Origin of the sequence: Halopseudomonas sp., assembly GCF_047631575.1 — a bacterium.
Lineage (GTDB): Bacteria > Pseudomonadota > Gammaproteobacteria > Pseudomonadales > Pseudomonadaceae > Halopseudomonas.
In genome coordinates this window covers 171,568-229,238 of the sequence record NZ_JBLIAB010000003.1, presented here as the reverse complement: position 1 = coordinate 229,238, position 57,671 = coordinate 171,568, and the positions used below count along the sequence as shown (strand labels likewise).

The 57,671-nt window shown below is 55.7% G+C and carries 54 protein-coding genes (2 of these 54 only partly in view); 12 read left to right on the top strand and 42 right to left on the bottom strand.

Translation table 11 applies throughout. The features are described 5' to 3' along the window. The 3 genes in view from relA to cysM are tightly spaced (at most 48 nt apart) and all read right to left on the bottom strand, a layout consistent with a single transcriptional unit that may run on beyond the window. On the bottom strand, positions 1 to 1,157 hold the 5' portion of the coding sequence (relA, locus tag ACJAXR_RS07825) for a GTP diphosphokinase (protein ID WP_415057699.1). 1,093 nt of this gene lie to the left of the window's left edge; the window shows 1,157 of its 2,250 coding nt (coding positions 1-1,157); its start codon is at positions 1,155 to 1,157; its stop codon lies beyond the left edge, outside the window. A gap of 48 nt (positions 1,158 to 1,205) precedes the next feature. Continuing rightward, the gene (gene rlmD, locus ACJAXR_RS07820) at positions 1,206 to 2,579 is read right to left on the bottom strand and encodes a 23S rRNA (uracil(1939)-C(5))-methyltransferase RlmD (RefSeq protein WP_415057698.1); all 1,374 of its coding nucleotides are present in this window, start codon (positions 2,577 to 2,579) and stop codon (positions 1,206 to 1,208) included. Continuing rightward, complete coding sequence (gene cysM / locus ACJAXR_RS07815) at positions 2,576 to 3,478, bottom strand: cysteine synthase CysM (RefSeq protein ID WP_415057697.1); 903 nt, start codon at positions 3,476 to 3,478, stop codon at positions 2,576 to 2,578. Before cysM ends, rlmD begins: the two co-directional genes overlap by 4 nt. Before the next feature lie 96 nt (positions 3,479 to 3,574). On the opposite strand from cysM, the gene ACJAXR_RS07810 reads away from it, so the two are divergent. Next, positions 3,575 to 6,349, top strand: a complete 2,775-nt coding sequence (locus tag ACJAXR_RS07810) for a response regulator (protein WP_415057696.1) — start codon at positions 3,575 to 3,577, stop codon at positions 6,347 to 6,349. On the opposite strand, the gene acpS is transcribed toward ACJAXR_RS07810, so the two are convergent. The 13 genes from acpS to rpoE all read right to left on the bottom strand — a co-directional run bounded on the left by acpS (position 6,346) and on the right by rpoE (position 17,195). Continuing rightward, positions 6,346 to 6,735 carry a holo-ACP synthase gene (gene acpS, locus ACJAXR_RS07805; protein ID WP_415057695.1) on the bottom strand — a complete coding sequence of 130 codons (390 nt, stop codon included), beginning with the start codon at positions 6,733 to 6,735 and terminating at the stop codon, positions 6,346 to 6,348. The two genes, ACJAXR_RS07810 and acpS, sit on opposite strands and share 4 nt — an antisense overlap. Further along, positions 6,732 to 7,475: a pyridoxine 5'-phosphate synthase gene (pdxJ, locus tag ACJAXR_RS07800; RefSeq protein WP_415057694.1), complete on the bottom strand. Its 744-nt coding sequence runs from the start codon at positions 7,473 to 7,475 to the stop codon at positions 6,732 to 6,734. The genes acpS and pdxJ overlap by 4 nt, the downstream gene beginning before the upstream one ends. Beyond that, complete coding sequence (gene recO / locus ACJAXR_RS07795) at positions 7,472 to 8,197, bottom strand: DNA repair protein RecO (protein ID WP_415057693.1); 726 nt, start codon at positions 8,195 to 8,197, stop codon at positions 7,472 to 7,474. Before recO ends, pdxJ begins: the two co-directional genes overlap by 4 nt. Before the next feature lie 19 nt (positions 8,198 to 8,216). Next, the gene (era, locus tag ACJAXR_RS07790) at positions 8,217 to 9,119 is read right to left on the bottom strand and encodes a GTPase Era (protein WP_415057692.1); all 903 of its coding nucleotides are present in this window, start codon (positions 9,117 to 9,119) and stop codon (positions 8,217 to 8,219) included. Beyond that, entirely contained in the window at positions 9,112 to 9,801 is a 690-nt protein-coding gene (rnc, locus tag ACJAXR_RS07785; protein ID WP_415057691.1) for a ribonuclease III, read from the bottom strand. Before rnc ends, era begins: the two co-directional genes overlap by 8 nt. Then, positions 9,798 to 10,175, bottom strand: coding sequence for a DUF4845 domain-containing protein (locus ACJAXR_RS07780; protein WP_415057690.1), 378 nt, complete (start codon positions 10,173 to 10,175; stop codon positions 9,798 to 9,800). The genes rnc and ACJAXR_RS07780 overlap by 4 nt, the downstream gene beginning before the upstream one ends. Before the next feature lie 48 nt (positions 10,176 to 10,223). Then, positions 10,224 to 11,102 carry a signal peptidase I gene (gene lepB / locus ACJAXR_RS07775; protein WP_415057689.1) on the bottom strand — a complete coding sequence of 293 codons (879 nt, stop codon included), beginning with the start codon at positions 11,100 to 11,102 and terminating at the stop codon, positions 10,224 to 10,226. A gap of 22 nt (positions 11,103 to 11,124) precedes the next feature. After that, complete coding sequence (lepA, locus tag ACJAXR_RS07770; RefSeq protein ID WP_415057688.1) at positions 11,125 to 12,927, bottom strand: translation elongation factor 4; 1,803 nt, start codon at positions 12,925 to 12,927, stop codon at positions 11,125 to 11,127. A gap of 185 nt (positions 12,928 to 13,112) precedes the next feature. Then, on the bottom strand, positions 13,113 to 14,549 hold the full coding sequence (locus ACJAXR_RS07765; protein WP_415057687.1) for a DegQ family serine endoprotease: 1,437 nt from the start codon (positions 14,547 to 14,549) through the stop codon (positions 13,113 to 13,115). 18 nt (positions 14,550 to 14,567) lie between these two features. Beyond that, positions 14,568 to 15,041 (bottom strand): SoxR reducing system RseC family protein, encoded by a 474-nt coding sequence (locus ACJAXR_RS07760; RefSeq protein ID WP_415057686.1) that lies wholly within the window; start codon positions 15,039 to 15,041, stop codon positions 14,568 to 14,570. 501 nt (positions 15,042 to 15,542) lie between these two features. Beyond that, positions 15,543 to 15,842 (bottom strand): sigma-E factor regulatory protein RseB domain-containing protein, encoded by a 300-nt coding sequence (locus ACJAXR_RS07755; RefSeq protein WP_415057886.1) that lies wholly within the window; start codon positions 15,840 to 15,842, stop codon positions 15,543 to 15,545. A 113-nt stretch (positions 15,843 to 15,955) separates the two neighbouring features. Beyond that, positions 15,956 to 16,561 carry a sigma-E factor negative regulatory protein gene (locus tag ACJAXR_RS07750; protein WP_415057685.1) on the bottom strand — a complete coding sequence of 202 codons (606 nt, stop codon included), beginning with the start codon at positions 16,559 to 16,561 and terminating at the stop codon, positions 15,956 to 15,958. Positions 16,562 to 16,619: 58 nt separating this feature from the next. Next, a complete protein-coding gene (rpoE, locus tag ACJAXR_RS07745; RefSeq protein WP_415057684.1) occupies positions 16,620 to 17,195 on the bottom strand; it encodes an RNA polymerase sigma factor RpoE in 576 nt (191 codons plus the stop codon). Between the two features lie 266 nt (positions 17,196 to 17,461). On the opposite strand from rpoE, the gene nadB reads away from it, so the two are divergent. Beyond that, positions 17,462 to 19,075, top strand: coding sequence for an L-aspartate oxidase (gene nadB, locus ACJAXR_RS07740; RefSeq protein WP_415057683.1), 1,614 nt, complete (start codon positions 17,462 to 17,464; stop codon positions 19,073 to 19,075). Here nadB and ACJAXR_RS07735 read toward each other — a convergent pair. Then, positions 19,044 to 19,496 (bottom strand): hypothetical protein, encoded by a 453-nt coding sequence (locus tag ACJAXR_RS07735; protein ID WP_415057682.1) that lies wholly within the window; start codon positions 19,494 to 19,496, stop codon positions 19,044 to 19,046. The two genes, nadB and ACJAXR_RS07735, sit on opposite strands and share 32 nt — an antisense overlap. Beyond that, on the bottom strand, positions 19,480 to 19,734 hold the full coding sequence (locus ACJAXR_RS07730) for a succinate dehydrogenase assembly factor 2 (protein WP_415057681.1): 255 nt from the start codon (positions 19,732 to 19,734) through the stop codon (positions 19,480 to 19,482). Before ACJAXR_RS07730 ends, ACJAXR_RS07735 begins: the two co-directional genes overlap by 17 nt. Positions 19,735 to 19,863: 129 nt before the next feature. Here ACJAXR_RS07730 and ACJAXR_RS07725 point away from each other — a divergent pair, with 129 nt between their 5' ends. Together ACJAXR_RS07725 and ACJAXR_RS07720 are read left to right on the top strand one after the other, a co-directional pair. Further along, complete coding sequence (locus tag ACJAXR_RS07725) at positions 19,864 to 20,889, top strand: YgfZ/GcvT domain-containing protein (protein WP_415057680.1); 1,026 nt, start codon at positions 19,864 to 19,866, stop codon at positions 20,887 to 20,889. 12 nt (positions 20,890 to 20,901) lie between these two features. Then, entirely contained in the window at positions 20,902 to 21,729 is an 828-nt protein-coding gene (locus ACJAXR_RS07720) for an HDOD domain-containing protein (protein ID WP_415057679.1), read from the top strand. A 24-nt stretch (positions 21,730 to 21,753) separates the two neighbouring features. On the opposite strand, the gene ACJAXR_RS07715 is transcribed toward ACJAXR_RS07720, so the two are convergent. The 7 genes from ACJAXR_RS07715 to ACJAXR_RS07685 all read right to left on the bottom strand — a co-directional run bounded on the left by ACJAXR_RS07715 (position 21,754) and on the right by ACJAXR_RS07685 (position 28,369). Further along, entirely contained in the window at positions 21,754 to 22,569 is an 816-nt protein-coding gene (locus ACJAXR_RS07715; RefSeq protein ID WP_415057678.1) for an enoyl-CoA hydratase, read from the bottom strand. Positions 22,570 to 22,601: 32 nt separating this feature from the next. Continuing rightward, positions 22,602 to 23,297, bottom strand: coding sequence for a uracil-DNA glycosylase (ung, locus tag ACJAXR_RS07710; RefSeq protein ID WP_415057677.1), 696 nt, complete (start codon positions 23,295 to 23,297; stop codon positions 22,602 to 22,604). Between the two features lie 3 nt (positions 23,298 to 23,300). Continuing rightward, positions 23,301 to 23,630 (bottom strand): hypothetical protein, encoded by a 330-nt coding sequence (locus ACJAXR_RS07705; protein WP_415057676.1) that lies wholly within the window; start codon positions 23,628 to 23,630, stop codon positions 23,301 to 23,303. A 63-nt stretch (positions 23,631 to 23,693) separates the two neighbouring features. Then, positions 23,694 to 24,980 carry a flavohemoglobin expression-modulating QEGLA motif protein gene (locus tag ACJAXR_RS07700; protein WP_415057675.1) on the bottom strand — a complete coding sequence of 429 codons (1,287 nt, stop codon included), beginning with the start codon at positions 24,978 to 24,980 and terminating at the stop codon, positions 23,694 to 23,696. 172 nt (positions 24,981 to 25,152) lie between these two features. Then, the gene (gene lysS, locus ACJAXR_RS07695) at positions 25,153 to 26,655 is read right to left on the bottom strand and encodes a lysine--tRNA ligase (protein ID WP_415057674.1); all 1,503 of its coding nucleotides are present in this window, start codon (positions 26,653 to 26,655) and stop codon (positions 25,153 to 25,155) included. Positions 26,656 to 26,736: 81 nt separating this feature from the next. Next, positions 26,737 to 27,832, bottom strand: a protein-coding gene (gene prfB / locus ACJAXR_RS07690) for a peptide chain release factor 2 (protein ID WP_415057673.1) whose coding sequence is annotated in 2 segments (ribosomal slippage) — positions 26,737 to 27,759 and positions 27,761 to 27,832 — 1,095 coding nt in all. Because the reading frame shifts where the segments join, the coding sequence is not laid out codon by codon here. 126 nt (positions 27,833 to 27,958) lie between these two features. Continuing rightward, positions 27,959 to 28,369 carry a hypothetical protein gene (locus tag ACJAXR_RS07685; protein ID WP_415057672.1) on the bottom strand — a complete coding sequence of 137 codons (411 nt, stop codon included), beginning with the start codon at positions 28,367 to 28,369 and terminating at the stop codon, positions 27,959 to 27,961. A gap of 180 nt (positions 28,370 to 28,549) precedes the next feature. On the opposite strand from ACJAXR_RS07685, the gene ACJAXR_RS07680 reads away from it, so the two are divergent. Then, complete coding sequence (locus ACJAXR_RS07680; RefSeq protein ID WP_415057671.1) at positions 28,550 to 30,958, top strand: xylulose 5-phosphate 3-epimerase; 2,409 nt, start codon at positions 28,550 to 28,552, stop codon at positions 30,956 to 30,958. A gap of 7 nt (positions 30,959 to 30,965) precedes the next feature. Here the strand turns inward: ACJAXR_RS07680 and ACJAXR_RS07675 are convergent, their stop codons facing one another. From ACJAXR_RS07675 to ACJAXR_RS07665, 3 genes are read right to left on the bottom strand one after another with little or no spacing between them, the layout of a single operon-like run. Beyond that, positions 30,966 to 32,564 carry a GMC family oxidoreductase gene (locus tag ACJAXR_RS07675; protein WP_415057670.1) on the bottom strand — a complete coding sequence of 533 codons (1,599 nt, stop codon included), beginning with the start codon at positions 32,562 to 32,564 and terminating at the stop codon, positions 30,966 to 30,968. 60 nt (positions 32,565 to 32,624) lie between these two features. Then, the gene (recJ, locus tag ACJAXR_RS07670; RefSeq protein ID WP_415057669.1) at positions 32,625 to 34,343 is read right to left on the bottom strand and encodes a single-stranded-DNA-specific exonuclease RecJ; all 1,719 of its coding nucleotides are present in this window, start codon (positions 34,341 to 34,343) and stop codon (positions 32,625 to 32,627) included. Between the two features lie 7 nt (positions 34,344 to 34,350). After that, on the bottom strand, positions 34,351 to 34,890 hold the full coding sequence (locus ACJAXR_RS07665; protein ID WP_415057668.1) for a YaeQ family protein: 540 nt from the start codon (positions 34,888 to 34,890) through the stop codon (positions 34,351 to 34,353). A 243-nt stretch (positions 34,891 to 35,133) separates the two neighbouring features. On the opposite strand from ACJAXR_RS07665, the gene ACJAXR_RS07660 reads away from it, so the two are divergent. Continuing rightward, positions 35,134 to 35,430 (top strand): hypothetical protein, encoded by a 297-nt coding sequence (locus tag ACJAXR_RS07660; protein WP_415057667.1) that lies wholly within the window; start codon positions 35,134 to 35,136, stop codon positions 35,428 to 35,430. A gap of 155 nt (positions 35,431 to 35,585) precedes the next feature. Then, complete coding sequence (locus ACJAXR_RS07655; protein WP_415057666.1) at positions 35,586 to 36,782, top strand: CaiB/BaiF CoA transferase family protein; 1,197 nt, start codon at positions 35,586 to 35,588, stop codon at positions 36,780 to 36,782. A gap of 310 nt (positions 36,783 to 37,092) precedes the next feature. Here the strand turns inward: ACJAXR_RS07655 and ACJAXR_RS07650 are convergent, their stop codons facing one another. From ACJAXR_RS07650 to ACJAXR_RS07630, 5 genes are all read right to left on the bottom strand, one after another. Then, a complete protein-coding gene (locus tag ACJAXR_RS07650; protein ID WP_415057665.1) occupies positions 37,093 to 38,298 on the bottom strand; it encodes a pyridoxal phosphate-dependent aminotransferase in 1,206 nt (401 codons plus the stop codon). A 13-nt stretch (positions 38,299 to 38,311) separates the two neighbouring features. Further along, positions 38,312 to 39,721: an amidase gene (locus ACJAXR_RS07645; RefSeq protein WP_415057664.1), complete on the bottom strand. Its 1,410-nt coding sequence runs from the start codon at positions 39,719 to 39,721 to the stop codon at positions 38,312 to 38,314. A gap of 17 nt (positions 39,722 to 39,738) precedes the next feature. Continuing rightward, the gene (locus tag ACJAXR_RS07640; protein ID WP_415057663.1) at positions 39,739 to 40,683 is read right to left on the bottom strand and encodes a D-2-hydroxyacid dehydrogenase; all 945 of its coding nucleotides are present in this window, start codon (positions 40,681 to 40,683) and stop codon (positions 39,739 to 39,741) included. A gap of 88 nt (positions 40,684 to 40,771) precedes the next feature. Continuing rightward, positions 40,772 to 41,908 carry an isocitrate/isopropylmalate dehydrogenase family protein gene (locus tag ACJAXR_RS07635; RefSeq protein ID WP_415057662.1) on the bottom strand — a complete coding sequence of 379 codons (1,137 nt, stop codon included), beginning with the start codon at positions 41,906 to 41,908 and terminating at the stop codon, positions 40,772 to 40,774. A gap of 4 nt (positions 41,909 to 41,912) precedes the next feature. Next, positions 41,913 to 43,373 (bottom strand): NAD-dependent succinate-semialdehyde dehydrogenase, encoded by a 1,461-nt coding sequence (locus tag ACJAXR_RS07630; RefSeq protein WP_415057661.1) that lies wholly within the window; start codon positions 43,371 to 43,373, stop codon positions 41,913 to 41,915. A 180-nt stretch (positions 43,374 to 43,553) separates the two neighbouring features. Between ACJAXR_RS07630 and ACJAXR_RS07625 the strand changes: the two genes are divergently transcribed. Genes ACJAXR_RS07625 through ACJAXR_RS07615 form a run of 3 tightly spaced genes read left to right on the top strand, consistent with a single transcriptional unit; the run spans position 43,554 to position 45,356 of the window. Further along, positions 43,554 to 44,270 carry a YebC/PmpR family DNA-binding transcriptional regulator gene (locus ACJAXR_RS07625; RefSeq protein WP_415057660.1) on the top strand — a complete coding sequence of 239 codons (717 nt, stop codon included), beginning with the start codon at positions 43,554 to 43,556 and terminating at the stop codon, positions 44,268 to 44,270. 37 nt (positions 44,271 to 44,307) lie between these two features. Next, positions 44,308 to 44,505, top strand: a complete 198-nt coding sequence (locus ACJAXR_RS07620) for a hypothetical protein (RefSeq protein ID WP_415057659.1) — start codon at positions 44,308 to 44,310, stop codon at positions 44,503 to 44,505. Continuing rightward, positions 44,475 to 45,356: an endonuclease/exonuclease/phosphatase family protein gene (locus ACJAXR_RS07615; protein WP_415057658.1), complete on the top strand. Its 882-nt coding sequence runs from the start codon at positions 44,475 to 44,477 to the stop codon at positions 45,354 to 45,356. Before ACJAXR_RS07620 ends, ACJAXR_RS07615 begins: the two co-directional genes overlap by 31 nt. Before the next feature lie 70 nt (positions 45,357 to 45,426). Here the strand turns inward: ACJAXR_RS07615 and ACJAXR_RS07610 are convergent, their stop codons facing one another. From ACJAXR_RS07610 to ACJAXR_RS07600, 3 genes are all read right to left on the bottom strand, one after another. Then, positions 45,427 to 46,116 carry an SDR family oxidoreductase gene (locus tag ACJAXR_RS07610; protein ID WP_415057657.1) on the bottom strand — a complete coding sequence of 230 codons (690 nt, stop codon included), beginning with the start codon at positions 46,114 to 46,116 and terminating at the stop codon, positions 45,427 to 45,429. 137 nt (positions 46,117 to 46,253) lie between these two features. After that, on the bottom strand, positions 46,254 to 47,225 hold the full coding sequence (locus ACJAXR_RS07605; protein ID WP_415057656.1) for an NAD(P)H-dependent flavin oxidoreductase: 972 nt from the start codon (positions 47,223 to 47,225) through the stop codon (positions 46,254 to 46,256). Positions 47,226 to 47,348: 123 nt separating this feature from the next. After that, positions 47,349 to 48,254, bottom strand: a complete 906-nt coding sequence (locus ACJAXR_RS07600; protein WP_415057655.1) for a mechanosensitive ion channel domain-containing protein — start codon at positions 48,252 to 48,254, stop codon at positions 47,349 to 47,351. A 290-nt stretch (positions 48,255 to 48,544) separates the two neighbouring features. On the opposite strand from ACJAXR_RS07600, the gene ACJAXR_RS07595 reads away from it, so the two are divergent. Further along, positions 48,545 to 49,771, top strand: a complete 1,227-nt coding sequence (locus ACJAXR_RS07595; protein WP_415057654.1) for an ATP-grasp domain-containing protein — start codon at positions 48,545 to 48,547, stop codon at positions 49,769 to 49,771. A gap of 59 nt (positions 49,772 to 49,830) precedes the next feature. Next, positions 49,831 to 51,855: a hypothetical protein gene (locus ACJAXR_RS07590; RefSeq protein ID WP_415057653.1), complete on the top strand. Its 2,025-nt coding sequence runs from the start codon at positions 49,831 to 49,833 to the stop codon at positions 51,853 to 51,855. A 63-nt stretch (positions 51,856 to 51,918) separates the two neighbouring features. Here ACJAXR_RS07590 and ACJAXR_RS07585 read toward each other — a convergent pair whose 3' ends face one another. The 6 genes from ACJAXR_RS07585 to xerD form a co-directional block, all read right to left on the bottom strand. Then, entirely contained in the window at positions 51,919 to 52,905 is a 987-nt protein-coding gene (locus tag ACJAXR_RS07585; RefSeq protein ID WP_415057652.1) for an MBL fold metallo-hydrolase, read from the bottom strand. A gap of 82 nt (positions 52,906 to 52,987) precedes the next feature. After that, complete coding sequence (locus ACJAXR_RS07580) at positions 52,988 to 53,572, bottom strand: exopolysaccharide biosynthesis protein (protein WP_415057651.1); 585 nt, start codon at positions 53,570 to 53,572, stop codon at positions 52,988 to 52,990. Positions 53,573 to 53,696: 124 nt separating this feature from the next. After that, positions 53,697 to 55,106 (bottom strand): threonine synthase, encoded by a 1,410-nt coding sequence (gene thrC / locus ACJAXR_RS07575; RefSeq protein WP_415057650.1) that lies wholly within the window; start codon positions 55,104 to 55,106, stop codon positions 53,697 to 53,699. A gap of 101 nt (positions 55,107 to 55,207) precedes the next feature. After that, positions 55,208 to 56,512 (bottom strand): homoserine dehydrogenase, encoded by a 1,305-nt coding sequence (locus ACJAXR_RS07570; RefSeq protein WP_415057649.1) that lies wholly within the window; start codon positions 56,510 to 56,512, stop codon positions 55,208 to 55,210. Positions 56,513 to 56,570: 58 nt separating this feature from the next. Then, entirely contained in the window at positions 56,571 to 57,290 is a 720-nt protein-coding gene (gene dsbC / locus ACJAXR_RS07565) for a bifunctional protein-disulfide isomerase/oxidoreductase DsbC (RefSeq protein WP_415057648.1), read from the bottom strand. Between the two features lie 46 nt (positions 57,291 to 57,336). Continuing rightward, on the bottom strand, positions 57,337 to 57,671 hold the 3' end of the coding sequence (xerD, locus tag ACJAXR_RS07560; RefSeq protein WP_415057885.1) for a site-specific tyrosine recombinase XerD. It continues 577 nt past the right edge of the window; only the last 335 of its 912 coding nucleotides appear in the window; its start codon lies off the right edge, out of view; the stop codon is at positions 57,337 to 57,339.

The window sequence follows — 57,671 nt, the reverse complement described above, 5'->3', positions numbered from 1 at the left end:
GCGATCTTGTCCTCGTAGGCGCTGGAAGAAGAGCTTGGGGTATCCGTGCCCTTGTAGCGCCAATGAGCGCACACCCCCAGCTCGGCTTCCTCGTGCATGCCCTGAGTGCGAATCTGCACCTCCATCACCTTGCCACCAGGACCAACCACCGCAGTATGCAGGGAGCGATAGCCATTCTCCTTGGGATTGGCGATGTAATCATCGAACTCCTTAGGGATATGCCTCCAAAGACTGTGCACTATTCCCAAGGAGGTATAGCAATCCCGCACTAGCGGGACCAGCACTCTTACCGCCCGCACGTCGTAGACCTGGCTGAAATCGATATTCTTGCTGCGCATCTTGCGCCAAATCGAATAGATATGTTTAGCGCGTCCGGTGATCTCCGCCTGTATGCCTGCCTCTTCCAGTTGTTCGCGGAGCTGGCCCATCACCTCGTCGATATATTCCTGCCGATCCAGTCGACGCTCATCGAGCAACTGGGCAATCTGCTTGTACTGCAAGGGCTCGATATACCGGAATGACAGATCCTCGAGTTCCCATTTGATATGACCAATACCCAGTCGATGGGCCAGAGGTGCGTAGATGTCGAATACTTCGCGCGCGACGCGATAGCGCTTTTTTTCCGGCGCATCCTTGACCGCGCGGATAGCACAGGTACGTTCCGCCAGCTTGATCAGGGCAACGCGTACATCATCAACCATAGTGACAAGCATTTTGCGCAGGTTCTCGACCTGGGACTGGGAGCTGAAAGCCGCCGCTTTCGACGGATTCTGCGAAACGCTGATCGCAGCCATGCGCTGCACACCGTCAACCAGTCCGGCGACAACCTCCCCAAAGCGATGTGCCACAGCAGGCAGATCAGTCTTGCGCTCACGAACCGCCCGATAAATGACCGCTGCAACCAGTGAGTCCTGATCCAGCTTGAGCTCGGCCAGTATTTCAGCCATTTCCAGACCGGTGGTGTAACTGTTAGCGCCTTCGGCCCAGATATTCTCCGCGGCGACAGCGTCCTGCTCGAGCTGTGAGGCCCACTCACAAGCCTCACGCAGAACCTGAGGCGAGGAAAGCGGCACCCTCTGGTGAATACGCTCGATCCATGCGTCGATATCGACGCTGCCATCACTGTTGGTGGGGTATATAGCCCTAACCTGTACCATCAGGACAGATCACATGATTCGTGCAAATTGTTTGACACTTTTTTCACTCTATTGGGCTTTGTGCTTGGCACCGGAGGGGGTGCCGTGAACAAACAATGCCATTGCCTCGACATGAGCAGTCTGGGCAAACATATCCATCACTCCGACCTTTTGCAGCCGATAACCTTGTGCCGCTAACATGCCTGCATCACGCGCCAGGGTCGCCGGACTGCAGGATACATAGAGAATCCTCCCCACCTTCATTCGCGCTAGCGTTTCTACCAGTCGCTCAGCCCCGTCACGAGGCGGATCCAGTAGCGCCGCATCGTATTCTTCATCAAGCAATTGCTGATCAAGCTGCTTGGACAGATCCGCCTGTAAAAAGTGCGCCGACAGTAAATTGTTATTTTGCGCGTTCATACGAGCGCGCGAAACCATCTGCTCATCGCCTTCAATACCGGTCACAAGCGCGCCCGCATGAGCCAAAGGCAGGCTGAAATTACCTACGCCGCAAAATAGATCAAGAATACGCTCGCCCGGTTGAGGCGCCAGCCACTGCATAGCCTGATTAATCATCTGTTGGTTAACTGCCGCGTTCACCTGAATAAAATCTCCTGGGGCAAACTCCAGCCTCAACCCCTGATCGGCGAGCGCGTAAGCAGGCGCAGAGCCTGTCCCAGAGATACAATGCAACGTATCGATATCACCCGGCTGGAGCCAGCATTCAGCGCCATGCGCGAACACCACCACCCGAAGCCGCTCAAGATCAATCAGCGACAAGGGCTGCATATGACGCACCAACACAACGGGTGCCTGAGCGGCAATCAGCTCTACGTGACCCAGTCCGGCACGGCCATCCATTTCGGACAACACCGGGCCTAAAGCCTGCACCAACGCCTCCAGCTCTGGCACCAGAATCGGGCACTGAGTCACCTCGACCAGATCACTACTAAATCGTTGCCGGTAACCCACCTCAAGCCGACCCTGTCGCCTATCCCAGCGCAGCGCTAAGCGCGAGCGCTGCCGATAACCGTACGCCGGCCCCAGCAACGGTGGCATCCACTTTTCAGGCTCAACCCCGGCAAAATGCTGCAATTGCTGGGCCAGAGCCTGTTGTTTGACCTGGAGTTGTGTCGTGTGCGGCATATGCTGCAGGCTACAGCCGCCACACAGATCAGCATGTCGACAGGCAGGCTGCAACCGCTCAGGACTGGCCTGCAATATCTTATCGACGCGCGTTTCGATCAGCTTGCTGCGCGCCTTGAGCACCCTCGCCAGAACTTTCTCGCCAGGCAAGCCGCCATCGACAAATACCGTCCGGCCCTGCCAGCGGCCTATACCCCGGCCATCATGGCTGAGACGCTCCAGCTCCAGCTCGATGCGTTGCCCAATCGCTGCGGGCGCATCAGCGGTTTTGCGCGGTCGCCCACGGAAGGCTTTCATGGTTTGGGGTCGTGCACTCCGGTGGACAGGTAGCGATCACCACGATCACAGATAATCGCCACAATCACTGCGTTCTCGACCTCGCTCGATAACTGCAACGCAGCAGCCACGGATCCGCCGGAAGACACGCCAGAGAAAATCCCCTCCTCGCGGGCGAGACGACGCATCATGATTTCCGCCTCTTCCTGGCCCATATCTATGATCCGGTCCACCCGCTCCGCTTCAAAAATGCCCGGCATGTAGGCCTCGGGCCAGCGGCGAATACCGGGAATCGACGCACCTTCAACAGGTTGCAGACCAACAATCTGGATCGCCGGGTTCTGCTCCTTGAGGTAACGCGAGGTCCCCATAATGGTCCCAGTAGTCCCCATTGAGCTGACAAAATGGGTAATAGTGCCGTGGGTATCGCGCCAGAGCTCAGGCCCGGTTGTGCGGTAGTGCGCCTCGGCGTTGTCGGCATTACCAAACTGATCCAGCACTTTGCCCTTGCCCTCACTTTGCATTTGCATGGCCAGATCCCGGGCACCTTCCATACTGGCCTCGCGGCTGACCAGAATCAGTTCCGCACCGTAGGCGCTCATCGCTGCCTTGCGCTCGGAACTCATGTTATCGGGCATGATCAACACCATGCGATAACCCTTGATCGCCGCTACCATTGCCAACGCGATACCGGTATTGCCGGAGGTCGCCTCAATCAGGGTATCGCCGGGGCTTATCTCACCGCGCAGCTCGGCCCGCTCAATCATCGACAGCGCCGGACGGTCCTTTACCGACCCTGCAGGATTGTTGCCCTCAAGCTTGGCCAGTATGGTGTTACTAGTATTGCCGGGGATTCGCTGCAGGCGAACCAGCGGCGTGTTGCCGACAAAATCGGCGACGGTTGGAAAATCAATAGTCATCTTGCACCTTTAGGGCCAGGAGCCGGGTTGCACGCCCGGTGCTGTGCTTTTCATTCAGTCCGCCTATGATACCGGCAACGGAGTGAGGGATACACAATGAATGACATAAGCCTCAAGGCGCGAATCCTGTTGATGACCCTGTTACCAGCAGGTGCGGTGCTACTCGCACTGGGCGGCTATTTTAGCTGGCAGGCAATCACTGATCTTAACCGACAGTTGCTTGAACGTGGCTTCATGACAGTCGAACACCTGCAGAGCAGAGCCGCTAACGTCTTACTCGCCGGCGAGCCTGAACAACTGAGAACTCACTTGTCAGCCACGCTTAACCAGCCCGACGTACGTGCTGTAAGTCTATATGACAGCGATCGCTTGATACTCGAGCATAGCGGTCCCCAAATGCATGCACCCGAACTGACCCTGGGAGTTGATAATCTTGGCGCAGGAACCGGACTGCAGGTACGCCAAAGCGATAATAGTAGCCGCTTCCTGCTGCCCCTGTTGGCCACCAGCGAATTACGTACGATCACTTCACCCGATTATGAGGCTGATGGACTATTGGGCTGGTTGGAGGTGGAACTTGGCCACGGGAACCTCGATTTGCGTCGCTACCAAATCCTGCTGCATACCTTGGTGCTGATTCTGATCGGGCTAACGTTGATCGGACTGGTTGTCAGCAGTCTGGCGCGGCGTATCAGTGATCCGATCACCCGAGCTAACCATGCTGTGAGCAGGATCAGTCGGGGACAGCTGGATGTTCGACTGGGCGAACAGGGCAGCCGAGAGATCGACGACCTGGCCAATGGCATAAACGCAATGGCTGAGACACTGCAAAGTGCCCAGGGGGAGCTGCAACAGAATATCGACCAGGCCACAGAAGATTTGCGTCAAACCCTCGAAACCATTGAAGTGCAGAACATCGAGTTGGATATGGCACGTAAAACGGCGCTGGAGGCCAGCCGCATCAAGTCGGAGTTCCTTGCCAACATGAGCCATGAGTTGCGAACGCCACTCAACGGCATAATCGGCTTCAGCAATCTGCTGCAGCGCACCGAAATGAGCAATCGGCAACAGGACTACCTGGGGACAATTGAAACCTCGGCAGACAATCTATTGGCAATCATCAATGAAATTCTCGACTTCTCGAAGATTGAAGCGGGCAAATTAATACTCGAAGATCTGCCGTTCAACCTCCGCGATCTGATTCAGGACACCCTGACCATGCTCGCGCCAGCGGCTCACCTGAAAAAACTCGAGCTGGTCAGCATCATTTACCGCGATACACCCATCGGCCTGAGTGGCGATGCACTCCGTCTCAAGCAAATTCTGTCCAACTTGATCAGTAATGCCATCAAGTTCACCCAGCGAGGATCGGTGAGCATCAGGACCATGCTTGAACAGGAAGATGAAACCCAAGCATTACTGCGCATCAGTGTGACCGACACCGGTGTCGGCCTGACACCGATCCAGCAAAAATCACTCTTCCAAGCCTTCAGCCAGGCTGATAACTCGATGTCCCGCCAGGCGGGCGGGACTGGCCTAGGGTTGACGATAGCCAAGCGACTGGTAGAGCAGATGCAGGGCGAAATCGGGCTGCGCAGCGCAGCGGGAGAGGGCTCCGAGTTCTGGCTTACGGTACGTTTACAGAAATCCAGTCAGACGACCGACGACTTGCCGGAAAAACCTCTGGTTCGTTTACGCGCTGCGGTTCTAGAACCCATGGTTCTGAGTAGCCAGACCTTGCTGCACTGCCTCGAGGACCTCGGGCTTGAAACGTGCAGCTACGAACATACCAGCCTGCTCGAAGAAGACTTGGCTGCCCGACGACACACGCCCCAGCACGTCGATCTGGTGTTGATCAGCAGCGCCGTGACCGACCGATCCGAGACGTTAATAGAACGGGTCAATCGTCATTCTGGTGTGGGCGGCTGCAAAACCATTGTGCTTACCGATACCACTGAGCAGTACCCTGAACTTGATCAACTGTCGCCCGGGGAATGTCAGGTTCTTTCTCGTCCCGTGTGCGTGCGCAGGTTATCGCGGGCTATCAACCGTCTGTTCAGACCAGAACCAGTCACTCTGCCCCAGCAAACAGTCAGCACACCCCCATCGGTTCGCATTCTATGTGTCGATGATAATGCAGCCAACCTGAAACTGGTCGAGACTTTTCTTGAACAAATGGGTGCGCAGGTAGTCACCGCTTCCAGTGGTGACGAGGCACTGGAGCTATTGGCTGGCGAATCGGTTGACCTGATTTTCATGGACGTCCAGATGCCGGGTATGGACGGTCGAGAGACCACGACCGAGCTACGGCTGCGCGAACAGCTCGCAGGATGCGAACCTCGGCCTATTATCGCGCTGACCGCCCACGCCCTTGCTGATGAGCGGCGCAAACTGCTGCAGTGCGGTATGAACGACTACATGAGCAAACCCATCAGTCCGGAGCAACTTAGCCATTGTGTGCTGCGCTGGACTGGCGTGGCACTCAACCTGGGGCCTATCACTAGCCAGAACGGCCACCCTACACAACGCCCTGAGCGCCGAGAGCAGGTAATAGACCGCGAGGAGGGGCTTCGATTGGCTGCCGGCAAGGCAGATCTCGAGGCCGACATGTTACGCATGCTAATCGACAGCTTGCCAATTGAACAGGCGCGCATCAAGGAACACAACTCAGCCAGCAGGCCGGACTTACTACTGGAAACAATACATAAATTGCACGGCGCCTGTCGCTATTGCGGCGTTCCAGAGCTGCGCACCTACTGCCAGCGTGCAGAAGAACTCCTCAAACGCAGCCAACCCCACTACGCTGCTATACACGAGTTAATCGCTGCGATTGAACGACTGCAATTAGCCTACGCGAGCGAACCAGACTAGGTTGGCGGCTCTGGTGACCAGACCGCGAAGGCCAAAGCCTGCTCGCGTTCGTCGCTCAGGCTCAGCAAAATGACGCCTCCCCCACCGGCGTCTAGACGGGCCAGAGCAGCACCACTAAGTACGACCTTTGGCGCCCCGAGTGGGTCCCGATCAATCTGGATACAATGCCAGGACATACCCTGCGCCAGACCCGTGCCCAGCGCCTTGAGAATGGCTTCCTTGGCCGCAAAACGCTTTGCAAGAAAGCGCCCCGGCTGGCCATGAACAGTAAAACGCTGCCATTCAGCCTCAGTCAGAATACGACGAGCAAAACGGTCACCCTGCCGACTGAGCACCGCTTCTATACGACTGACCAGCACCATATCCGTGCCTATTCCTCGGATCATCGGTCGCTCGAAGCGCCCAGAATAAGTGCTCGCATTTCCTTGACTGCTGTCGCAAGCCCAGAGAAGAGCGCGCGGGCAATTATGGCGTGACCTATATTCAGTTCGTTGATACCAGGCAGGGCCGCAATAGGTTCGACATTATGATAGTGCAGACCATGCCCAGCATTGACCACCAGACCCAACTTACGCGCGTAGATACATCCTTCTCGAAGTCTGATAAGAGCATCGCGTTGCTGTGATCCAGTGGTGTCGGCGTAGTGACCCGTATGCAGCTCAATGACCGGAGCGCCAGCGCGCTTGGCTGCTTCGATCTGCTGCGGATCAGGGTCAATAAACAACGAAACTTCGCTGCCTAAAGCGGACATATGTTCAACTGCCTCCTGAATTCGGGCGCTATTTCCGGCGACATCAAGTCCGCCCTCAGTCGTCAGTTCCTCGCGTCGCTCCGGAACCAGGCAAATATTAGCTGGACGGATTTCCTCAGCGAAACGCAACATCTGATTAGTCACAGCCATTTCCAGATTCATGCGGGTCTGGAGTACATCTGCCAGCATGCGAACGTCACGCTCCTGAATATGCCTGCGATCCTCCCGCAAATGCAGCGTAATACCATCGGCGCCAGCCTGCTCAGCCTCGATAGCAGCCTGAACAGGGTCGGGATAACGTGTCCCGCGCGCCTGACGCAATGTGGCCACGTGATCGATATTGACACCTAGAAGTACACGTTGTGGATGGCTCAAGACCTGTCTCCTTTAAAAGTACTGCCGGGGGATGAGAATAACTGCCGGCTGATCAATGGCCGATCCCCCAAGTGTATCGCCAATGCTTGACGCATGAGACTCTTGGCAGTTCTCAGCGCATAGGGTGCAGTCCAGTCTGAGTCTGCCATGGCGAGCAGGCCTGCCCCTGAGAGGCCTGGCCGAGCATCACCTGGACGAACATCAGTCAACCTCATCAAACCCTCTTCGGCAAGCCAGACATATACCCCTTCCGCTACCACAGACGCACCTGATGCATCTTCGGTTAGACTGAAACCATAGCCCAGAACGTCCAGCAGTTGCCATTCAAAGCGTCGCAATACTGGTTCAACGTGTGTTCTATCAGCCAATGCCTGAAGCGCTGACTGGTAAGCCGCAAATATCAAGGTCTGTGGATCTCCAGGAGCAAGCAGCCTGACCAACAGTTCGTTCAAATAGAGGCCACTGAACAGCGCATCACCCTGCAGCGGGAGGTAAGCTCCAGCCGTTTCGGCCTGAGCCACTGTTTTCAGCTCACCACGGCCGGCAAGAACAACCAGCAGGGGCACAAAAGGTTGAGGAGATACGCCGCTGCGGGGCTTTCTGGCTCCACGCCAGACACCACGCACGACACCATGGTGCAAGGTTAACAGGTCAACCAAGGCACTCGTATCGCGGTAGGGACGGCTGTGCAGGATATAGGCCGGTGTCAGGAGTGATTGCATAGCGACCTCCAAGGGCCGGCTATTTGTCGAAGTAATAGCCCAACGACGTCAGCGCGCGCTCATCATCAGACCAACCGCGACGTACTTTGACCCAGAGATTGAGCATGATCTTGCTGCCAAACAATTTCTGCATGTCCAGACGCGCTTCCTGACCGATTTTCTTCATGCGATCACCGTTGTCACCGATGATGATCTTTTTCTGACCATCGCGCTCAACCAGTATCAACGCATGGATATGCAGGATCTTTCCCTCCTGCTTGAACTGCTCAATTTCAACTGCAACCTGATAGGGGATTTCAGCACCCAGTTGGCGCATGACCTTCTCGCGAACCAGTTCGGCTGCAAGAAACCGGGAGCTGCGATCAGTAATCTGATCTTCTGGATAAAAATGCTCGCTTTCCGGCAAGCGCTCGGCAACCAGCTTCTCAAGCTGTTCGATATTACGCCCATGCAGTGCTGACACAGGTACCACCTCAGCATCAGGGAGTTGCACCGCTAACCATTCCAGATGGGGTAACAGCTCCTGTTTGTCGTCCATGCGATCGACCTTGTTGACCACCAGCAGCACTGGGCGGGTCACGAAGCGAACCTTGTCCAAGACCATCTGATCTTCATCTGTCCAGCGGGTACGATCAACGACGAAAAGCACTACATCAACATCACGCAAGGCCTGACTGGCGCTTTTGTTCATAAAGCGATTGAGTGCTTTTTCGTTTTCCTTGTGTAGACCCGGGGTATCGACATAAATAGCCTGCACCTCGTCCTCGGTTTTGATCCCCAGCAGCGTATGACGCGTGGTCTGAGGCTTACGCGAGGTAATAGCCAACTTTTGGCCAAGGATATGATTGAGCAATGTGGACTTTCCCACATTGGGCCTGCCGACAATGGCCACATAGCCACAGCGGGAAATAGGATCACTCATCTGCTTTCTCCACACCCAGCGCGATAAGGGCTTTTTGGGCTGCTACTTGTTCTGCCAGCCGGCGACTATTACCCACCCCGAAGGTGGCATGCTCCAGGGGACTAACCTGACACTCAACCCGAAAGGTACGGCAATGTGCTTCACCGCCACTCTCGGTCACCTCGTATCGAGGTAGATCACAATGCCGCGACTGCAGATACTCCTGCAGTCGCGTCTTGGGATCCTTGTTGTTATCGACCAGAGTAAGGCTCGCAATATGCTCGTCCAACCAGTGAAGGATCCGCTCGCGCGCCACTTCCAGTCCACTTTCCAGATAAATGGCACCAATAATAGCCTCGGTGGCGTCGGCCAGAATGGATTCACGCCGAAAGCCACCGCTCTTCAACTCACCCGAACCGAGCCGCAGATATTCTCCGAGGTCGAAACCCTTGGCTAGTTCTGCCAGGGTGACACCCTTCACCAGACGTGCCCGCAAACGTGACAGCTGGCCCTCTCTGGCCTGGGGAAAGCGCTGGTACAGAGCCTCGGCTGCCACAAAATTGAGCACCGAATCACCGAGAAATTCCAGCCGCTCGTTATTACGGCCCCCCAGACTGCGATGGCTAAGGGCCAGGTTCAACAATTCTGGGTCGCTGAAACTGTAGCCTATTTTACGTTCGAGGCGGTCTAGCTTATTGGTCACTTAATAGGTCTGACTATGTGGGTTTCATCAAAATGAACCAACAGGTCCACGTTTTGCAATGCCGGCGCACGCACTTCGTAATTGATTATCACAGTATATGCATCCGTTCCGCTCGCGGTTATCGTAATTGCTTCGCGCGCATCGATATCGCGGATGCTGTTGATCCGCATCCCTTTATCGATGTAACTGTTGAAGTCGCGAATAGAATTAATCTTGATGGTCGGGTCTTCGTTAATCTTGGTAACCATTTCACGCAGGGAGAAATGGTCCAGATATATCGGTACCAGCTTCATCGCAATAACCAGGCCAAAAATCAGCAGTGCTATAACAGCCAACAAACCAAAGAATGACATGCCTTTCTGGGAGTGGCGCATGAATAACCTCGTGACGTCCGTTGTTAAAATTATAGATCCAGCCCATCTTCAATGAATCAGAGCAACTCGTGAAAAACTCGGTAGGTTACGCAGCTTTGGTTCCGGCCAATGCATCCAAACGGCGAAAGCCTTACCTACAATATAGTTGTCAGGGACCATGCCCCACAACTCCCGTGGCATATCCGGTGCATTCCAATAGCGACTATCGTTGGAATTATCACGGTTGTCACCCATCATGAAGTAATGCCCGGCTGGCACTCGCCATTCATTCGGCGCAGGCGTTCCAGCCAGTCGCTCTACTCTGATCAGGTGCTCTGTCTCACCAAGCTGCTCTTGCATAACACGCACTTCAGCCATGTGCTGCATTGGATGTCCTGCTGGTAGCTCGTCGTCCAGTTTCATCTCCACCAAAGTGGTGGATACTTTCTCACCATTGACGAACAGCTCCTTGTCGACATAACGCACACGATCACCGGGCAGCCCTACGACGCGCTTGATGTAGTTTATGCGCGGATCATTGGGATAGCGAAAGACCATAACGTCACCGCGTTCGGGATCGCTAATCGGGATGATCTTGCTGTCGAGGACAGGCAACCGAATACCATAGGCAAATTTATTAACCAGGATAAAATCGCCCACCTCCAAAGTCGGCTTCATCGATCCCGAGGGGATTTGGAAAGGTTCGACCAGAAAAGAGCGCAAAAACAGCACTACCAGCAAAACCGGAAAGAACGATTTCCCGTATTCAACCAGCATCGGCTCTTTACCTATACGCCCCAATATCTCGGGATCGGCAACAGCCACCTGAGACTCATAAGTCGCTCTTGCCTTGCGCCGCTTAGGAGCTAGCCAAATCAAGTCGAACAGCGCGAGAACACCGGTGATGGCAACCGCCAGGACCAGAAGCAATGGGAAATTGATATGCATATTCGAATCCATTTAGCTATTGCTAGCTGTCAATTTTTAATACCGCCAGGAAGGCTTCCTGAGGTATTTCCACATTGCCGACCTGTTTCATCCGCTTCTTGCCGGCCTTCTGCTTTTCAAGCAACTTCTTCTTTCGACTCGCATCACCGCCATAGCATTTGGCGATCACGTTCTTACGCAAGGCCTTGACAGTAGAGCGCGCCACAATCTGGCCACCCACGGCTGCCTGGATCGCCACATCGAACATCTGACGCGGAATCAGCTCTCGCATCTTCTCAACGAGTTGCCGGCCTTTGTATGCAGCATTATCACGATGCACAATCAGCGCCAGAGCATCGACTTTCTCGGCATTGATCATGACATCCAAACGTACCAGCCGAGCACTCTGGAATCGATCAAAGGCGTAATCCAGCGACGCGTAACCACGGCTCACGGATTTCAGTCGATCAAAGAAATCCAACACCACTTCATTCATCGGCAAGTCATAGGTTACTTGCACCTGGGTGCCTAAAAACAGCATGTCATGTTGAATACCACGCTTTTCTACACACAGCGTAATGACGTTGCCCAAGTGATCCTGTGGAACCAGGATATTCGCCCGCACGATCGGCTCGCGCATCTCCTCGATCATCGAGGGATCGGGCAGATGGGAAGGGTTGTCCACGTAAACAATGCTGCCGTCTTTCTTAACTACTTCGAATACAACGGTCGGCGCGGTGGTAATCAGATCCAGATCATACTCACGCTCGAGACGCTCCTGGATGATCTCCATGTGCAACATGCCTAGGAAGCCACAGCGAAAGCCGAAACCCAGCGCTTCTGAACTTTCTGGCTCGAAATGCAGCGAAGCATCATTCAGCGTAAGCTTAGATAGCGCATCGCGGAAATCCTCGAAATCTTCCGAGCTCACCGGGAAAAGCCCCGCATACACCTGCGGCTTGACCTTCTTGAATCCAGGCAGTATGTCGACGTCAGGGGTGCTGGACAAGGTCAGCGTATCGCCAACCGGTGCGCCATGGATATCCTTGATACCGGCGATAATGAAGCCAACCTCACCTGCTTTCAGGTTTGCCGTTTCGCTCGGCTTGGGGTTGAACACACCAACACTATCGACCTGATGAACCTTGCCGGTCGATTTGACCAGAACCTTGTCGCCCTTGCGGATACGCCCGTGCTTGACGCGTACCAACGAGACGACGCCCAGATAGTTGTCAAACCACGAATCGATGATCAAGGCCTGTAATGGCGCCTCAATCTCTCCCACCGGAGGTGGAATAACCTGAATTAGTCGCTCAAGCACATCTACCACGCCCTGCCCGCTCTTCGCACTACAGGTAACCGCATCTGTAGCGTCGATACCTATTACACTCTCGATTTCCGCCATCACCCGCTCGGGCTCAGCTTGGGGCAGATCAATCTTATTGAGTACCGGCATTACCTCGAGACCCTGCTCGATGGCGGTGTAACAGTTAGCTACCGATTGGGCCTCGACGCCCTGGGCAGCGTCAACCACCAGCAAGGCACCTTCACATGCCGCCAGTGACCGACTGACCTCATAGTGAAAGTCGACATGGCCAGGGGTATCAATGAAGTTAAGCTGGTAAGTTTTGCCATCTTTCTCAGAGGTGTAATACAGCGTAACGCTGTGTGCCTTGATGGTGATGCCTCGCTCACGCTCCAGATCCATGGAATCGAGCACCTGCGCCGCCATTTCTCGATCTGCCAGACCACCGCATATCTGAATGAATCTGTCAGCAAGAGTCGATTTACCGTGATCAATGTGGGCAATAATCGAGAAATTACGAATTAAACTTAGGTCACTCAAAACGGGGATCATCCAGACATGATTGCAAGACTGGGAGCCTGAAAGCTCCGAGCAGTAGACGGGGACTCCCCCGAAATCAGCTCGCGAGTGTACCCGAATAAGCGGTTGTGCGCTATCGTGCCACCAGCAAACCTGGGGTACTCAGAAAACTGACTGACCCAAAGTTGCCGGAAGGCTGTGAGAGCTTAATCCGCCAGCCTGAAGGTGATATAGCTTGCCCGTCCCTCACGAATGACCCGCATGGACACTGAGCGATTCGTCGGCAGCTTCTCGGTCAGTTGCTCGAACTGCTTGACCGACTCAATCTGCTGATTATCAAGGCTGGTGACCACATCACCAGGCCGCAGGCCGACCATGGCTGCCGGACCCTGACGCACTTCACGCACCGCGATACCGGCAGAAATATCCAGCGCTTCGCGTTGCTGCTCTGTCAATTCAGCGACTACTACTCCCAACCGATTGCTCGCGACAGATGGCACCGCCTCCGCTGGCGCCGAGCTGGCTGCTACCGCATCATCCTCGGGCAAAGCACCTACTTTTAACTCGATAGTCCGGCGTTTCTTGTCACGCATTACCACCAGACTGGCTTCCGTGCCAGGCCGAACCCGGCCAACAGCATGCGGCAGATCGGAAGACATATTAATCTCTTTGCCGTCGAACTCGAGGATCACATCCCCAACCTCCAGACTACCTTCGTCGGCAGGACCGCCAGGCATAATTTGCGCTACCAGCGCACCCGCAGGCTTGGGCAGACCAAAGGATTCAGCGAGGTCCTTGTTAATCTCCTGAACGACCACACCCAGCCAGCCGCGCTGGACCGAGCCGCTTACTTTAAGCTGCTCTACAACATCCATTGCGACGTCAGCAGGGATCGCAAATGAAAGGCCCATAAAACCGCCCGAGCGGGTGAAGATTTGCGAGTTGATGCCAACCACCTCTCCTTTGAGGTTTAACAGTGGCCCGCCAGAATTACCGGGATTAATAGCGACATCGGTTTGGATGAAGGGAACATAGTTCTCGGTCGGCAGACTGCGTCCTTTCGCGCTGACGATTCCCGCAGTGACCGAATGGTCGAAACCGAACGGCGATCCTATGGCTAACACCCACTCTCCGGGCTTGAGATCCGACGACTTACCAATACGCACGGAGGGCAGGTCTTCATCGGTTTCGATCTTCAATAATGCTAAGTCAGAGCGGGGATCAGCACCGACTAGCTTAGCTAGTAGTTCGCGGCGATCTGAAAGACGAACAAAAATCTCGTCAGCGCCTTCAACGACGTGATTATTAGTCAGAATATAGCCATCCTTGGACAGAATGAATCCCGATCCCAAAGACTGAGGCGATGGCTGTTGCTGGCGGGGTTGTTGCTGAGGGCCCTGAGGAAAGCTGTGTTCAAAAAACTCACGAAATATCGGAGGCATACCTTCGAGATCAGGCATACCGGGGGCGCCTGCCATGGGCGAACTCGTCGCCGCTCGGCTGGTGCTGATATTGACAACTGCAGGCGACACCTCTTCAACCAAATCGGTAAAGTCAGGCAAGCTCTGGGCCATGCCCAGAGACTGCCAACCCAATAAAGCCGTGGCAACAGTGACTGCCATCATGCGCTTCAGCAAAAACATATTTTTTTCAGCCTCTATCTAGAGTGAGCCATTAACCGTCACAAGTTCAGCCGAACTGGAAGGCAGTCTGCATATGACGCGAGCTTGGTAAGCAGGGTTGCCTCGTTCGCGTTTAGTCCACCAAGCTACAGTAAAAAAGCCAACACCCAGCCCCCCCGTAGCAGCCAATATCACCAGCACTTCCGTGAGGCCAGACACATCAGCCAGCAACGCGAACACAAAAAGCATTATCAGAGGCAAGGCGTACATGAGTGCCGACGCTTTAAGCACCGCGTCTTCCGGTAAGCCGATGATCACCTCATCACCCACCTGCAGAGTCTGGTCGCATAACACACGAATAAAACCAAACCGCGCTCCAGAGCCTAGCTTCTGCAGCAGTGCCTGACCGCATCCCGCACGCGCCTGACAGTTGCCACAGGTGCTTTGGCGTATGGTTTCTACCCACACAGCATCTGGCTCAATGCTAAGAACTTTGCCTTGCTCTTCAATCACGCTTTCGTCCTGGTTAGGTCAGTGCACCCGCTGTCCGATCAATGTTTATTCAACGGGCGATATCTATAACAGCATTGGGGTGGAGTCCGGCGATAGCGAAGCAGCAATATGCTCTGCTGCAAGGGCCGGCACCTCACCCACAACCGTAGCCATATAATACCCCTCGGGCAAAGCCAGGCCGCGACTGATCGCTACTGTCGGTCCCATCTGGGCGCATAAATCACCTACTATGCGGTCATCTGCCGAAGGTTAGATGAACACAGTAAAGCGTGCGAGGCCATCGGTAAAGACTTGGGTAAATACAGGTGTATCAGCGTCATTCAGATGCCTTACTTCGCGATAGATTGCAGCAAAGCTCGGCGGCAGCTAGGCAGGCAACCAACCATCACTTGCGGTCATTTCGGTGACGGTTTTTTTGCTAACAGGAAGGCAAGTACTCATTACGTTCAGATCGTCCAGCTCCACCGGACCAGGATGCAGAGTGGTAAATTGGAATCCTTCCTACAAAGTGCCGCTGTCATTGATCAACAAAGACTGCAACAAAAGGCCGGCTTCAAGATCAAGATAAAGCTCGTAGGCGTGTCGGAAGGGATCGCGGGGTTTAACCGCTATGACGGTAACAGGTCGATTGGCGACACGGCTATTTTCAAGCACCTGAAGGACATACCACCGATCAAGGACGGCGCGCTGGCTTTGAGGTATTGCACCAGCACGCCAGACATTACCCGAATTGAGCGCGCTGCTACATTGTAGCCGCCCGTCATGCCTCAGCCATTCCTCAACTAACCCATCTGTGCGCAGTAATCGTTCGGCTACGACACCGTCTGCCCGTCGCCAAACCCGGTAGGTACTGAAACAAGCCCTCCTGGCAGCAAGCGCCTTGTCACACCCCTGGTTGCTGACAATACCCGCACTTATCGTCCTTCCATACTCGCGGCTCGCGCAGGGGGAAGCAATTGCGGTTTAACCTGCCCGCCCTCTTGACTGGCGGGCTCGCGCAGGTAATCGCCGGCACGCTCTTCCTGCCATTGCGATGGAGTTTCGGACTGTTCCTGCACCGCATTGTCCGCTTGCGGGTAACCAGCGAGCACTGCACCCGGCTGTGCCGTCGTCACGGCAGGCAGACTTATTGGAGGCGCCTGATCTGCAACCATCGGGTCTACCGCTGCGCCATCCTGCTGGAACATATTGAAACCGACAAGTACCGCTATTGTCACCGACGCCGCAACGGCAAGACGCCCCAGACCTTTCCACAACCGGGAAGCTTTCTCAACCACGGGTTCAATTACGAGTGTCGGGGTTGGATCACTAGCAATCGCAGCAGCAATACCTGCCGACAGATCGATAGTCTTTTGCCACGGCTCCTTGTGCATCAGCGCACGTGCGGCCTGGTATCGTGCCCAGTCGCTGCGCAAAGATGAATCATCCCCGCTCGCTTTGAGAATGCGGCGTACTTCAAGCTCATCCGCTTCATTGTCCATCAGCGCGGAGAGAGATTCCCTCAAGGATTCACTGCTCATTGCTATACCTCTGCTTTTGGCCCATCGGGCTCTCTGCATTTGACCCTAGAATCCCAACTCAATATTCCAGCAGGGGCTTAAGGGCTTTGTCGATCGCCTCGCGTGCTCGGAAGATGCGGGATCGTACCGTACCAACCGGGCAACTCATCACCGCGGCGATGTCTTCGTAACTCAAACCTTCAAACTCGCGTAACGTCAAAGCAGTACGCAAATCATCTGGTAGCTGCTGCAGGGTCTTGTTGACCATCTGCTCGACCTCATCACGCAGCAAATCGCGTTCCGGCGAGTGAATATCCTTGAGGGCGCTATCTCCTTCATGATACTCGGCTTCATCAGCTGCGATATCCGAGTCGGGCGGTCTTCTACCGCGCGCGACCAGATAATTCTTGGCCGTGTTTATAGCTATACGGTACAACCAAGTGTAAAACGCGCTGTCTCCGCGGAAATTAGCCAAAGCCCTATAGGCCTTGATGAACGCTTCCTGCGAAACGTCCTGCGCCTCATGGCTGTCGTGCACAAAGCGCATGACCAGTGCCAAAATCTTATGCTGATATTTCAGCACCAGTAGATCAAAAGCCCGTTTGTCACCACCTTGAACCCGAATGACCAACTCTTGGTCGGTCTGCTCAGCCATGTGGCGGCTCCTCACGGCGCAGGATTTGTCCTGAGTTGTAATGATAGACCCGCAATGTAGGCAAAAGTTCTCCCCTCGTAAGGAACAGAATTATGAACGGCAGTTGTATAGAAAAGTTCCATAGCATTGAAAAAAATTGCCATCATCACGCAACATGATGCTGCATACGCGATGGTGCTGAACTGTATTGTGTCGCAGTGCCCTTCTATATACTACATCGTTACGGGTAATCCCCGTCCCGTTCATCTGCCCCAGACAGAGACATCATGGTACAAACCAAGAACTACGACGTACTGGTCATCGGTAGTGGCGCAGCTGGCCTCACACTGGCCCTTCATCTGGCGGACGGTCTGCGCGTAGCAGTGATCAGCAAGGGTCAGCTATCCGAAGGTTCCACATTCTGGGCCCAGGGCGGTGTCGCCGCCGTATTGGATGATACCGACACCGTCGAAGCCCATGTTCAGGATACGCTGGACGCCGGCGGTGGCCTTTGCCGCGAAGATGCGGTCCGGCAAATCATCGGCAGTAGTCGCGAAGCCATTGGTTGGCTGATTGACCAAGGGGTCCCCTTTACTCGGGAGAGACTTGCCGACGGCACTGAAAGCGACGACTTTCATCTAACCCGAGAAGGCGGCCACAGTCACCGCCGCATCATCCATGCCGCCGATGCGACCGGGGCTGCGATCTTCAACACACTTTTGCTCAAGGCCAAAGAACACAGCAACATAGAACTCCTTGAAGATCGGGTGGCAGTCGACCTGATTACCAGCGAGAAGCTCGGTAGACCGGGTAACCAGTGTCTGGGTGCCTACATACTTGATCGAAACAGTGGTCGGGTAGAAACTTACGCAGCCCGATTCACGGTATTAGCCACAGGCGGAGCAAGCAAGGTCTACCTGTATACAAGCAATCCTGACAGCGCGTCCGGTGACGGTATTGCAATGGCTTGGCGCGCCGGTTGCAGTGTCGCCAATATGGAATTCAATCAATTTCATCCTACCTGCCTCTATCACCCCAAGGCCAAGAGCTTTCTAGTAACTGAAGCACTGCGCGGTGAGGGAGCACTACTCAAGCTTCCCGATGGATCGCGATTCATGCCGCGTTTTGACCAGCGGGCAGAACTGGCACCGAGGGACATCGTTGCCAGAGCCATCGACCATGAAATGAAGCGTCTGGGCCTGGACTGTGTATTCCTTGATATCAGTCACAAACCGGCTGATTTTATCCGCAGCCACTTCCCGACTGTGCACGAACGCTGCCTGACGTTCGGTATCGACATCACCCGCGAGCCCATTCCGGTTGTACCTGCTGCTCACTACACCTGCGGCGGAGTCATGGTAGACGCAAACGGACGCACGGACATGGACAGCCTCTATGCTATCGGGGAAACCAGCTACACAGGCCTGCATGGCGCAAACCGCATGGCCAGTAACTCGCTCCTTGAATGCATCGTATATGGCCGTTCCGCCGGTCAGGACATCCTCAATCAGTTGCCACAGACAAATATGCCAACCGACTTGCCCCACTGGGACGAGAGCAAGGTCACTGATTCAGATGAGGATGTGATCATTTCGCACAACTGGGAAGAGCTACGCCGTTTCATGTGGGACTATGTCGGCATTGTCCGCACCACCAAGAGACTGCAACGAGCTAAGCACCGCGTCGACATGCTGCTGGCAGAGATCCATGAGTTTTATAGCAATTACCGGGTAACCAGGGACCTTCTCGAGCTGCGTAACCTGGCAGTTGTAGCCGATCTGATCATAACATCAGCCATTGAGCGCCGGGAAAGCCGTGGCCTGCATTACACGCTTGATTATCCACGACTGCTACCCGAGGCAACCGATACTATTCTGCGGCCGCCCAGCGCTGACGACTGAAGCGCAATCGTAACCTTAGACGCCGCAATGCATCATCTGTCGCTGCATCGGTTGGGAGAATAACTGACACTGGCCACCAGCGTCCCGGCTCGCGCAGCCGGACCACTGTCAGAAAAGCGCTGACAAAGGTATCGGCCAGCAACCGCGCACCACTCTCAGAACCATCATTACGCATGACATGCCAACCCTGACTGTCGAAACGTAACCCGGTGACGGACTCGGCGTGTCGCAGGCTGACCTGCCTTGGCCAGAGCCACACGCCATAACCCACCACAACGAGCATGCTGACTGTTGCCAACAGAGGATGCAGTCCACTGCGCAGCGTTGCAATGCATGCCAACACGCTGAGCAATATCACTAGCGCACCAAGCAGCCGCGAGGGCTGACGCTGTAAAAAAAGATAATCAGGCTGGCTGAACACGATCCAGTATCATCCTTACCATTCGTTTAAGATCCGGGTCGTCCGGTTCGTTTCGCTGCATAAACCAGCCAAACATATCTTGGTCTTCGCTTTCCAGAAGCTTGCTGAAGAGCAGCTTGTCTTGCGCATCAAGACCACTGTAGGCTTCTTCTAGAAAGGGCCCCAGCAGCACGTCAAGTTCCAGCATACCTCGCCGGCTGTGCCAGTAAAGGCGTTTCATCTCTATGTCAGCCAACATCTTTATCTCCGCAGTAGGGTGAAAGCGCGACAGAATGCACATTAGACATTATAAGCGCAAGGCAACACTGACAAGGCGCCAGCGCAGCCCTATGATGTAACAGTTGAATTCACCAGACAATCAGAGTTTATGACCGAAAAAAATCCACTTTTTATCAGACTGTCTGAGCGTTTTTCCGTTGAGTCGCCAGACCATGCGCCCGCTGCTGCGCTAACGTTGCTTGATCATGAAGGCATATTGGCTGTCAACGGAGTCGACTCGGCAAAATTCCTGCAAGGGCAAATAACCTGTGACGTGATCAAGGTAAAGGAGCCCGGTAGTATTCTGGGCGCCCGATGCAATCCCAAGGGACGCATGCAGTCGAGCTTTCGCCTGGTGCGCCATGGGGAGTCCGATTACCTGCTGGCAATGACAAATGAACTGCTTGCTCCCCAGATTGCCGATCTCGGTAAATATGCTGCTTTCTTCAAGACGCACATCAGCGACGCCAGTAACCAGTGGGTAAGACTGGGGCTGCATGGCAATAAAGCAACGAAGGCGCTCCTCGGTGCCGGACTGGCTGAGCCTCATGGGGCGGATGCAGTAGAGCGAAGCGAAGCAGGCATGGTTTTACGCCTGCACGGGGACGCGGTCTATGAGCTCTGGCTACCCGTCGAAACCGCGCAAGCGACGATCGATCAACTACTTTCAATCGCGACGCCCACGCCGCTGAATGATTGGCAGTTGCAACAGATAGGCAACGGTGTTGGCCAGGTCTTTTTCGAAACACGCGAAAACTTCATCCCACAGATGCTCAATCTACAGATTTTCGATGCGGTTAGTTTCAAGAAGGGCTGCTACACCGGCCAGGAAATCGTCGCTCGCATGAAGTATCTGGGCAAACTGAAAAAACGCATGTTCCGACTAACCAGCGACAGCCGGCAGCGTCTCCCACCGGGCACACCGGTGGTCAACCGCGAAACAGGGCAAGCGCTGGGTGAAATAGTGATGTGCGCGCTTGGCCCACAGCACATGGAAATACTGGCGGTTGTGCAAAAGGATGCGGCACAATTAGTATCGCTAAGCGCAATTGATGACCAAGGGCCAAGATTGGCCCTCGCTACTCTGCCCTACGACACTGATATGGCCGATACAGAAGCAGGCCCGGCACATTGACAAGGAATCCCCATGACTGACCTGGCCCAACGCGTACAGGATGAACTGATTCAGGCGATAGACAAGGATCAGCTGGTGCTACCCACTCTGCCCGAGGTTGCCCTGCGCGTTCGAGAGGCGGCGGAAAACCCGAACGTCAGCATTCCCGACCTGGTGCGCGAAATCAGCACTGATGCAGCCCTGAGCGCGCGGTTGATCAAGGTCGTCAATAGCCCATTGCTACGCACCCGCCAGGAAATCACTGACCTGGGCATGGCAGTGAATCGCATGGGAATAAACTATACCGCCAACCTGGCGACTGGCTTGGCGATGGCGCAAATGTTCCAGGCTACATCTGACATCATTGATCGCAAAATGCGCGAAGTCTGGGCACGCAGCACTGAAGTGGCAGGCATCAGCCATGTACTGTGCCGTCACTACACCCGGCTCAAGCCGGATCAGGCCACACTGGCCGGTTTGGTTCATCAAATCGGCGTTCTGCCTATTTTGAGCTACGCCGAAGAAAACAATCAGCTGATGGCAGATTCGATCAGCTTGAATCTGGTTATTGAGCGGATTCACCCGGTCCTCGGTGACCGCATCCTGGCCGCATGGGATTTTCCGGTGCCATTACGCCATATTCCTACCGAGCATCTGGATTTCAACCGCAGCACCCCCACTATCGACTATGCCGACATTGTTCAGGTCGCGATGTTGCAAAGCCTCAACAGCGAACACCCGCTGGCTCAGATGGACTGGAGCACGATTGCTTCATTCAACAAGCTGGGACTTGCTCAGGACGAAGAAGGCAGCGAAGATCTGTCGGCCGAAATGGAAGCCGCCATGCAGCTGCTGGGCTGAAACCCGGCAGCTGAGCGTTACTCCCTAACGATTGCGCCATTGCGGCGGTCGCTTCTCGAAGAACGCGTTTACCCCTTCCAGCGTGTCTTCGTATTCGAAAAGATCAACGAAGCGCTCGCGTTCCTCAGGCAGCAGGCTATTGAGCGGTTGTCTGCGGGCGCCTTGAATCAGCGCTTTGCATGCCTTAACGGCCATTGGGCTCTGCCTGCCTACCTGGGCTGCCAGGCGTAACGCTGTTGCCAGAGCCTGATCCTGCTCGACGACCTCTTCGACCAGGCCAATACGCTCGGCTTTTACACCGTCAATGCGCTCTCCACACAGAATCATCCGCTTAGCCCAGCCCTCGCCGACCAACCAAGCCAGCGCCTGGGTTCCGCCGGCGCAGGGCAGCAGGCCCACACCCGCTTCAGGCAAGGCCATTTGCACTTGCCGCTCGGCTATACGGATGTCGCACGCCAGGGCGCATTCTAGTCCGCCACCCATCACGTAACCATTGAGTGCCGCGATGGAGACACCAGAAAAATCACGCAAGGTTTCAAATGCCTTGCCGAACAGACTCGCCATTTCCCGGGCACGCGCCTTGTCGCCATCGGCAAAAAGCTTCAGGTCCGCACCTGCCGAGAAGAAGCGATCCCCACGCCCGGTAATCACCAGCGCAAAGATCTCTGGATCATCACCCAGATGCCCGACTAACTCGACCAGGCCGTGCAGCGTGTCGCTATCCCAGGTATTAGCCGGCGGGTTATCGATAGTCACCAGAGCAGTATGGCCAACTTTCTGCACCACCAACTTGTCGGTGCGTGGCACCAAGGCTGTGTAGGGTTGCAACGCATGATCCATGGAAGCCTCCTGGGGAAGTGATCAATTGAAATTCAGACTGCGCTTTCCGGCAGGCGCCAGTCAACTGTAGGCCGCCCATGGGACTTCAGATATCGATTCGCGGCCGAAAAGTGTCCGTTACCCAAAAAACCTCGATAGGCCGACAACGGTGAAGGATGGGCAGAACTGAGCACGCAATGGCCGGACAGATCGAGTTGATCTGCTTTTTTATACGCGTAATTACCCCACAGCATGAACACCAGATGCTCATGCCGTTGCGCGACCACTTCGATAACTCGGGTAGTAAACTGCTCCCAACCGCACTTCGCATGGGATCCTGCGCGGCTCTGCTCCACAGTCATGACAGCGTTGAGTAGCAATACGCCCTGCTCTGCCCACGAAGTTAGGCAACCGTGACCCCGCATCGGTATCCCCAGATCACGCTGAAGCTCCTTAAAAATATTCTGCAAGGAGGGCGGTGGCCTGACCCCCGGCGGCACCGAAAACGCCAATCCATGTGCCTGGCCCGGTCCGTGATAAGGATCCTGGCCAATAATCACCACTCTGACGCTGTCCAGGGGCGTAGTGTCCAGCGCGTTAAAAATCAGTGGGCCAGGCGGATATACCAATTTTCCCATGCTCCTCTGCGTATGCAGAAAGTCCCGCAGCTCACGCATGTATTGTTGATCAAGCTCGTCTTTTAGCGCATCCCGCCAGCCGGCTTCGAGCTTGATCTCGCCATCACTCACGTCTTATTTCGCCACCGGAACCGACTGGGCATTGCAACGCACCACTCGCTGGCGATTATTGACCAGCAAGCCAGACAGGCCATTGTGCTTGCTGTCATGCAGCATCAAGATGCCATCGACGCACTCGGCGACCTGATCAGCAGACCGGCTGCGCACTTGCCCTGCCTCTTCTGAACCCACTGTGACCAGACTGAAATCGGCAACCACCATCCCCTGCTCCTGCCGCGAGAAATTCAGATAACCATAAAAATACAACACCATCACCGTAGCAAAAATCGTGATGAATACGGTCAGGATCAACGGTAACTTATTAATCTCTTTACTATTACTCATAGGCTTTTACTCATATTTGCGTATTTATTCGGATGTATTCAGGGGCTCTCTTGAGCTCGATGCTCAGAGGATATTCGCGTAATCTGCCTCAATCCTGTCGAGACTGAGATTATTTAAAAAGCCGGAAAAACACATCCAGGCACTGAGTGCGTTCAGATCGGCAAAAGGTTCCGGCAGATAACGCGGTGGCACTACAAGACCTTCCTCAACCAGCTGCCCCAGGGTACGCATATCTTCCAGAGTGGTCTTGCCGCAGAACAGCAGGGGTATCTGCTGCAGCTTGCCTTTGCGCACTGCCAGCTGGATATAGTTGTAAGTCAGGATAAAACCCTTCAGATAAGCCAGATCCTTGGTAAAGGGCAAGCCATTACTACTGGACCCCCGAAACACGCGACTGGCATTGGTATAGCTGTTTTCGCGTGAGTATTCCTGATCCCGATAGAACTGAAAAACATCCATGAAGTCACCACCGCTTTCCGCCAATTGAATGGCACGGGTGCGATCGGTCAGCTTGCGCAGACGCGCTGGATAAGAGGCGAAGGTAATCACCTCCATCAGAATCGCCAAGCCTTCTTGGGTCACCGTCGACGACGGTGGACCCTTGGCTAGAAAAGTACATATTGGCTGGTGCTGACCATTCAGACTGGTCGCCACATGCACCATGCCCTCATGCACCGCAAGAATCTTCAGGTCGCGCTGGTTGAACATGGCGTCACTGCGAATCTTAATATAGTCGGCGCCCGCCGCGGCGTCCGCGACGATACCATCAGATTCGAATACCCGTACGGCCTGGTCATCTGGAAAAGCTTCGTTCATCCGCGCTTGCAGGATGGCGACCGCCTCGGGCGCGGCGATAATCTTAGGCTCGCTGAGCAGTTCGGCCTTACCTATATTAGCCAGCGATTCGCTGAGCATGATGCTCAGATCCGTGAGTGTCGGATCGCCGGCATGAAAGGCGTCCGAAGCCGAACCGTAAAGCTCCTGGGAGATCAAGCCCATGTCGGGTGTGCCGCGCGCCTCAAGCATGCGGATGACCATACGGTATTCCTTGCACATGCGCCGCATGATCTGGCCAACCGGATTGAAGGTGCCGAGTTGTCGGGTAATGTCGCGCTCGATGTCCTGCAGCACCTGCCGGCGTTCGGCCGGATCAAATCCCAACGGGCGTTTGGCGTAGTAATCCGGACCCACATCAGGAATGCTTTTGCAGCGTTTGCGGAAGAACTCTTCACGCAGGCTATCGTCCCACTTGATCGCGTCCAGAATCCGAATCGGCGCCTGGGCCTCGACAATGCGGTCAGACAGACTGCGAATCACCAGTTGGTACTGCTCGCTCTGTTTTACCGTCATAGGAATCCTGTTTTAGTGATGGCGTTTGATCGGCGCTTCGACATTAGGGTGACCACGTATTTAGTGCAACGCGGCGTCGGACAGCCGCCATGCTGGACATGCCACAAGGGCTAGCCAAGCTCGCGCTCACACTTAATCCAAACGATCGGGTATTCCTGCACAACCTCAAACCTTAAGCTTCAGGCCGCATATGCGGAAACAGAATCACATCCCGAATCGACGGAGCGTCGGTCAACAACATCACCAGACGATCAATGCCGATACCCTCACCTGCTGTTGGCGGCATACCGTATTCCAGCGCGCGAACAAAATCTGCATCATAGTGCATCGCCTCATCGTCACCTGCGTCCTTGTCCGCCACCTGGGCGTGAAAACGGTCGGCCTGATCTTCGGCATCATTGAGCTCCGAGTAGGCGTTGGCAATCTCACGGCCACCAATAAACAGCTCGAAACGGTCGGTCACGCTCGGATCATCATCGCTGCGGCGCGCCAATGGCGAGACCTCGAACGGATAGCGAGTAATAAAAGTCGGCTGCTCCAACAGATGCTCCACCAGCTCCTCGAAAATCATCACTTGTAGCTTGCCCAGACCCTCGAAGCCCTTAACCGCCGCACCCGCCTTCTTGGCGATAGCGCGAGTGGCATCCAGATTCTGCAAATCAGCGGCACTGATCTCGGGGCAATACTTGAGGATTGAATCAAACACCGACAACCGGACAAAGGGCTCGCCGAAGTGGAATACCTTGCCCTGATAGGGCACATCGGTGCTGCCCAGTACATCCAAGGCCAACTCGCGGAACAATTCCTCGGTCAAATCCATGTTGTCTTCGTAGTCGGCGTAGGCCTGGTAAAACTCGAGCATGGTGAACTCAGGGTTATGCCGGGTCGAAACCCCTTCGTTACGGAAGTTGCGGTTGATCTCGAATACCTTCTCGAAGCCGCCGACTACCAGCCTCTTGAGGTACAGCTCCGGCGCGATACGCAGGAACATCGGCAGATCCAGCGCATTATGATGCGTTTCGAACGGCTTAGCCGCAGCGCCGCCGGGAATGGTCTGCAGCATCGGCGTTTCGACTTCGAGAAAATTGCGCTCGGCGAGAAAGGTACGAATGTGCGCGATGACCCGTGAGCGCACCAGAAAAGTGTTACGCGTATCTTCATTGACGATCAGATCAACATAGCGCTGGCGGTAACGCTGCTCGGTATCAGTCAGCCCGTGATGCTTATCCGGCAGCGGCCGTAGCGACTTGGTCAGCAACGTTGCCTTCTGCATCTGAACATACAAATCGCCCTTACCCGAGCGCTGTAGAATGCCTTCGGCCGAGACAATGTCACCCAGGTCCCAATGCTTGATCGCATCCAGCGTTTCGGCAGGCAGACCCTTGCGATCAACATACAGTTGAATGCGCCCACTGACATCCTGCAGCACCAGAAAAGCACCACGGTTTAGCATGACCCGCCCAGCCACCTTGGCTGGAATCGCCGCTTCTTCAAGCTCTGGCTTGGTCTTGTCCGCATAGGTTTTCTGCAGATCGGCGCAATAGCTGTCGCGGCGAAAGTCGTTCGGAAATACACGGCCCTTAGCACGTTCGTGAGCCAGTTTTTCCTTGCGCATCGCGATCAGGCTATTCTGTTCCTCGTGATGGGCGTGCGAGTCTTGCGGCTGGTCGGTCATGTTTGCATATTCCTGGGTGTAGCCATCTTGAATCAATGGGGTAGCATTTTGGCGGTCGTTACGGGGCGCATTGCGGCGCTGTCAAAGCCCCTGCTTCAGGCTCGCCTCGATAAACTCGTCGAGATCGCCATCAAGCACCGCATTGCAGTTACTGTTCTCAATATTAGTGCGCAGATCCTTGATACGTGACTGATCCAGTACATAAGAGCGAATCTGATGTCCCCAACCAATATCAGATTTGCTGTCTTCCATCGCCTGGGCGGCGGCATTGCGCTTCATCATTTCCTGCTCGTATAGCTTGGCACGCAGCATCTTCATTGCGGTATCGCGGTTAGCGTGCTGAGAGCGCTGACTCTGGCAGCTCACTACCGTATTACTCGGCACGTGGGTAATACGCACAGCCGAGTCGGTGGTGTTAACGTGCTGACCGCCGGCGCCTTGGGACCGATAGGTATCCACGCGCAGATCGGACGGATTGATATCGATTTCAATGTCATCATCAATCTCCGGCGACACGAACACAGCGGAAAAAGAGGTATGCCGGCGATTGCCCGAGTCGTAAGGACTCTTACGTACCAGACGGTGCACACCAATTTCGGTACGCAGCCAACCAAAGACATACTCGCCTTTGATATAGACGGTAGCGCTCTTAATACCGGCTACTTCACCGGCGGACAATTCGACTATCTCGGTTTCAAAGCCCCGCTGATCTGCCCAGCGCAGGTACATGCGCAGAAGCATGTTGGCCCAGTCCTGCGCCTCTGTACCACCGGAGCCAGCCTGAATATCCAGGTAGCAATTATTGCTATCCATCTCGCCACTGAACATGCGCCGGAATTCAAGCTTTTCAAGACTGACTTGCAGGCGGGACAGCTCAGTGACGATGTCCGCAACAGCGGATTCATCCCCCTCTTCGGCAGCCATCTCCAGCAGCTCGGAGGCATCTGCCAGACCCGAGCTCATTTCATTCAAAGTTTCGACGATCTGCGCCAGCTGCGCACGCTCTTTGCCCAACGCTTGAGCGCGCTCGGGATCGTTCCATACGGAAGGGTCTTCGAGCTCACGTTCAACTTCAGTCAGACGATCATATTTATGATCGTAGTCAAAGATACCCCCGAATGGACTCGGAACGGCCACGCAGATCTTTGATGGTATTGAGAATTGGATTGATTTCCATGGTGACAAATCCCGTCAGGCAAAAGGCGCCATTATAGCTGAATTCAGGCATCACGTGCAGTACTGCCTAGCTCGCAGGCTGGCGCCGGCCGGGTCTTCCGGGAAGCCCCAACCGGACAGCGTTCATTCAGTGCGGCAGCACACGAATGAATACGATGGTTCCCAAGCCCCAGAACGCATTAAGAATAAACCCGATAATAAAACGACCTGGCAATTGCGCCACATCGAAACCATAACCCTTGAGCGGGAAGACCACGATCAGAGCGACCAGGGTTAACGCAATGCCACCGAACAGCGCCGCTTTCAACCAGATCAGGCTGTGCCCAATCCAGTCAAGCACGGCAACCATCACCAGCGCCCACAGACCACCCCAGAAACTCGCCGAGATGACCGAAGGTATACCCAGCGGAGCAGTCGGCTGCAACGAATAAGGCGAAAAAGGCACAATGCCGGCCGAGCTCAGTAGTCCCAATGCGGCCTGATGGAAGCACAGCACTGCCAGGAAACCGGCGACGAAAACAAATATCCAACGTTGCATGGTCACACCTCGTTTTTGTTAGGAAGCAAGACTATAGCAGGCTCGCAGTACTACGACACAAGTGGGCAAATGGCTGAAACCAATGTCATGCAAAGGGCCTTGACGCAGATCAGTAGCCTTTACTTCCTGACCCTCTAGACTAAAGCCATTAGGTTCTCCACCTGCAACGGAGTATTAACCGTGAGCCAGCTATTACCCGACCAGCAAACCCTCGACGATCATGCTGACCTGTGTCCTGCGTTCGCTCGTTGGCGTGCAGGTCATGGTGTCATCACGCATACACCCGACACTCAGGCGGCAGCGTATCGGCTAGCCAGGCAGCTGCTACAAGATGGCATGCAACCAACTCTGGAGAGCGTATACAACAAACTCATTGCTCTAGACCACCTGACAAGCGCCGGCATGTGGTTGGTGGTGCATATGACGTATGCCAAGCGTTGCGAGACTGACGGCACTCCGTTGGCGGCAGAAGACTTCAAGTCCCGACCCGAGGGACACACCGGCGGAGCTCTGAATATGGTGCCAGCCTATGCGGCTTATCTGGCACTCAACAGCCTGACCGGCACCACCCGCAGCTGGTTGATGGGCCAAGGGCACTGCGTGGCAGCAATCGACGCAATCAACGTATTGACCGGCAATCTGCATCCCGAACAGGCCAATCGTTATGCCGGTGATGCTGGGCTGAACCAGCTGTTGCGCGATTTCTACGGTTACGCGCAGATGCCCAATAGCCGGCCAGCAGCCCCGTTGGGCAGCCACGTCAACGCTCATACCGCGGGTGGAATTATTGAAGGCGGCTATCTCGGCTTCGCCGAACTGCAGTATGCGCACATGCCGCTACCCGGCGAAACACTGGTCGCCTTCCTGTCAGACGGCGCCGCGGAGGAACAGCGAGGTAGTGACTGGATCCCACGCTGGTGGCGAGCCGAGGACTGTGGCATGGCGCTGCCGGTGATTATTGCCAACGGCCGACGCATCGAGCAACGAACAGAGCTGGGCACCGAAAAAGGCCTGGATGCCTTCGCCAAGCATCTTCGCGCCTGCGGCTTCGATCCGATGCGCATCGATGGGCGCGACCCGGCAGCCATTGTCTGTGCCTTGAGCGAGATGGAGCGCCGGCTAGAGCGCCGCGTAGAGGAATATCAAGCGGGAATCCTGCATTATCCGCTGCCTATCCCCTACGTCATTGCCGAAACGGTCAAGGGATTCGGTTTTTACGGCGCGGGGGAAAATGCCGCACATAATCTCCCGTTACCCGGCAACCCCCGGTATGACCAGAGCGCACGTGATCTGTTTAATCATCACGCCAACCGGCTATGGGTGGCGCCCAAAGATCTGCAGCAGGCGCGCGAACAGCTCAACCAGCACAGTGCAGACCGACGACCGCGCGAACGCGACCACTCCCTGGCCCAGCGCAATCCTGCCGAGCCGGTCATCCCACCCTTTGAGTGGAGCCAGGACGCCATCTCGCCCATGTGCGCAGTGGATCGTTTTTTCATCTCGTTATGCAACGCCAATCCGAAGCTGCGTGCCCGTGTAGGCAATCCTGACGAGCTGACCAGCAATCGCCTGAGTGGCGTACTCAAAGCACTCAAGCACCGCGTGTTGGAGCCAGAAAGTGAATTAGAAGCAATAGATGGCAAGGTCATCACGGCGCTTAACGAAGAGGCCGTGGTCTCTGCCTGCCTGGCCAACAAGGGCGGTATTAATCTGGTGGCCAGCTATGAAGCCTTCTGCGTCAAAATGCTCGGGGCCGTTCGGCAAGAGGTCATCTTTGCTCGCCATCAAAAAGAAGTGGGCCGTCCCGCACAATGGCTCGGATTTCCGCTGATTGCCACCTCGCACACCTGGGAAAACGGCAAGAACGAGCAATCCCATCAGGACACCACTTTCTGCGAAAGCCTCCTTGGCGAAATGCACGACGTTATGCGGGTACTCTTTCCGGCTGATTACAACAGCACACTGGCGCTGCTACCGAGCGTGTATCAGTCACGCGGGCAGTTAAGCTGTATGGTAATCGCCAAAGGTGAATGCCCGGTCTGGATGAGTCCACAACAGGCGCACCAACTGGCCGACCAGGGCGCCATCGTGGTCAGCGCACATCAGGGTCAGGGCGAGCCTGTCATGCTTATCGCCACGGGCGCCTACCAACTGGGGGAAATGCTCCGTGCTGCCCTACGGCTCTCCGACCATGATCAAACCTGGCGGCTGGTCTACCTGCAGGAGCCAGGACGCTTCACCGCACCGCGCGATGACCATGAGGCCGCCTGCAGCGCCAGCCCGGAAGAGATCGACGCGTTATTCCCCGCAACTATTACCCGGCGCGTCATGCTGACCCACATGCGCCCGGAGGTCATGCGCGGACATCTGAGCGATCTGCTCCCGGACCCTGCCCGCAGCCGGGTACTGGGTTATATCAACCAGGGAGGAACTTTCGATCAGGCAGGCATGCTGTTCGCCAACCGCTGTACCTGGGCCCATGTACTGGCTGCCGTGGCGCAGGTCACTGACAACCAGCCGATACGCTGGCTGCAAGAACAGGAGCTCGCTGCCGTGAGCGGCATCGGCAATCCGACAGTATTGCGCTGATAGCGAATCAAGGGCAAAGCAGTGAAGCAAGCTTCTCGGCAATCATCAAGGTTGGCGAACAGGTATTACCGGAGGTAATAGTCGGCATGATTGAGGTATCCGCTACCCGTAAACCCTGGATGCCATGCACCCGCAGTTCGTGGTCCACCACCGCGTCGGGACCTTGTCCCATCGCGCAGGTACCAGCCGGATGGAATATCGTGGTACCGATCGCCGCTGCGGCATCCGCCAGCTCCTCGTCACTCTGTAAAGCAGGCCCCGGCAGGTATTCTTCTGGCCGATAACGGGCCAATGCCGGCGCTGCGGCTATACGCCGGGTTAACCGGATAGCCTCAGCGGCTACCTGCAGGTCGTCGGGGTGACTCAGGTAATTGGGCTGTATATGCGGTGCAACCGAAGGATCGGCACTGGCGATCTGTACCCGGCCCCGGCTTTTGGGCTGCAGATTACACACTGAGGCAGTGAAAGCCGCAAACGGATGCAGCGGCTCACCAAAGCGCTCCAGCGACAACGGCTGAACATGGTATTGCAGATTGGCCCTCGGCTGTTCTGGATCCGACCGGGCGAACGCACCCAGCTGGCTTGGCGCCATCGCCAGCGGTCCGCTGCGATCCCATGCATAGCGCAGCCCCATACCCGCCTTACCCCACCAGTTGGCCGCCATCTGGTTCAGTGTGGGCACACCCTGAACCTTGAAAATCAGGCGCAGTTGCAGATGATCCTGCAGATTCTCGCCCACGCCGGGCAATTCATGTTGCACCTCGATACCATGCGTCTCAAGCAACGCCCTTGGCCCGATACCCGAGCGCTGGAGTAGCGCCGGTGAGCCAATGGCTCCGGCGCACAGAATGACTTCGCGCTCAGCACGAACCTCTATCGTGCGGCCCTGCCAACCAATACGGACCCCGCGTGCATGCTTACCCTCAAGGATTATTGACTGGGCTTCGGCATGGGTCAGCACCGTGAGATTGGAGCGTTGACGTGCAGGCTTGAGGTAGGCCTTGGCCGCATTCCAGCGAACACCACGGCGCTGATTGACCTGGAAATAGCTACTGCCTGCATTATCACCGGTATTGAAATCCGCTACCGGCGGGATACCGTTCTCGTCTGCCGCTACACGAAAATCATCCAGCAGGGTCCAATGCAGGCGCTGGGTCTCAACTCGCCATTCGCCAGCATCGCCATGATGCTCGGTGGCCCCGCCGTAGTGATTCTCTGACTTGATGAACAGTGGCAACACATCTTTCCAGGCCCAACCGGGATTGCCAGCCGCCGCCCAGCCATCGTAATCGGCCGCCTGCCCACGCATATAGATCATGCCGTTGATCGAGGAGCTGCCACCCAGAACCCGACCCCGTGGATAACCCAACCGGCGTCCGCCCAGCCCAGGCTCAGCCTGAGTCTGGTAGCACCAGTCCGTCCGCGGATTACCGATACAAAACAGATAGCCAACCGGGATATGGATCCAGGGAAGATTGTCGCTGCCCCCCGCCTCAAGCAACAGGACCTGTGTTGTCAGATCAGCTGATAGCCGATTGGCCAGCAGACAGCCAGCCGGGCCAGCGCCGACGATGATGTAATCGTAATGGGAAGCAGGAGCGCGCATGGGTCACCCGTATTGTTATTGGTATAGATGGTGGCACAACAACTGAGGCCCGCAAAGACATCAGATGCGTTGCAAATGCCTGACCATAAGCTGCAGACTTTGGCGCCCGCGAAACTCGTTTATATCCAGCGTATATGCCAGCAAAACCCGTTTTACCTCAGGATTTGGCCATATCTGGGGATCAATATTGAACGCAATGGCATCCAGCACGTCGCTGCTGCCCGGCACCTGCAGGACCATCTTCAAATGGCGCTCGCCAACCAACCGCTGTTGGATCAGGGTAAACTCGCCGTGAAAGCCTGGCTCGGGAAAATGCTGGCCCCAAGGGCCTGCTTCACGCAGATCGGAGGCCATATCAAGATTGAACTCGCTCTGGGTCAGCTCGCCGTCGGATAACAGGCGACCGGTCAGATCCTCGGCGCTGAGCTGGCGGCGGACCTCATTGTCGAAGGCAATGCGAAAAGCCTCGAAGTTGGCCTCCGGCAAGGACAGCCCAGCGGCCATCGCGTGGCCACCAAACTTGCTGATCAATCCCGGTTGACGCGCTGCAACCGCATCCAGCGCGTCACGAATGTGCAAACCTGACACTGATCGCGCCGACCCTTTGAGATTGCCGTTTCCAGCATCGGCAAAAGCGATGACCGGACGGTGGTACTTGTCCTTGAGCCGCGACGCCAGGATGCCAATCACCCCTTGATGCCACTGCGCATCGAACAGGCAGAGACCGAATGGCAGATCGCTGTCCGCCAGATCCATCGCCTCAAGCGTCGTCAGCGCCTGCTGCTGCATATCCCGTTCGATCGACTTGCGGTCGCGGTTGAGGCTATCCAGTTCGCGCGCGATATCCAGCGCCAGGGGCTCATTATCGGTGAGCAGGCATTCGATACCCAGACTCATGTCATCCAGCCGGCCGGCTGCGTTAAGGCGCGGCCCGACTATAAAGCCCAGATCAGTAGACACCAGACGCTGCGCCGGACGACCGGCCACTTCCAGCAAAGCGCGAATCCCCGGCCGACAGCGACCCGCTCGGATACGCGCCAGCCCCTGATGCACCAAAATACGATTATTCGCATCCAGTGGCACCACATCGGCCACTGTGCCCAGTGCGACCAGGTCCAACAACTCGGCCAGATTGGGCTCCGGCCGCGTCGCGTTGAACCAACCCTGTTCGCGCAAGGCGGCCCGCAACGCCATCATCACATAGAAGATAACGCCGACACCGGCGATCGCCTTACTCGGAAACTCACAACCAGGCTGGCTCGGATTAACGATGGCGTCGGCAGCGGGTAACTGCTCAGCCGGCAAGTGATGATCCGTCACCACCACTTTAAGACCCGCAGCCTTGGCGGCAGCGACGCCTTCAATACTGGATATACCATTGTCCACTGTCACCAGCACCGCGGGGTGGCGGGTTAACGCCACCTCGACTATCTCCGGTGTTAGGCCATAACCGAACTCGAACCGATTGGGCACCAGATAATCAACCGGCCCAGCTCCCAGAGCGCGTAACCCGAGTACAGCAACACTGCTGGCAGTAGCGCCATCGGCATCGAAGTCACCGACTACCAGAATGGGTTGTTGCTTTTGCAGTGCTTCGACCAGAACGGCCACTGCTTCAGGCATACCCTTGAACAGCGTAAATGGCAGCAGGGCCTGTAAGCGTTTGTCCAGATCAGCCAGGGAGCTGACACCGCGGGCAGCATAGAGGCGGGTCAGTAACGGCGATAGATTGCCCAGCAATGGCAGATTTGCAGGCGTTGGGCGCGATTCAATGCGCATCAGGACTTCAACGCTCGGCCTGAAGCCAGTCGAGCGGTAACTCGACCTGCACATCAGCCGCGTTCACATATAGAACGCCATCGGTAATCATCAGGCCCCAATCAAGAGTGCGCGAAAGACTGTCGGCCAGCACATCTAGCGGCTCCTGCGGCAACGCGGCGATATGCAGATTCTTCAGACCGGCCAACGCCGGCAGCACCTTGGCCGACCAGGCACGGGCATTGCCATATACCAGCAAGGAGACACGCTCGGCCCGACGCGAGCACCAGATCAGGCGTTCGGCATCGGGCTGACCTACCTCAATCCAGTGCTCGATACGGTCATCCAGGCTTTTATGCCAGAGTGCAGGCTCGTCCACTTCAGACAAGCCTCGCCCGAAGGCAAGCCGCTCCTGATACCACAAGCCATAGGCCAGTACGCGGGAGATCATCCGCTGACCCGTTTCAGACGGATGTCGGGCAACGGTCATACGCAAATCTTCGTAGATACTGCGGTCTGTATCGGTCAGGCTCAGGTGAACCTTGTAGGGCGTTGCTTGCTGAGCCATGGGCATCTTATTCAACTAAAGTGGATAAGCAGTGTACCTTAGAAAGAAGCGCAAAAAATCGTCGTTCGAGTCCTTGAGCTATCATCACGATTGATCCTCCCTGTGTTGTTGCGCTGCAGCAGGGAATGACCATTTCGGCCTAAAGGGGATTCAATGCAGGAACCGCCATCAGTGCCGCGAGTCAAAATCTGTACATAACCGTTGATAATTACCTTTTAATTCAACGCAAACGAGCGAGCCCACATGTTAAAAAATCTGATTCCCCTGTCGAAAAAGCCGACTCACCACACAGTCGAACAGCTCATGTCTCTGAGCGGCGGAATGATGTTGCTGCGCAAGGGTATTACCCGCCCTGGAATAATCGGTGCAGTCAGCCTCGCGGCGGGCGCCTATACCCTCTACCGAGGCGTCAAAGCCTATAGAGACAGCCATGATACCGGCATAAATAGAACCATGCGGCCAGCTCTCACTGCTGACAAGCATGCAACAACCGAGCAGATCACCACACCTGCAACCCCGGTTAAAAGTCCTCTGGATTAATGTCTGAACAGGCACACACGGGTCGTCTTACCAAGGCGACCGCGCCAATTACTGCCTCTTGAGGACTGTCTGACTCGAAACAGAACTCACCGCTCTACCTGATGGGTATTTCATAGAATAGACTGATGCCCCACCCCGAGAATCAGGAAGCATCGATGAGTACTGCCCAGCCCCTCGCAGGTCTCAAGGTCGTCGAACTTGGCACCCTCATCGCAGGACCTTTCGCCGCTCGTATTTGCGCCGAATTCGGTGCCGAGGTGATCAAGGTCGAATCCCCCGATGGCGGTGACCCCCTACGTAAATGGCGCAAACTGTATGAAGGCACTTCCCTGTGGTGGTTTGTTCAAGCGCGCAACAAACAATCCCTGACCCTGAATCTAAAGCATCCGGACGCTGTGAACATTCTCAAAAAGCTACTCATGGATACCGACGTGCTGATCGAGAATTTCCGCCCCGGCACCCTGGAAAAATTGGGGTTGGGATGGGACGTTCTGCACGCGCTCAACCCGCGACTGGTCATGGTGCGCTTGTCCGGCTTCGGACAAACCGGGCCGATGAAGGATCAACCCGGTTTCGGAGCGATTGGCGAGTCGGTTGGCGGCTTGCGTTATATCACCGGCTTTGAAGATCGGCCGCCTGTACGCACCGGCATATCGATTGGCGATTCGATCGCTGCACTCTGGGGGGTAATTGGTGCACTGATGGCGCTTCGGCATAGAGACGTGGCGGGCGGTAAAGGCCAGGTAGTCGACGTAGCATTGTATGAAGCGGTGTTTGCCATGATGGAAAGCATGGTGCCAGAGTTTGATGTCATGGGCTTCGTGCGCGAACGCAGTGGCAATATCATGCCGGGTATCACGCCCTCCTCTATTCATACCTGCGCCGATGGCAAAGCTGTTCAGATCGGCGCCAATGGTGATGCAATTTTCAAGCGCCTTATGGTCGCAATCGATCGTTGCGACCTTGCCGAGGACCCGATGCTGAACGACAACGCCGGCCGTGACGCCCGTCGAGATGAACTCTATGCAGTAATCGATGCCTGGGTAGGATCCTTGGAACAATCGGTAGTACTTGGCACATTAGCGAAGGCTGAAGTTCCCGCAAGTCGGATTTATTCAGTGGCTGATATGTTCAGCGATCCACAGTTTCTGGCTCGAGATATGTTCGTTGAAGGCAACCTGCCTGACGGCAAGCCATTCAAGATGCCTGGCATAGTACCCAAACTGTCAGCAACCCCGGGAGAAACCAACTGGGTAGGGCCGCAATTGGGTGAACACACCGAAGCGATATTGACAGGACTAGGATACAGCGCGGATGCGATTGTTAAACTGCGCGCTGAGACGGCTATTTAAGCGGGCCGCAAGCGCGTCAGAACGTTCTAAGGTCACGACGCGCCGCAGTCGTCCTGCATCGCAAAGCTGATCTAATCCGCCGCGGGACTAACTTAACGAAAGCCGAGGAACGATAGAATAGCGAGAACAATAACAACGGCGCCAACTATATAAACGATATTATTCATTAGACCTACTCCTATGTGGGAAAGAACCGCACCCCGAGAGGGCTGCGGATCCATATTTGGACAACAAAATCATGGAAAGGTTGTTTCCCAATGTTATCCAGCCCCAAACAAGCCACAGAATCAGGTCTACCTCCGTGCTCAGATCAACTGAAATCCTGCTTTTTCATCCACGGGATAATCCGCTCGAATGCGCGCTCGATATTATCCAGCGAAGTCGAATAACTCAGCCTCAAGGCATTACTGCAACTATTACCAAAGGTCTCACCCGGAATTGTGCACACGCCCGTTTCCTTCAATAAACGCAGCGCTACGTTGGTGCCATTGACCCCTTCAGGCAGTGAAGGAAAAAGATAAAACGCACCCTCTGGCTTGTAGCCAGTGAGATGGGGCGTCTGCTCGACCAGCTCGACCAGACGATCCCGGCGCCGAGTGTATTCGGCCAGCATGCTGTCAATGAACTGGTTACCGCCATGCAACGCAGCGACGCCTGCCCATTGGCACGGCGTATTGGCCACTGTAGTAGTAAACATGTGGTAGCGGCGCAGGCGCTTGATAGCACCCTGACTGGCGATGATCCAGCCAATACGCATGCCCGCCATGCTGTAAGTCTTGGAAAAACTGCTGACAACCATCACATTATCTAGATCGGTGACATTGCTGAGCACCGAGGGATACTCTTTGCCATCATAGATCAGGTGATCGTATACCTCATCGCTGATGACCTGAATGCCTCGGTAGGCCGCTTCTTGCAAGATAGCTTCCAGCGTCTCCTTCGGGTACACGGTGCCAGTGGGGTTGCTTGGTGAATTGAGAACGATGGCATAGGTATTCGGCTGGATCGCGTCGATTACCTCTTGCGGATCCAGTTGATGATTTTTCTCCGCATGTGTCGCTATCTCAGTCACTTCACCGCCATTCATCCGCAGCAAGGGCGCGTAAAGCATAAAAGCCGGATCCGGCACAATGAAGTGTCGGCCCGGCGCTGAGACGGCGGTCAAAGCCAAATAAAGCGCTTCGGTAGCGCCGGTTGTGATCATTATATTGTCCGGCGACAGCGGACGTTGATATCGGTTGCTGTAATACGCCGCAAGCGAATCAAGCAATTCCGGCAAGCCAGCATCCATGGTGTATCCGGTCTGACCGGCCCGCAGGGCTTCGACCGCCGCATTGACGACGTTCTCAGGCGCGGGCAGGTCAGGCTGGCCAATCGACAGATGGATGACGTCCTCCATGCTCGCCGCCATGTTGACCATCTTGCGAATGCCCGGTACCGGGATAGCCATCATCGCCGGGTTCCAGATAGGATCTTCGGATTCGTACAGGTCGATATCCAGCGTGTTCAGTGGCATAGCGGATACTCTCTCAGGAATTGAATAGGTCGGGGCGTCGATCCGTCAGTGGCGCTGCCTTTTGATAGGCATGACCGGCCTGGAGCACCAACGCATCATTGAAGCGCGCACCAACCAGCTGCAGACTGATCGGCATCCCGGACTTATCGAAGCCGCAGGGGACTGACAACCCAGGCTGTCCGGTCATGTTGAATGGGTAAGTAAAGGGCGTCCAGGTCGGCCAGCGCGTGCTCGGCCAGTCCCGCGGTACCTCTCGGCCGGTGTCGAAAGCCGTGATCGGCAAGCTCGGCGTCAATAGCAAATCATACTTGCGGTGGAAGTTGGCCATGCGTTCGCGCAACGCCATGGATTCGTTCACCGCGCCCATGTAATCGAGCATACTCAAACGTGCCGCTTTCTCAGCCACCTTGACCAGCTCCGGATCCATCCGCTCGCGCTTCTTCGCACCCAGATCGCGCATTGCGTTCGCGGCACCGCCATAGAAAAGATGACCGAAAGCCGCCAGAGGATCGCTGAACCCCGGATCGACCCGCACCACTTCGGCACCCAGCTCTTCAAACAGTTTTGCCGCCTGGGCAACCGAGGCCTCGACCTCCGGGTCAACATCGACGTAGCCCAGATTCGGGCTGTAGGCAATTTTCAGTCCTTTGACGCCCTTGTTCAGATTGGCCAGATAATCAATATTGCGTCGCGGAACGGCATTGGTATCGCGATGATCAGCTTCGCAAAGCACATTCATCATCAGCGCGGCGTCCTCGACCGTCCAGGTCATCGGTCCAGCATGGGCAAGCGTGCCGAACGGGCTAGCCGGCCAATGGGGTACTTCGCCAAAGGAGGGCTTGAGTCCGACTATGCCGCAAAACCCGGCCGGGATACGGATAGATCCACCGGCATCCGTGCCCAAAGCCAACGGTGCCATACCCAGCGCAACAGCAACACCGCTGCCACCGCTCGAACCACCTGCCGTCTTTTTTGGATTCCAGGGATTGTTGGTCACCCCGTCCACCGGGTTGTCAGTAACCCCTTTCCAGCCAAACTCAGGCGTAGTGGTCTTGCCAATGGGCACGTAACCGTGGCGAGCGAGCGCGGCAGTCGCCGGCGCAGATTTGTTCAGCGTACTTTTTGGATCAACCGTATACGACCCCTTGATAGTCGGCCACATAGGTGTGAGGAACACGTCTTTTACCGCTACAGGTACACCATCGACCAGTCCCTGAGCCTCACCTTTCTGATACCGCTGCTCTGATTCACGCGCTAGCCCCAGAGACGTTTCCCGGTCCACCAGACAGAAGCCATTGGTATGGCTATCCAGGCGCTCGATCTGGACCAGCATCGCCTCCGCCACCTCCACCGGTGACAGGGTTTTGTCTCGATACTGCTGTAGCAGCTCGACAGCGGTCATGCGCAAAATCTCGTTGGACATATGCTTCTCCTGTCTGGTCAGCCTTTCTTGACTTGATTGAACAACGCTTTACCTTGAATCCAGCCATGGTAATTAGCCACGAACTGCTCCCCCAATGCCTGCTTCCATCCTTTGAAATCACCTGCCATATGCGCCGAGATCATGACGTTCGGCTCCTCCCAGAGCGGATGATCCGGTGAAAGTGGCTCCTCTTCGAACACATCCAGCGCTGCACCAGCAATTTCACCACCACGCAGCGCCGCCAACAGATCATCAGCGCGAACGATCGGGCCGCGACCCACGTTAATCAGCCGAGCACCCGGCTTCATCACCGCAAACGCGCGCTGATCAAACAAGCCTTCGGTATCAGGAGTAAGAGGCGCGGTAATGACGACGTAATCCGATTCGGCAAGACACTCGAACAGTCGGTCATTACCCAGCACCTGCTCGAAACGCTCATCCTCTCGCGGCGCACGAGCAATACCCGTGACTCGCATACCCACCGCGCGCAGAAGACATGCCACCTCACCGCCAATTGAACCGGCACCCACAATCAAAGCACGAGTGCCCCGGGCCATTTCGGTGTCGCGGTGTTGCCATTGCTGGCGACGCTGCAGGGCCAGATTGCCGAGCGTGTCCTTGGCGAACAACAACACAGCACCAAGCACGTATTCGGCGATGCCCCGGTCGAATAATCCCCGGGCGTTGGTGATCGCAATCGCACTATCAACCAGCGCCGGAAACATCAAGGCATCGACCCCGGCGCTGGTGGCATGGACCCAACGCAGCTTCGGATTAACCGGCCAACAGCGCTCCAGCAAACCGGTACGAAAGTCCGTTACAACCAGCACGTCAGCTTCCGGTAACAGCTTGCGCAGTTGTACTTCGTCGCTAACGGTTTCAACCCGGACATCCTCGGGCAGCCCACTCAGACCAGGGAGTTGCTCTTCGCCAGCGGCGACCAGTACCAGTACGAAAGTCATGACAGTCAGCTCCAACTATGACGGCGAATCCCAAGGACCCGCTAGTGATGGCGAGCGGCAGATCCCGCATGCCGCTCGCCAAAGAACGCTACAGCAAGTGCGCAATGATGCCGGTCGTGACGTCCTCACAGCTGCGCAACTGTGCGCCGCTCTCAACCAGGTCCAGTGCAACCGCCTGACGCAAGCGCTCGGCGGAAGCTGCAAAACCGAGCCATTCAAGCATCATTGCCGAAGTCAGCAACATGGCTGCCGGGTTAGCCTTGCCCTGGCCAGCAATATCGGGAGCGCTGCCGTGGGTCGGTTCGAACAATGCTGGCATCTGCGCACTGTCCGGATTGATATTGCATGACGGCGCCAGCCCCAACCCGCCGGACAGAACCGCAGCCAGATCTGTGAGGATGTCACCGTGCAAGTTGCTCGCCACCACGACATCAAATTCCCATGGGCATTGCACGAACTTCATGCAGGCGGCATCCACCAGTTGGTGGGTGATGCCGATTTCTGGAAACTCCTGGCATACCTCGGCAAAGACCTCGGTATACAGTTCGCCCCAGGCGGGCTGCGCATTTCGCTTGGTGATCAGGCATACCTGGGCTGGAGCATGGCCTTTTTCAGCGCAAAAATAACGTCGGTCCTGACCACGACTGTTAAGCCTTTCGCGCGCCCGGATAAACGCGTGCCGGATCAACCGCTCTGTGCCGCGACGGGTAAATATTTCCAGCTGAGTTGCTACTTCATGGGGCGTACCTTGCTGCAGACGTCCACCTTGGTTCACATACTCGCCTTCGCTGTTTTCACGAATCACCAGCATGTCGACCTGTTCTGCCCGCGGGTCGGCTAAATAGCGTTGCGCACCAGGTAACAAACGCGCAGGACGTTCACAGGCCCACAGGTCCAAGCCCTTGCGGAAGGTCAGCAAGGGCGCTAACGACACGCCATCGGGCAGGCGGTACCGACCAGAGTCAGTGATAGGTCCAGGATCACCCAACGCACCCAGCAATAAGGCATCGTATTCACAGACGCGCTGCAGAGCATCATCCGGCATCATTTGCCCATGCTCTTGGTGCCAGGCCGTGCTGGGCCATTCCAAAGAATCCCAGCTCAACGGCAGCGCATCCTGCTCGCGCAGTTTTTCAAGCACCCGAACAGCTTGCGTCATGACCTCGACACCAATTCCGTCGCCCGGCATCATCGCAATGCGGACCGATTTCTGACTCGCGCTCATAACTTCACTCCGGGCCCATGCACAGGTATTTCAGCTCGGTGTATTCATCCAGGCCGTGGCGCGAACCCTCCCGCCCCAGTCCGGATGCCTTGACCCCACCAAATGGCGCAGCCGCATTGGAAACCGCCCCTTCATTGACGCCGATAATGCCAGCCTCCAGCAGATCAGCTACCCGCCAGACGCGATGAATATTGGTGCTGTAGAAATAAGCCGCCAGACCATAGGGCGTATCGTTGGCAATTTGCAGCGCCTGTTCTTCGGTATCGAACTTCATCACTGCCGCCAGTGGTCCGAAAGTCTCGTCCGCGCACAGCTCCATATCGGGCGTCACATCAGTGATCAGAACCGGATGAACATAGTTGCCGTTGTCGGCCTCCGGTTTGGGTCCGGCCACATGGGTCGCACCCTTGGCCAGCGCGTCTTCGTAGTGGCGTTTGACCTTTTGCACCGCGTCGTGGTTGATCAACGCTGACTGGGTAACACCCTCTTCGAAACCATCACCGACCTTGAGCTTGCCCATTGCGTCGGCAAGGCGCGAAACAAATTCGTCATGCACGCCTTTTTGCACCAGAAAACGGTTGGCACAGATACATGTCTGTCCCGTATTACGGAACTTGCTGACCATCGCACCTTCGACTGCTCGATCGAGATCTGCGTCATCAAATACGATAAAGGGCGCGTTGCCGCCCAGCTCCAGCGAGACCTTTTGCACATGTTCAGCACATTGCGCCATCAGCTTGCTCCCCACCGAAGTGGACCCCGTAAAGCTCAACTTGCGCACCACAGGGCTACCTGTGAACACCTTGCCAATCATGCTCGACTTACCGGTAACCACGTTGAACACACCCGGAGGTATGCCCGCCTCGTGTGCCAGCTCGGCTAATGCCAACGCAGTGTAGGGCGTCGCTTCGGCTGGCTTGACGATCATTGAGCAGCCTGCCGCGAGCGCAGCACCCGCTTTGCGGGTGATCATTGCGGCAGGGAAGTTCCAGGGTGTAATGGCCGCTGTCACCCCGATCGGCAAGCGGGTAACCACTATGTGCTGGCCTGGCTTGGCTCCTGGGATGGTTTCACCGTAAACGCGACGCGCCTCTTCAGCGAACCAGCGGATAAAGGAGGCCGCATAACCGACCTCCCCGCGAGATTCCTCCAGCGGCTTACCCTGCTCCAGGGTCATTAGCGTGGCAATGTCTTCCGTGTGCTCCAAGATCAGGTCATTCCAGCGCATCAACAGATCCGCGCGCTCCTGAGCTGTTTTTTTGCGCCAGGTCTGAAAGCCAGTCTCGGCAAGATCAATGGCCTCATTGATTTCAGTGGCACTCAGCGACGGAATGGTGCCGAGCACTTCGCCGGTTGCGGGGTTGTCAACATTGACAGTCGATCCGTCAGCGGCATCCAGCCAACGCCCACCGACGTAGCATTGCTGGCGGAACAGTCGTTTCGAATTCAATCGGGAAAGGGACATTTTTCCTCCTTTAATCTTCTGGCGGTATCCAGACAGCTATGGTTTCAAGGTAGGCCCCTTTATCCCGGGACGCAATGCAACAATCCCCGACGTCGCGTCCGGGTCTGAAAATCGCTCGTAGCTCTGACCCTGATCTGCAGGTAAAATCGCCGTTTTGAAGACAACCAACGGGGCAATTCAATGGGCCGTGCTTACCAGAACCGTAAAGAATCGATGGCCAAGACGGCCGACGCTAAAACTAAGGTCTACAGCAAATACGCTCGGGAGATTTATGTCACTGCCAAATCCGGCGGCGTCGATCCCACGGGCAATCTGACGCTACGCGGGCTGATCGAGCGCGCCAAAAAGGATCAAGTGCCCGGTCACGTGATCGATAAGGCGATCGACAAGGCCAAGGGTGGTGGGGGTGAAGACTTCTCGGTTGCACGCTACGAGGGTTTTGGACCAGGCAATTGCATCGTCATCGTCGACTGCCTGACCGACAACGCCAACCGCACCATCTCCGACGTGCGTAACTGCTTCACTAAAACCAAAAGCAAGATGGGGACACCGGGCAGTGTCAGCCACATGTTCGATCATTGCGCTATTTTGTCGTTTGCATCCGACGATGAGGAAATCGTTCTGGAAACACTGATGATGGCTGACGTCGATGTGTCAGATATCGAGAATGAAGACGGCATGATCACTGTTTTCGCCGCCAATACCGATTATGGCAAAGCGAAACAGGCGCTGGCAGAACATTTTGGCGAAATTGATTTTGCGGTCGACGAGATTCAGTTTCTCCCGCAAACATCGGTAACCCTGGAGGGCGATGACGTGGCAATGTTTGAAAAATTCGTCGATATGCTCAACGAACTTGAAGACGTGCAGAACATTTACCACAACGCGGAGGTCTAAGCGTTTTCAGTCAAGTTCATAGAGGAAGGGGCATCACATGTTCGACCTGGCCATTTTTGCGCTGAGCATGATGTTGCTTGCGGTTACCGTTTTCGCCAAGATACGGCTACGCTACTGGTGGCTACGCGCCTGTGAGTTCCCACGGGTGCAAATAGCCTGCCTGGCTGCCCTGACCGCCCTGTTGGCAACTGTGACTGACGATCCATGGCGTGCTTACAGCCTGTTTCAGTATTAGCGGTTCAGCTCTGGCAGATCTTTCCCTACACCAAGCTGGCCCCAATCCAACTGAAGGCAGCTGAGCCAGGTCACGAGAATCGCTGCGTCACCTTGCTGGTGTCGAATGTATTGACGCCCAACCGCAACGCCCAAGGGCTGATCACGCAAATTCTCGAGCACCAACCCGACATCGTATTGACCCTGGAAACGGACGACTGGTGGGGCGAAAAACTGCAGTCAGCCCTGGCCGAAGGCTGGCCGGAAATCGTCAGCGTCCCCCAGGACAATCTCTACGGCATGCACCTTTTTTCACGGCTGGAGCTCCAAGGGCTCGAAGTCAAACGATTGATCCAGGACGATATCCCCTCAATTCACGGGTGGATAATTCTTAAAAGTGGCGAGCGCATCCGCCTGCACGCACTGCATCCCCGCCCGCCCTCACCCCAGGAAAGCGATACCAGCCTATGGCGGGATGCGGAGCTGCTGCTGGTTGGCAAGGAAATACGCGAGCATGCAGGGCCGTCGTTACTGATCGGCGATTTAAATGATGTCGCCTGGTCTCGCACTACCAAACTCTTTACCCGGGTGAGCGGAATGCTCGACCCGCGACGGGGCCGCGGCATGTTCTCTACCTTCCACGCAGGACACAGGCTATTGCGCTGGCCGCTTGATCATATTTTCGTCACCGAGCATTTCACCCTTGGCCAAATGCAGCGACTGAAAGAATTCGGCTCTGATCATTTTCCAATACTTGCCACCCTCTGCTACCACCCATCACGCAGCGACGAAAATGACACACCGCGACCGGATGCAGAGGACAAGGCAGACGTCAAAGAAACCATACACACGGCAAAAACGGCAGCAAGTTGAGCTGTCCAAAGCGGACGCTTGCAACCCCGTGCGACCAACCTCCCCATTCGAACGCGGTTGCGATGAACGCCTATTCCACGGCAGGCGTCGGCCTGATCAATACCTCGTTCACATCCACATGCGGCGGTTGCGAGAGCGCATAGAGTACCGCGCGGGCAATATCCTCTGGCTTCAGGGCGCGTTCCGGTGGCTGATCGAAGAATGCCGTATCAACCATGCCCGGCTCGATCAGGGTGACGCGTATTCCACTGCCGCGAACCTCTTCACGCAGCCCATAGCCGATTGCCGAGACAGCCCATTTTGTCGCGCTATACATTGAGCCTGCAATAGTCACCCGACCCGCCGCCGAGCCCGTCAGCAATACATGCCCCCGGCTCTCGCGCAAGGCAGGCATGCATGCCTGCACGGTCATCCCGACACCCAGTATGTTAGTCAGAACCATGTCACGCCAGACATCCGGGTCAGCCGAGCTGAATCCTCCGGACTCACCGCTCCGGCCGGCATTGGCAAAAACAGCGTCAATCTGGCCAAAGCCCTCCTGCGCCTCACGCGCTAGCCTGAGCTGATCATCCCGATCCTGCACATCGCAGGTGACAACGATGACCCTTTCCTCGCCGCCAAGCTCCTGCTGCAGACTTCGCAGCTTGTCCTTCGAGCGGGCAGCCAATACCAGCCGGTATCCGGCTTTCGAAGCTTGACGGGCTGTGGCGGCGCCAATACCGGAGGAAGCTCCAGTTATCAACAGGACGGGGTCTAACATGATTATCTCCTTTCTTAAGATACTATCCATATTGGATGCCGCATTAAGGAGACGGTTCGCAGGGATCAGTGCGGGTGTACTTCAAGATATGACAGGTAACCTGGTAGGCTACCTGTCGGTCTAACGGTGGGCAGCGATCAGAGCATCGAGCTCAGGCGCTGACGAATCAGCATATTCGCCTCGGCCATGATGCGGTCGATCAATTGCTGACACGTGGGAACATCATGAATCAGGCCGGCGACCATGCCACAAGACCAGGCACCCAACTCCATCTCGCCGTCTTTCATGATACGGGGATACACCCCCGCCACTTCGTTGGCAATGTCCTTGAATTCCAGATCCTTGCCCAGGCGCTTCTCTTTTTCGATGATCCGCTCTACCGCCGCATTATTGAGCACGCGTTCGGTGTTGCGCAGCGAGCGCATGACCAGACGAGTATCCAGTTCGCTGGCGTCGACGATAGCCTTCTTAACGTTCTCGTGAACCGGAGCCTCCTGGGTGGCGATGAAGCGCGTACCCATGTTCATACCCTCGGCACCCATAGCCAGCGCCGCAACCAGCGAACGCCCATCAGCCATGCCACCGGAGGCCACGAAGGGGATTTCCAGTTCGTCTGCGGCCCGCGGAAGTAGAATCATATTGGGAATATCATCTTCACCCGGGTGACCTCCACACTCGAAACCGTCGACGGATACCGCATCACAACCAATTTTCTGAGCCTTCAGCGCGTGACGTACCGAGGTGCATTTGTGGATCACCTTGATACCCGCATCCTTAAGATAAGGCATGTACTGCTCTGGGCTACGACCCGCGGTTTCAACGAATTTGACACCACCTTCGATAATTGCCTTGATGTAGCCTGGATAGTCCGGCGAACTGATCGACGGCAGAAAAGTCAGATTGACCGCAAATGGCTTGTCAGTCATATCCCGGCAGCGAGCAATCTCATTGGCCAGGTCGGCTGCTGTCTTCTGCGTCAAGCCGGTGATGGTGCCCAGCCCGCCTGCGTTGGATACCGCTGCAGCCAGCTCGGCAAAGCCGACGTAATGCATGCCGCCCTGAATGATAGGGTGTTGAATGCCGAACATTTCAGTAATACGCGTTTTCACGATCGGTTGCCTCTTGTGATGGAATCCCGGACGGGCGCCGGGGCAAAAAATGTTGTCACTAAATTCGTGCGCCCCAAATTACAAGGATTTATCCGCCAATGCCACCACACAGTCTTGCCAGGCTCATACATCCTCGGAACGGCCTGCACCGATGTAATCAGATTTGCGCGCCCCATCCTCATGACGCACAGGAAGAAAATCCTGTTCGGCGAACACATCACCAAGAATGGCTTGCTCAAGAAAGCCCCGCTGCCCCACTTTAACCGGCACCCGCACGACCAGATGAACTGCCTCCGGTGTCGGCACTTGAAGTGTTACCCGCGGCTCTACCGAAGGTACCGCGAGACCTCTGTTGGCGCTAACCTTGATCATATAACTGCGAACCTGCTCAAGATAGGAAGCACAATGGCGATTGGCCGATTCCAGACAAAGCTGCTGCGCCGTCCGCCAATCATCGCCCCGACTAAACGGTATGCTGAACACGTGAAAACCATAATTTTCCGTAAAGCTCTCATTGATCACCGGCTCGGAAACAAACAATGCGTTGGGAATCACGATCATCCGGCTGGTGCGCTGCTGCAAGGCCCCGGGACCAACTTCCAGCACGGTAGTGACCAGCAGGCTCTGGTCGATCACATCACCCCGAAACTCTTTCACCTGAATTCGATCTCCCAGATTGAATGAGCGCGATCCACTTTTCAGCATCGAACCGGTCAAACACAAGATCAGCTCCTTGGTGGCCACCACAAAGGCAACCGCAATCGCGACGATCGACAACGCCAGGGTTCGCAACTCGTCACCCCAGATAATCACCAGCCCCAGCAGCGTGAGGAGCAGGAAGCCGTTGCGCGAATTAACCAGCCAGCGACCACGCAGCTCCGGGGAAGCCACGGTACGACGAATAAAACGTGCCGTCAGTCTCCGGGCAAGCATGACTACCGTCAGCAATAGCAGGGTACTGATCAACAACCTCAGCACACCGTCCGGGAGGACAAAGCCCGCAAGCAAAAGGTTAAGGTCTTGCGGCATTCTATTTCCCCATCAAGATTAGTGTACGGCAAATCATCCTGAACTCCCGGCCAGGCGTCAACGCCAGTGATTGATTGCCACTATTGGCCAACCCAGCAACAGTCGGCAACCGATCTACTAAGGCAAAGTATTTCTCTACTTTATTTCGTTCTCTAATAGCTTTAATAAATGCTTGCCCCTTCAATCGTAAAGCTCGCCTGTTAGCCGGGGCCTGTTTGATGATGTATAGTCGTTACACATATAAATTATACGTTCGCAGGAACAGCTCCTGCCTCTCATGGAGATCGCATATGAAGAAGGATCCAACCAAGGGTTTTATTGCTCTGCTCGGATGGGCACCTAACGCTGTCGAGGCTGCCGCCACCTTTGATCGTCGCTATGTAGTTGTCGCGCCCGAGTGGGCTGAAGAATATTGCAAGACACACGATATTCCCTACGTGCCATGGAACTTCGAGCGTCTGAATGATCGCTCGGTAGAGATAGCTCAGACCCTAAAGGACATGGGCGTTGATGTTGCTATCCCCCTTTTTGAGGAAACCGTTGAGTGGGCGGGTGCAATCAACTCGGTATTACTGGATAACCCCCGTCTATTCGGCCAATCAATGTTGATGCGCGACAAGTCCTTGATGAAGAGACGCGCTCAGCTAGGCGGCATCCGTGTTGGCATCTTCGAAGAAGCCCACGACCGCGCCGACGTTATCCGCTTTCTCAAACGCGTGAATCAGACTCTACTCAAGCTGGACGGCGACCCGAATGACCCCATTCACTTCAAGGCTTTTGATAAAGCAGGTTGTCTGGGACACCGAGTTATCCGTACCCCGGATGATGTGGATGCGATCCCCGATGACGAATTTCCGTCCTTGATGGAATCGCATCTCGACGGTTGGGAATTTGCAGTCGAGGCCTGGGTCCACAACGGCAAGATATGTTTCCTGAATATCTCCGAGTACGTGCGCCTGGGCTATTCGGTCCACGTCCCCGCCTCGCCTGAACTGGAGAAGTATCGGCCGCAGATCGTCGACCAAATCAAGAAGCTGATCAAGACGTTCGATATCGAGTTCGGGATGATCCACCCCGAGTACTTCGTTACCAGCGATGGTGAGATGTACTTCGGCGAGGTCGCTTACCGCCCACCGGGATTCAAGGTCTTTGAACTGCTGGAGCGCGTGTATAAGGGCTTCAATGCCTACCATGCATCTATGTTGGTGTTCGATCCAAAATCGACCGAAGCGGAAGTGCAAGCCTACTTTCCGAACGAGGTTGAAGATGCCAGCGGCTACGCCGGTTGCTTTGGTGTTTACCCCCGTCGCCGAGTCGTCAGCAAGCTGGAGATTCCGTCGGAGACTGAAGATCACCCCTACTTTGAGTCCCATGAATTGACCACGCCGGTCGAAGAGATGGTGACCAAGCGCACTGCGTTCGGTACCCACTGGGGACTGGTGTATTTCGTCGGCGAAAACTCCACTGAAATGCACAAATTGCTCAAGCGTCAGGAAGAACTGGATTTCTATATATAGCGCACAGCTCTTCGGGCCCCTATCATGGGCAGCAACCGAATCAATTGAGGAGAGTGTGCGTGGTTGAGCAGGATACGCAGAACAATCCGGAGAACGACAAGCTTGTCTTGTTGCTCTCACGGTTTGACGAGGCTCTCGAGCTACTGGAGCGCGCACCGGATTTTGCCAAGTCAGGCAAGCTGGGGCGCGTCTTCGACACCGCACGTCGAGTGCTCATGGTGCCTGGCGGTTGCGGCCAACTGCAGGCGCGTGCGGGGGCTCTGGAAATATCCGGCGTCTTTATCGGCTCTGACTGGGCCAGCCCAGAGACACTGGTGCCCGCCCTGACTACCCATACTCTAATGGGCGCAGACGCGCATACCCTGGTCATCGAAGCACTGAGCGAGCTCAGACTGCTTGCAGTCGCACACGGACATTACGAGCACCCGACTGTGTCGGCTGAGTATTCACATCACTTTCTGACCCAGGTGCTCGCTAGCAATGTGAATTTGCTTTTTTCTACGCCAAGCGAAGCAGAACGGGAGACCCAAGGACAACTTGCCGAGCTACCTCGCAATCTGCTGCAGCATCTTGCAAGCTCGATTGGTTATGAGCATATCATCGAGAAATTGATTGGCGAAATCTGGCGCATCCTACGACAGCGACCAATACAAGTCGATTCGGTCAAGCGCATGATCACGCAAATCGCCGTGTGTCAGGCCAACCCTGAAATAGATATGGGTACCAGTGGACAAGGCGCAGATCGACTAGTCAGCAGCCTGTTTGGCCCTACTGATGCTTGTCGTGAAGATCCCGGTATCGCTATATATCAGGAACGGCTCGACTATATGGATAACGCTGCACTGCAAAGCGAGGCGACAGGCTTTGCCAGGGCAATGCACGATACCGGACTAGCGTCTGCCTATCACGCAGTCCTGATGCGTCACCTGCTCAAGCAGGGAGAGCATCTGCTAGCTGAAGCAATGGGACTCTCTGCTACCGGTCGCGACTGCCTTCTGTGCTATCGCGAACTGGTCCTGGCACTGATCGATAAGGGCGTTACTGCCGGCACGCCACAGGCGATCTACGGTCTGGCTCTGATGCTGGAGCGTGGCATTTTGTTCCAGCTTCCATTAGCGCCTGCCATGTGGCGTCAACTGGGCTTGCCCTTGTCTGATTGGTCTCGGGAGCGACTGACGATAGCATTTGGTACTGCGGTGCCCGCTGAGTCACTGCTGCTGGAAGGGGTGCTTTGCATGCTCGGCCAACCCCTCGGAGTAGGTCAGGGCAACAACCCAACCTGCCAGTCAGCACGGGCACTTTCGATGTGGGCTTACAATGATCCGGATTATCTGTTGCAAATGGTCACTTGGGCGGCACGTGACGACGAAATCATCATGCATTTCGAAGGCCAACCGATCTCTTCAATGGCTAGCTTGAGCGGGGTAGCTAAAACGCTGCCGATCGATCTGGACTCCGTCTCGCTGTTGGTGGTGCCGCATCTGGACCGTATTTATGCAGAGATGGGCCGGCGCTGTATCGGTCGCGAGGGCGACCCCCACCGCTGGGTCAATCCGGAGTTCCATGGCTGGTGGTCCGGACGCGGATTCCGTCTCAACGTCGACGTACCGACCGGTAATCTGGTGGATCTGGATGATTTTCTTCGCCACTTCTACGCTGCTTACCATCCGTATCACAATGGCAATCAACCCCTTATCCATCCTCAACCAGCAGGTATCGCGGTCACCGACAGCGCCGCTCGCTTCATCGGCTGGCATGCGATCACCATCTTACGGGTGACTCTGGACCAGACTGATCAGATGCGGTTGTATTTTTATAATCCGAATAACGACAGCGGCCAAAACTGGGGCGACGGCGTCACAGTCAGTACCGCAGGACATGGCGAGCGATACGGCGAAGCTTCACTACCCTTCGCTCAGTTTCTGTCCAGGCTTTACATATTCCACTACGACACACTAGAACACGGTGAACCGGCTTCAGTCACTCGCGAGGAGCTAGACGAAGTCATCGGTTATATACAGCGCAGCTGGGGAGCTGAACGCATGGCAGGTTATGAGTTCGAACAGACCACGACGGCACACTAACAACATCCCATGTCGGACGCCGGAACTACCTTCCGGCGTTTTTCTGCTCAGTAGCTAACTCGGTTATCGGTCCGAACGCAAAGGGCCGTACTCCACAGGAACCCAAGAAAACGCAGCACCCTCGCGGCGGACATGACCCAGGCCGGGAAAGGGCAAATGCGCACCGGCAACCCAGAAGCGGTTCTTTGCCGCCTCGTTGAATAGCTGTTTGCGCGTGTTCAATGCTGCATCGCCGTCCACGTCAAACTCGATGGTGACATCAGGACGAGCAAACTGCACCGTGTGGCTATGCACAATATCACCCCAGACCATCAAATCCTGTCCCTCCGACTGAAACATATAAGCACTATGACCAGGGGTATGTCCGTTGGCCGGGACAGTGCGCACGCCCGGCATCAACTCGGTGTTCCGACCGTACTGCTTTAACCGGTTACGCTCGACATAAGGCTCCACAGCAGCCTGCGCCATAGCGAAAAACGGCTGAACGGCCTCTGGCATCGTCGCGGCAAGCTCTTTGTCCAGCCAGTGGGCGGCCTCGGCCCGCGGCACATGGACCGTGGCATTGGGGTAGGTAGCCGACCCATCGCTATTACGCAATCCGCAGGCATGGTCGGGGTGCAGATGGGTCAACAGCACCATGCTGACCTGCTCTGGCTCATAGCCCGATGCTTTAAGATTGGCGGAGATATTTCCCAGAGTCGGCCCAAAACATTGCGCCGCCCCCACATCAACCAATACCAACTCGTTACCAGTGTTGATCAGGTAGGCATTAACCGCAGTTTGAATACCTCCGTCACCCGAGATGAACATCTTGTTCAACAGCGATTGCAGATTGTCCGCATCGATTCCTCGGAGCAACGTCTGGTCAAGATCGATATACCCATCATAAAGAGCCGTTACTTCAAAATCGCCCAGATTCATCCGGTAGTATCCGGGCACCTGACTTTGCTGTTTCGCTACCGGGGCCGCTTGTGTCAACAGCGACACCAAAGCCAGTACAGCGATTCCGCACTGTTTCAAGATCCGCGTGACACTGTTGTTCATTCTCATCTGCAATTCCTTGGCTATTATTTTTTATACGGCTCGAACAAGAGTCAGATCTTTCACGCGATACTGCAAGGAGATCGACTCGTCACAAGGCGTTAGATATGACTAAGCCGAAAGTGGCTCCAATCACAGTAAATGCGATCAAAGCCAGCAAGCCATCCTGAGCCATCAACGCCAGGCCCAGTGCCGCCAACACCACTCCAATAGCTGAAGCGCTAAGTGGCACCAGCTCAAACATGGGCATGACCAATGCGATACAAACACACAATGCAGCCGTCAAATAGACGCCCATCCTACTAACCAGCAGGGTCAGCCGCACGCGCACCAGACCATCGATAAAGCGGGCAGGCGTGTTTATCCAGCGTAGGCCCTTTCGCACCTGAGCCTCGCTCAGGGAGCGCTCGAGCAACCATCGTGGTAACCAGAAATAACGACGTCCAATCAACAACTGCACTGCAATCAGCAGGATGAATGCCGCACTGAGCGACGCCGTACCTGGAATCCCGCTCAGAGACGAAGTCAGTGTCAAACCGAGCACTAGCAACAGGGGCCCAAAGGACCGATGACCAACGGACTCGACCACGACGCCGAGAGAACCCTGGCCTTGGTCGCTGGCCAAGGCAGCAATGTGATTGAAAAACTGTTCCAGATTACGTAATTCCCGGACCATAACATCCTCTATTCAGCACAAGGCGTAGTCAGCACAACGCCTGATTACTGCCTGGGATGCCTGTCGAGCGTCAAGGTTCGATTGAATTCAAACAGCCGGGCACCTGGCCCGACCCTGCCTTGAATCAAAGCGGTTTGCCGCGATTGCCGTGAGCTGCAACGAACGATTGAATACCGTGCAAGTCGTTGGCCAATACAGTGAAACGTTCCTCACGTTCGAACAGGTCGAGAAGGTGCGGCGGCAGCGCTGGTTCCACATCCACATCAGCCTTGATTAGGGCCTCTGGAAACTTCACCGGATGAGCCGTGCCCAGCGTGATCATTGGCAGCGACATGGAACGACGACACTCTCGTGCAGCGCGCACACCTATCGCAGTATGCGGATCCAGCAGCTCACCCGTCTTGCGGTAGACCTCGGTGATGGTCGCACATGTTGCTTCATCATCCACGGCAAGTGAGTCAAATAGTCTGCGTGTTTCAGTCCAGCGCTCTTCCTCAACGCTGAGCGTGCCCGACTGTCTGAATTCGGTCATCAATTGCGCGACGGCCAGGCCGTTACGACCATGCATATCAAACAACAGACGTTCGAAATTCGACGACACCATAATGTCCATCGACGGCGAAAGGGAAGCGTGCAGAATATCCTTGGCGTACTGATTACCACTCATGAAACGATGCAGTATGTCATTGCGATTGGTCGCAACGATCAACTGGCTGATGGGCAATCCCATGTTACGTGCCAAGTAGCCGGCAAAAATATCACCGAAGTTACCCGTAGGCACCGAAAAGGCCATCGACCGTGCCGGCCCGCCGAGCTGCAACGCTGCATGAAAATAATAGACGATCTGAGCCATGATGCGCGCCCAATTGATCGAATTGACAGCCACTAGCCTCGTGCCCTTGAGGAACCCCTGATCGGCGAAGCTATTTTTGACCATTTCCTGACAGTCGTCAAAATTACCCTCAACGGCGATATTGTGAATATTGTCACCCTTGATCGTCGTCATCTGCCGACGCTGCACTTCCGATACACGGTTGTGTGGATGCAGGATGAAGATATCCACATTTTCGCAATGCTTGCAGCCTTCGATCGCAGCCGAGCCGGTGTCACCCGAGGTCGCACCCATGATCACTACACGCTCGCCACGCTTGAGCAGAAAATGATCGAGTAGACGACCAAGAAGCTGCAGCGCAAAATCCTTGAAGGCCAGCGTCGGGCCGTGGAACAGCTCCAGCACCCATTCGTTAGCACCCAGTTGCCGCAGGGGTGCGATAGACGGGTGCTCGAAAACCTCGTAGGTCTCCTTAAGAATCCGCTTGAAATCGGCATCGCTGATGCTGCCTGCCACAAAGGGATGCATCACGTTGAAAGCCAACTCGTGGTAGGGCAAACCAGCCCAGGACGCAATCTCCTCCTGAGTGAATCGGGGCAGATTCTCAGGCACGTATAGCCCGCCGTCGGTCGCCAGACCGGTCAACAGCACATCTTCGAAGTTCAGAGCCGGAGCCTGGCCCCGGGTGCTTATATAGCGCATCGTTCAAACCCTTGGATAGGGGCTGCAAGTGTCAGCCGCCCGTTCACGGCAAGGGGATTTGTGCCCGATGTCGGCCGGCCGGCATGGTCAATTGCCGCTAATCAGTTCAGTTGTTCAACCCGGATCCGCATCAGCGGCGAGGCCACTTCGTCCAGCGCCTCGAGAGCCTCGATGGCATCATTCATCTTCTGCTCGCGTACGCGGTGCGTCATGATAATGAGTGGCACCAGTCCAGCCTCCTCCTCGACCTCCTTCTGCAGAATCGATTCGATGTTGATGCCGCGCTCGGACAGGATAGTCGCCACCTTGGCCAGTACGCCGGGGCGATCCTTGGCCTGGATACGCAAATAATAGGCGGTCTCGACAGCACCGACCGGCAATACCACCAGATCCGACAGCGAGTCCGCGCGAAACGCCAGATGCGGAACCCGATTATTCGGATCAGTCGTCAGCGTGCGAACCACATCGATCACATCGGCAACAACCGACGAAGCAGTCGGTTCGGCGCCGGCGCCAGCACCGTAATAGAGTGTAGAACCAACGGCGTCGCCGTTGACCATAATCGCGTTCATCACGCCGTTCACATTGGCAATCAGCCGACCGGCCGGAATCAACGTGGGATGTACGCGCAGCTCTACCCCGTCGGGGGTCCGCCGTGCGATACCCAGGTGTTTGATGCGATAGCCGAATGCTTCAGCGTAGCGTACATCGGCGGTGGTCAGCTTGCTGATACCTTCTGTGTAAGCCTTGTCGAATTGCAACGGAATACCAAAAGCGATCGATGCCAGAATCGTCAACTTGTGCGCAGCATCGATACCTTCTACATCAAAGGTCGGGTCCGACTCGGCATAGCCGAGCACTTGCGCTTCGGCGAGCACGTCATCAAAGGTACGGCCCTTGTCGCGCATCTCCGTCAGAATGAAATTGCCGGTACCATTGATAATGCCGGCAACCCAGTCGATCTGGTTGGCCGCCAAACCTTCACGCAAGGCTTTGATAATCGGGATACCACCTGCAACCGAGGCTTCGAACGCCACCATAACACCCTGCTTGCTCGCCGCCTCGAAGATCTCGTTACCGTGCACCGCAATCAGCGCCTTGTTGGCGGTAACCACATGCTTGCCGTTGGCAATCGCCTGCATGACGACCTCAAAGGCGACAGTGCTGCCGCCAATCAGCTCGATAATCACATCAATATCGGGGTTATTAACCACCTCGAACACGTCGCCGGTAATGGGCGTATCCCCGGTATTACAGGCAGGGTTCAGATGGCGCGCGGCAATTTGCGCAACCTCGATGCCGCGCCCGGCCCGCCGAGAAATCTCGACTGCATTACGCTGCAGAACGTTGAATGTGCCACCGCCAACGGTGCCCAAACCACATATACCTACTTTCACCGGTTTCAAACTGAGGTCCCCACTTGATCTAATGATTGATTATTGGACTGCACTGCGATCCTTTCAATTACTGGTTCGCCAGAGCCTCTTCGGCAAGCACCTTAGCTGGTTTGTAGCCAGCTACCAGCGTGCCATTTGCCAAGAAAATCGCCGGCGTACCATTAACGCCAAGCTGCACGCCCATCTGATACTGCTGTGCCACAGGATTGTCGCAACTGGCGCTGGCAATGGTATTACCCAGCTTGGCTTCGGTCATTGTCTTCTTCGGATCTTCCGCACACCAGATCGATTCCATGGTCCGCGCGCTTTCACCCGTCGGACCGCTGCGCGGGAAAGCCGCGTAGCGTACTTCAATGCCCAGCTCATTTAGCTCTTCTATTTCGCTGTGAAGCAACCGGCAGTAGCCGCAGTCCACATCAGTAAAAATGGTCACGTGAGTCTTGGGTTCTTTCGGCGCGAAGATCACTAACTCCTTGCGCGGAATCTTGTTTAAAGAATCGCCAATCGCCTTGCTTTCTGCTGCGGCGGTGAGATTACTGAGCTTGCCATTGCTGACATCAAACAGCGCGCCCTGAACCAGAAACTGGCCGTCTTCGCTGGCATAGATGATGCGCCCGCTGTCCATCTGCACCTGAAAAAGCCCAGCAAGCGGTGATTCGCTAATGTTCTGCACCTGCATGGGCAAATTGAGCTTGGCTAGGCTGGCGCGGATAGCATCGGCCGGCGCTGCCATAACGATCTGCGCACTGAACATGAGCAGCAAAGTGGTAACTAATTTGGCTCGCATTATGGGTCCTCTTCAAGACGTTCAAGCTTAGCATGAAACATCGGCCTCACCCACGAGGATGATGGCTGGCATGCAGATCACGCAAACGCTGGCGCGCCACGTGCGTGTAGATCTGCGTTGTAGACAGATCGCTATGGCCCAGCAGCATCTGCACCACACGCAGATCAGCGCCATGGTTGAGCAGATGTGTTGCAAAGGCATGGCGCATGGTATGCGGTGACAGGGTACCGCGGATACCCGCTTGTCTCGCATGCAGCTTGATCCGATACCAAAAAGTTTGACGGGTCATTTCCGTGCCCCGGCGACTGGGAAATACAACATCTCCGGCCTGACCTCCTAGCAAGGCAGCGCGACCCTCACGTAAATAGCGTTCAATCCAGC

Coding starts and splice junctions, on each gene's coding strand:
- ACJAXR_RS07580 (WP_415057651.1), bottom strand. CDS start 53,572: ATGGTCCGGGAATTACGTAATCTGGAACAGTTTTTCAATCACATTGCT.
- ACJAXR_RS07600 (WP_415057655.1), bottom strand. CDS start 48,254: ATGCCGCAAGACCTTAACCTTTTGCTTGCGGGCTTTGTCCTCCCGGAC.
- ACJAXR_RS07685 (WP_415057672.1), bottom strand. CDS start 28,369: ATGCAACGTTGGATATTTGTTTTCGTCGCCGGTTTCCTGGCAGTGCTG.
- recO (WP_415057693.1), bottom strand. CDS start 8,197: ATGCAATCACTCCTGACACCGGCCTATATCCTGCACAGCCGTCCCTAC.
- ACJAXR_RS07610 (WP_415057657.1), bottom strand. CDS start 46,116: ATGTTAGACCCCGTCCTGTTGATAACTGGAGCTTCCTCCGGTATTGGC.
- nadB (WP_415057683.1), top strand. CDS start 17,462: ATGGTACAAACCAAGAACTACGACGTACTGGTCATCGGTAGTGGCGCA.
- ACJAXR_RS07635 (WP_415057662.1), bottom strand. CDS start 41,908: ATGAGCGCGAGTCAGAAATCGGTCCGCATTGCGATGATGCCGGGCGAC.
- recJ (WP_415057669.1), bottom strand. CDS start 34,343: ATGCGCATTGAATCGCGCCCAACGCCTGCAAATCTGCCATTGCTGGGC.
- ACJAXR_RS07730 (WP_415057681.1), bottom strand. CDS start 19,734: ATGTTGGCTGACATAGAGATGAAACGCCTTTACTGGCACAGCCGGCGA.
- ACJAXR_RS07615 (WP_415057658.1), top strand. CDS start 44,475: ATGGCGTGCTTACAGCCTGTTTCAGTATTAGCGGTTCAGCTCTGGCAG.
- ACJAXR_RS07750 (WP_415057685.1), bottom strand. CDS start 16,561: ATGAGCAGTGAATCCTTGAGGGAATCTCTCTCCGCGCTGATGGACAAT.
- ACJAXR_RS07595 (WP_415057654.1), top strand. CDS start 48,545: ATGAAGAAGGATCCAACCAAGGGTTTTATTGCTCTGCTCGGATGGGCA.
- ACJAXR_RS07645 (WP_415057664.1), bottom strand. CDS start 39,721: ATGTCCAACGAGATTTTGCGCATGACCGCTGTCGAGCTGCTACAGCAG.
- thrC (WP_415057650.1), bottom strand. CDS start 55,106: ATGCGCTATATAAGCACCCGGGGCCAGGCTCCGGCTCTGAACTTCGAA.
- ACJAXR_RS07650 (WP_415057665.1), bottom strand. CDS start 38,298: ATGCCACTGAACACGCTGGATATCGACCTGTACGAATCCGAAGATCCT.
- ACJAXR_RS07660 (WP_415057667.1), top strand. CDS start 35,134: ATGTTAAAAAATCTGATTCCCCTGTCGAAAAAGCCGACTCACCACACA.
- ACJAXR_RS07585 (WP_415057652.1), bottom strand. CDS start 52,905: ATGAGAATGAACAACAGTGTCACGCGGATCTTGAAACAGTGCGGAATC.
- lysS (WP_415057674.1), bottom strand. CDS start 26,655: ATGACCGACCAGCCGCAAGACTCGCACGCCCATCACGAGGAACAGAAT.
- ACJAXR_RS07715 (WP_415057678.1), bottom strand. CDS start 22,569: ATGGATCATGCGTTGCAACCCTACACAGCCTTGGTGCCACGCACCGAC.
- ACJAXR_RS07780 (WP_415057690.1), bottom strand. CDS start 10,175: ATGCGCCACTCCCAGAAAGGCATGTCATTCTTTGGTTTGTTGGCTGTT.
- ACJAXR_RS07640 (WP_415057663.1), bottom strand. CDS start 40,683: ATGACTTTCGTACTGGTACTGGTCGCCGCTGGCGAAGAGCAACTCCCT.
- acpS (WP_415057695.1), bottom strand. CDS start 6,735: ATGATCCGAGGAATAGGCACGGATATGGTGCTGGTCAGTCGTATAGAA.
- ACJAXR_RS07700 (WP_415057675.1), bottom strand. CDS start 24,980: ATGACGGTAAAACAGAGCGAGCAGTACCAACTGGTGATTCGCAGTCTG.
- lepB (WP_415057689.1), bottom strand. CDS start 11,102: ATGCATATCAATTTCCCATTGCTTCTGGTCCTGGCGGTTGCCATCACC.
- rlmD (WP_415057698.1), bottom strand. CDS start 2,579: ATGAAAGCCTTCCGTGGGCGACCGCGCAAAACCGCTGATGCGCCCGCA.
- ACJAXR_RS07620 (WP_415057659.1), top strand. CDS start 44,308: ATGTTCGACCTGGCCATTTTTGCGCTGAGCATGATGTTGCTTGCGGTT.
- ACJAXR_RS07655 (WP_415057666.1), top strand. CDS start 35,586: ATGAGTACTGCCCAGCCCCTCGCAGGTCTCAAGGTCGTCGAACTTGGC.
- ACJAXR_RS07665 (WP_415057668.1), bottom strand. CDS start 34,890: ATGGCTCAGCAAGCAACGCCCTACAAGGTTCACCTGAGCCTGACCGAT.
- ACJAXR_RS07725 (WP_415057680.1), top strand. CDS start 19,864: ATGACCGAAAAAAATCCACTTTTTATCAGACTGTCTGAGCGTTTTTCC.
- dsbC (WP_415057648.1), bottom strand. CDS start 57,290: ATGCGAGCCAAATTAGTTACCACTTTGCTGCTCATGTTCAGTGCGCAG.
- era (WP_415057692.1), bottom strand. CDS start 9,119: ATGAGTGATCCTATTTCCCGCTGTGGCTATGTGGCCATTGTCGGCAGG.
- cysM (WP_415057697.1), bottom strand. CDS start 3,478: ATGACTATTGATTTTCCAACCGTCGCCGATTTTGTCGGCAACACGCCG.
- ACJAXR_RS07625 (WP_415057660.1), top strand. CDS start 43,554: ATGGGCCGTGCTTACCAGAACCGTAAAGAATCGATGGCCAAGACGGCC.
- ACJAXR_RS07810 (WP_415057696.1), top strand. CDS start 3,575: ATGAATGACATAAGCCTCAAGGCGCGAATCCTGTTGATGACCCTGTTA.
- rpoE (WP_415057684.1), bottom strand. CDS start 17,195: ATGGCTGAGCAGACCGACCAAGAGTTGGTCATTCGGGTTCAAGGTGGT.
- ACJAXR_RS07675 (WP_415057670.1), bottom strand. CDS start 32,564: ATGCGCGCTCCTGCTTCCCATTACGATTACATCATCGTCGGCGCTGGC.
- ACJAXR_RS07705 (WP_415057676.1), bottom strand. CDS start 23,630: ATGAGTAATAGTAAAGAGATTAATAAGTTACCGTTGATCCTGACCGTA.
- ACJAXR_RS07720 (WP_415057679.1), top strand. CDS start 20,902: ATGACTGACCTGGCCCAACGCGTACAGGATGAACTGATTCAGGCGATA.
- ACJAXR_RS07630 (WP_415057661.1), bottom strand. CDS start 43,373: ATGTCCCTTTCCCGATTGAATTCGAAACGACTGTTCCGCCAGCAATGC.
- ACJAXR_RS07765 (WP_415057687.1), bottom strand. CDS start 14,549: ATGTTTTTGCTGAAGCGCATGATGGCAGTCACTGTTGCCACGGCTTTA.